Genomic DNA, 42,484 nt, shown 5'->3' with positions numbered 1-42,484 from the left:
ACCCGGGAAACCCTTGCCTTCGGCTAACTCTTCCCCTTGCCGGGCGAGTAGAGGACTTTCACCTCCAAGTGAGTGCGCCCTGCCGGGCGCACCCATGAAAAAGCCGCCTCAAGGGCGGCTTTTCACGGTCATCGCGCCAACAGACGAGGCGATGGCGATGCGTCGGCTTCTTCAGATGTGCTGATCGGTCGACGGCTTTTCCCACAGGTTGACGCCGCCTTCGGTTGCGTGACGATCGATCTCGGCGAGCTCTTCGTTCGTGAACGACAGGTTCTTCAACGCCGCGACGTTCTCGCGAACCTGCTCGGCCTTGCTCGCGCCGATCAGCGCCGACGTGATGCGGCCGCCGCGCAGCGTCCACGCGAGCGCCATCTGCGCGAGGCTCTGCCCGCGGTGCTGCGCGATCTCGTTGAGCTTGCGCACGTGGTCGAGATTCTGCTGGTTCAGATGTTCCTGCTTCAGCGAACCGCCGCCGGCCTTGTTCACGCGGGCGTCCGCCGGCACGCCGTTCAGGTACTTGCTGGTCAACAGACCCTGCGCGAGCGGCGTGAACGCGATGCTGCCGGTGCCGAGCTCGTCGAGCGTATCGAGCAGTTCGTGCTCCACCCAGCGGTTCAGCAGGTTGTACGCGGGCTGATGGATCAGCAGCGGCACCTTGTATTCGGCGAGCAGCGTCGCCATCTCGCGCGTCTTCGCGGCCGAGTACGACGAGATGCCGATATACAGCGCCTTGCCCTGCTGCACCGCCGTGGCGAGCGCACCGGCCGTTTCCTCGAGCGGCGTATCGACGTCGAAACGGTGCGAATAGAAGATGTCGACGTAATCGAGGCCCATGCGCTTCAGGCTCTGGTCGAGACTCGCGAGTATGTATTTGCGCGAGCCGCCACCCTGCCCGTACGGACCCGGCCACATGTCCCAGCCCGCCTTCGACGAGATCAGCAGCTCGTCGCGGAACGGCTTGAAGTCGTCCTTGAAGTGCCGGCCGAAGTTGGTCTCGGCGCTGCCGTACGGCGGACCGTAGTTATTCGCGAGATCGAAGTGGGTGATGCCGAGATCGAATGCGGTGCGCAGGATGTCGCGCTGTGTCGACAGCGGCGTCGTGTCGCCAAAGTTGTGCCACAGGCCGAGCGACAACGCCGGCAGTTTGAGACCCGACTTGCCGCATACGCGGTACTGCATGTCCGAATAGCGTTCTGAAGCAGCTTCGTAGGCCATGAGTTGATCCCTGAGGTGAGCGAGGAAAGAGGCGCGGGCCAGGTATTCCGGCCGCGAACTTGCCATGGTAGCCAATCGATCCGGTTCCTGCACCGACGCGGGACATCCGCCGGGCCGGCGACTGCGGGGACATCAGCGACCACGGGCGCGCCGCGATGGACGCGAACGCGCCGCTCTTCTACACTGCGGCCACTTCTATCGCGCTATGAGGCATCAGTTATGGTCAAGGCGATCTCCGTCGCACTGCTCGCCGGCGGCATCGTGCTGCTGTATTTCGGGGGACAGTCGTTCCACTCGCTCAGCAACGACCTGTCGCGCGTCTTCACCGGCGCGCCGACCGATCGGACCATCTGGCTGATCGCCGGCGGCGTCGTGGCGACGCTCGCCGGGTTGATCGGGCTGACCGCTTCGGGCGGCAAGCGCTGAAACGCGTCAGAACGCCACTTCGGGCTTCCCGGCTGAACGCGTACCGGGCAGCGGTACGTTGCTCGCGCCGTGATACGTGTAGACGAGCGAGAACTTCACGCCGTCGGTGACGTTCTTGCCCGCCGAGTGCAGCGTGTTGCAGTGGAAGAACACGACGTCGCCCTTCTGCAGTTCGGGCGAGAACGCCGTCTGGATCAGCGCCTGGTTTTCGGGCAGATCGGAACAGAAGAACTTCGCGTCGTCGAAACGTTCGGACGTGAAGCTCGCGTTGTGCGATTGCGGCACGAACCACAGCGCGCCGTTGTCGACGGTCTCCGGTCCGAGCGCGAGCCACGTCGACACCAGATCGTCGCGCTCGAACGACCAGTAGCGCGAATCGCGATGCCAGCCGGTCAGGCTGCCGTACGCGGGGTGCTTCGTCATCATGCAGTTGTGGTGCGCGCGGGACAGGCGCGGCTCCTCGCCGAAGTACAGCTCCATCCAGCCGCGGATTTCCGGCGCCGTTGCCCACGCGGCGAAACGCGGGTCGCGCGCGTACGCGTCCAGCAGGCGCCGCACCGTGTGGCCGCCCGGTGCATGTTTCGACTCGGGCGCGCCCGGATAGCGCAGGTCGGCTTCGAATTCGACCGGTTGCGCCGCTTCCTGCAGCTGCTGTAACGCGATGCGCTTCAGTTCGTCGCAGCGCTCCGGCGCGACGAGCCCCCGCGCGATGTAAAAACCATGCTCGCGCAGGCTCTGCACCTGTTCTTTCTTCGATTGGACTGACATGGGTGTTTCCGTGTTTCCAGGGTCCGGCACGGTGTGGGCGGTACGTCGGGCTGCTGCGTCGTCTGTCGCTGCGCCGCCGCGCCAAAATTCGATTGTAAAACGTGCGCGATCACGCTGCTTCAGGTCTGTGCGACAACTCGGTGCGATGCGCGCCAAAGACGCGCCCGATGCACGCCCAATGGGCTCGAAAGCGCGACGAAAGAGCAGGTTTCCGGGGTCCGATCCGCAGCCCGGCACGCGCCGCCGCGCCCTCGACGGGAGGGTAAAAACCGACTTCCTGGCGTCATGGTTCGCGTGTAGCCTGCACGCATGTTGATTTCCCGACCCGCTCTATTGGGGCGCCATGCCGGCGACGAACGGCAGGTCCCCGTCGTTCCGCCTGTCGGCTTCTCCCCTCTTGCGGTTGGCATGGTTGGTGCTCATTTTTTGGGCAGCCGCGGCGCTTCGCTGCGCGCCATGTCGAAGGACCTTTTCTGAAGCCATGCGCACTACTCTCGGCACCCGTATCACGCGTGCGGCCCTCAAGGCTGCGCGCCCCGCGCGACGTCATGTCGTCCGCGCGCTGCGGCATCACTCCACCCGTACCCGAGCGCTCGCCGCGCAATGGCGCGAAGCGCGACCCGTCGACGGCATCCGGATCTGGTTCAACGCGTTCTTCGCCGCACTGCGTCAGCGCGCGGTCCCGCAGCGCCTGGCGCTGCGCCGGCTGATGCACCGCACGAGCCCGGGTCGCCTGCTGGGCACGTCGGGCCACAGCGCGCCGCGCGGTGCTGGCCGCCGGCAGCGGCGTCTCGCTGCGAGCGACGGCTGGTTCGCGTTCGCCGCGCGTTGAGGCTGGTTGAAGCTGGCGAAATGCCCAATGAAACGCCCGAGGCTGGACGCGCTGCACCCGGCCTGCAAGCGCTGATCTGAACACTGCACATCAAAGAAAAAGCCCCGCCAGGCTCATCGCCTGACAGGGCTTGTCGATCTTCTCTTCGCCGCTACGTCAGCGGACGAACTCCACGCAACGCGCGCCAACCATGCGGCGCGCGCCGCGCGAGCGACCGTTACGCCAGTTCGACCACCGGCTCGGTGCCTGCCGCTTCGGCGAGCGCGAGCGCCTTGTCCGTCGCTTCCCACGTGAATTCCGGCTCTTCGCGACCGAAGTGGCCATACGCTGCCGTCTTTTCGTAGATCGGGCGCAGCAGGTCGAGCATCTGCACGATGCCCTTCGGACGCAGATCGAAATGCTCGCGCACGAGCTTCGTGATCGTGGCGTCGGACACGCGGCCCGTGCCGAACGTGTTGACCATCACCGACGTGGGCTGCGCAACGCCGATCGCGTACGACACCTGGATCAGCGCGCGCGATGCGAGACCGGCCGCGACGATGTTCTTCGCGACATAGCGGCCAGCGTACGCAGCCGAGCGGTCCACCTTCGACGGATCCTTGCCAGAGAACGCGCCGCCGCCGTGCGGAGCCGCGCCGCCGTACGTATCGACGATGATCTTGCGGCCCGTCAGACCGCAGTCGCCCTGCGGACCACCGATCACGAAACGGCCGGTGGGGTTCACGAGGAACTTGATGTCGCCCTTGATCAGATCGGCCGGCAGCGTCGGCTTGATGATCTCTTCGATCACCGCTTCGCGCAGCGCGCCAAGCTCCATTTCCGGCGCGTGCTGCGTGGACAGCACAACGGTATCGATGGAGTGCGGCTTGCCGTCGACGTAGCGCACCGTGACCTGCGACTTCGCATCCGGACGCAGCCAGGGCAGACGGCCGTCGCGGCGCAGGTTCGCCTGACGCTCGACGAGGCGGTGCGACAGGTAGATCGGCAGCGGCATCAGTTCGGGCGTTTCGTCGCACGCATAGCCGAACATCAGGCCCTGGTCGCCGGCACCCTGGTCGAGGTTGTTGTCATGGGCACGATCCACACCCTGCGCGATGTCCGGCGACTGCTTGTCGTAGGCGACGAGCACCGCGCAGCCGCGGTAGTCGATGCCGTAATCGGTGTTGTCGTAGCCGATGCGCTTGATCGTGTCGCGCGCAACCTGGATGTAGTCGACGTTCGCGGTGGTGGTGATTTCGCCCGCGAGCACGACGAGACCGGTGTTGCACAGCGTTTCCGCCGCAACGCGCGAGTACTTGTCCTGCTTGAAGATGGCGTCAAGAATCGCGTCGGAGATTTGATCCGCGACTTTGTCGGGATGGCCTTCGGAAACGGATTCGGAAGTAAAGAGGTAATCGTTCGACACTGAGTGCTCCAGAAAAGCAGGTTACGGTGATTTCACGTAGCCGGCCCCGGAGTCTCGAAGCGGCGACGCTTTAGCGGATTTCCTGACCGGATGGCGCACTCATTAAGAGGCTCCAGCCGGCTTCGCCCCGCAAGTTGTCTATTAACTCGGCGAAGCCCGTATTATAGCGACTTCTCACATTTGTCACAGAGTAACCACGCGTGCTGTACCGCCTATCTGCCTCGAATCGTGACCTGACCAACATTCGGCGGCCAGCCCCTGATGCCGCCCCTCACGCGCCGACGCCCGCGGGCACGGCCGGAGCCGGCTCATGCTGAGCCGCCTCGGGTCGAACCTGGCCATCGGGCTCCTCAAGTTTTTCGCGCTCCTGCCGTACGGTCTCACCGCCCGCATCGGCGATGGCCTCGGCTGGCTGCTGTACCAGATCCCGAGCCGCCGCAAGCGCATCGTCCACACCAACCTGAAGCTGTGCTTTCCCGAGTGGTCCGACGCACGCCGCGAAGACATCGCGCAGAAGCACTTCCGTCACGCGATCCGCAGCTATCTGGAGCGCAGCGTGCAGTGGTTCGGCTCCGCGAAGAAGCTCGAAAAGCTGATCGAGCTCGATAGCGCGATCGACCTCACCGATCCGAACCTGCCGCCCACGCTCTTCCTCGGCCTGCATTTCGTCGGCATCGAGGCGGGTTCGATCTTCCTCAACTATTCGTTGCGCCGGCAATGCGGGTCGCTGTACCAGCCGATGTCGAACCCGATACTCGAAGCCGCGGCGAAGGCGGCGCGCGGGCGCTTCGGCGCCGACATGGCAAGCCGTGCGGACAGCGCGCGCGTCGTGCTGCGCTGGCTGCGCGACAAGAAGCCGGTCATGCTGGGCGCCGACATGGACTACGGCATGCGCAACTCGACCTTCGTGCCGTTCTTCGGCGTGCCGACCTGCACGCTGACTGCCGTCGGCCGGCTCGCGAAGGTGGGCAATGCGCAGGTGGTGCCGTTCATCGGCGAGGTGCTGCCGAACTACACGGGCTACCGGTTGAAGGTATTCAAGCCTTGGGACCACTACCCGACGGGCGACGACGATGCCGACGCGCGGCGCATGAACGCGTTCCTCGAGGAACAGATCCCGACGATGCCCGAGCAGTACTACTGGGTGCACAAGCGGTTCAAGACGCGGCCGCCGGGTGTGCCGGGCGTGTATTGAGCGGGGCGTGCAGCAAGCCGGGCGCTGCGGCTAACGCGCGACACCGCGTGACGCAGAACGAAGACTGCCCGCATCAATCGCCGGCGCGTCACTTACAATAGCGAAATGAAGCTCAAATTCACCAAAATGCACGGCGCGGGCAACGACTTCGTCGTGCTCGACGGCTACACGCAGCGGCTCGAATTGACGCCAGCACGCGTGCGCGCGCTCGCGGACCGGCATTTTGGCGTCGGCGCGGACCAGTTGCTGCTGGTCGAGAAGCCGACGGTCGAAGGCGCCGATTTCCGCTATCGCATCTTCAACTGCGACGGCGGCGAGGTCGAGCACTGCGGCAATGGCGCGCGTTGCTTCGTCAAGTTCGTTCGCGATGCGAAGCTCACCGATAAACGCAGCGTGCGCGTCGAGGTGCAGAACGGCCTCATCACGCTGACGATGCAGGACAACGGCGAAGTCGTCGTCGACATGGGCGCACCGGTGTTCGATCCGCAACGTGTGCCGTTCGACGCCGAGGGCCTCGCCGGCCAGCCGCAATCCGCGGACACGCTGTGGCCGCTCGACGTGAACGGCGCGACGCGCTGGATCTCGGTGGTGTCGATGGGCAATCCGCACGCGGTGCAGGTCGTCGGCGACGTCGAAGCGTTTCCGGTGCTCGTCGACGGTCCGGTGATCGAGCGGCATGCGCGCTTCCCCGTGAAGGTGAACGCGGGCTTCATGCAGATCGTGAACCGCCATGAAATCAAGCTACGCGTGTACGAGCGCGGCGCGGGCGAAACGCTCGCGTGCGGCACGGGCGCGTGCGCGGCGGTCGCGGCCGGCATTCGCCGCGGGCTGCTCGACGCGCCTGTGGCCGTGCACACGCATGGCGGCATGCTCACCATCAGCTGGAACGGCGAGCCGAGTTCGCCGCTGACGATGGCAGGTCCGGCCGCAACGGTCTTCGAAGGCGAGATCGAACTGGCCGACTGACACGTCAACGCCCAACGGAACCGAAACCGAATCTACGAACGCCGCGGCACAACCTGACCGACACAGCATCACACCAAGCCGAAACCATGAACGATCGCGAAGTCGCCGACTACCTCATCGCCAACCCTGAGTTCTTCAACGAGCACGCCGAGATGCTCGCGACCATCCGCCTCGCCAATCCGCACGGCAAGTCCGCGGTGTCGCTTCAGGAGCGGCAGATGGACATGCTGCGCGACAAGAACAAGCATCTCGAGCGGCGTCTCGCCGAACTCGTGCGATACGGCCACGAGAACGACAGCATCGCGCAGAAATTCAGCCGCTGGACCGCGCGCGTGATGGCCGAGCGCGATCCGTACGCGCTGCCGCGCTCGATCGCGCACGGTCTGCGCGAGGTGTTCGACGTGCCGCAGGCGGCACTGCGCGTCTGGGATGTCGCCGAGGCCTATACGCAGGCGGATTTCGCGCGCCACGTCGGCGAGGAAGTGCGAATCTTCGCGAACAGCCTGGTCACGCCGTACTGCGGCTCGAACACCGGCTTCGAAGCCGCGCAGTGGCTCGCGGCGCCCGGCGCATCGATCGCGGCTTCGGGCTCGGCCGATGACGAAGCGCCCGTCGCCGCGGAAGAAGCGAAAATCGAATCGATCGCGCTGCTCGCACTGCGCGATCCGCTCGCCGCGCCCGACGCACCCACGTTCGGCCTGCTCGTGATGGGCTCGAACGACCCGCGCCGTTTCCACGAAGGCATGGCGACGGACTTTCTCGTGCAGATCGGCGCGCTCGCCGGCGCGGCGCTGAGCCGCCTGCTGCCGCACTGACGCACGCCGCCCGCCGTGACCGACGCCGCCGATCCGATCGCCGCCTACCTGTCGAGCCTCGAGCACGAGCGGCGGCTGTCGGAGCACACGCTGCGCGCTTATACCCATGAACTGGACGAACTGCGCAAGCTCGCGAACGGCCGGCCGCTCGAAACGCTGACCGCTACCGATATGCGCGGCGCCGTCGCGCGCGCGCATGCGGGCGGGCTGTCCGCGCGCTCGATCGGGCACCGGCTGTCAGCGTGGCGGGCGTTCTACCGCTGGCTCGCGGGCCGCGTCGAGTTGGCGGCGAATCCGGTCTCCACGATCCGCGCGCCGAAGCGCGCGAAAACGCTGCCGAAGGCGCTCTCAGTCGACGACGCGCACACGCTGATGGAAGCGCCCGCCGCCAGCACGGCCGAAGGCCTGCGCGATCACGCGATGCTGGAGCTGTTCTACTCGTCGGGGCTGCGCCTCGCGGAACTGGTCGGGCTCGACGTCGCGTACGCGAGTGCTGACGGTTACCAGTCGCAGGGCTGGCTCAAGCTCGACGAAGCGGAAGTCGAAGTGCTCGGCAAGGGCAACCGTCGCCGTATCGTGCCGGTGGGCAGCAAGGCGCTGGATGCGCTGCGCGCGTGGCTCGCGGTGCGCGACCAGCTGGTGAAGCGCGATCCGCATCCGCTCTTCGTGTCGGTGCGCGGCAACCGGATGTCGCCGAGTGTGGTGCGCGAACGCGTGAAGCGTGCGGCGCTCGCGGCCGGCATTCCCGCGAACGTCCATCCGCACGTGCTGCGCCATTCGTTCGCGACGCACGTGCTGCAGTCCAGCGGCGATCTGCGCGCGGTCCAGGAGCTGCTGGGCCACGCGAGCATCGCCGCGACGCAGGTCTACACCGCGCTCGATTTCCAGCATCTCGCGCGCATCTACGATCAGGCGCATCCGCGCGCGAAGAAACGCGACTGACGCGCCCCGTTCCCGTTTGATCGCGGTCGCCGCGGCGGGCTCGCACGAGCCCCGCGCGGTCCGCCTCCGTTAGCCGATGAAGTCATGATTACCGTTACGCTCAAACCGTCGAAAGAGAAGTCGCTGCTGCGCCGTCACCCGTGGGTCTACGCGAATGCGATCGATCGCGTCGACGGCAAGCCGGCGATGGGCGCGACCGTCGTGGTCCGCGCGCACGACGGCCGCTTTCTGGCGCGCGCCGCCTACAGCCCGCATTCGCAGATTCGCGTGCGGGTCTGGAGCTTCGACGAAAACGAGCCGGTCGATCACGCGTTCTTCAAGCGCCGCGTGCAGCGCGCGCTCGCGCACCGCCAGGCGATGGTCACGAACACCGGCGCGGTGCGGCTGATCTTCGGCGAGGCAGATGGGCTGCCGGGTCTGATCGTCGATCATTTCGTCGCGGATGACGCCGGCGCGCGCGGCCAGCTCGTCTGCCAGTTCATGGCGGCGGGTGTGGAAGCGTGGAAGGAAGCGATCGTCGCGGCGCTGATCAGCGCGACGGGCTGTCCGAACGTCTACGAGCGCTCGGACGTGTCGATCCGCGAGAAGGAAGGGCTCGAGCAGACGGTCGGCGTGCTGGCGGGCGACGAGCCGCCCGGGACGCTGATCGCGAGCGAGAACGGCGTGCGCTATCACGTCGACGTGCGCAAGGGTCACAAGACCGGCTTCTACGTCGACCAGCGCGACAACCGCGGCCTCGTGCAGACCTACGCGGCCGGCCGCGACGTGCTCAACTGCTTCTGCTACACGGGCGGCTTTTCGCTGGCGGCGCTGAAGGGCGGCGCGAACCGCGTCGTGTCGATCGACTCGTCTGGTGAAGCGCTCGAACTCGCGCAGCAGAACGTCACCGCGAACGGTTTCGACGCGGCGCGCGCCACCTGGCTCGACGCCGACGCGTTCAAGACGCTGCGGCGCCTCGCCGACGAAGGCGAGCGTTTCGACCTGATCGTGCTGGATCCGCCGAAGTTCGCGCCATCGCGCGAGCACGTGGACCGGGCGGCCCGCGCGTACAAGGACATCAATCTGCAAGGCTTCCGGCTGCTGCGCCCGGGCGGCCTGCTCTTCACCTACTCGTGCTCCGGCGCGATCGACATGGACCTGTTCCAGAAGATCGTCGCCGGCGCGGCAGCCGACGCCCGGGTGGACGCGCGCATCCTGAAGCGCCTCGGCGCGGGCGTCGATCACCCGCTCCTCACCGCGTTCCCGGAAGGGGAATACCTGAAGGGCCTATTGTTGCAAACGGCCTGAACGCCCATAGTTGAGGCGTTCAGAGCCGGTTTTGGGCGCGCTTTCGGGGCGGCGCGCCACGCACGTCGACCCGGGCTCCAGGCGGCGCGCCGGCGGATATGTTCCAATAACCCATTCGGCCGCGTTTTCGCGCCTACCCATTACCGTTTCACGCAAGTTCGACGATATACAGGCGATCACCATGGCGAACAACATGATTCCCGTCACTATCCTGACCGGCTTTCTCGGCAGCGGCAAAACCACGCTGCTCAAGCGCATCCTGAACGAAAAGCACGGCATGAAGATCGCCGTGATCGAAAACGAGTTCGGCGAAGAGAACATCGACAACGACATCCTCGTGCAGGATTCGGACGAACAGATCATCCAGATGAGCAACGGCTGCATCTGCTGCACGATCCGCGGCGACCTGTCGCGCGTGCTGGCCGATCTGGCGGACCGCAAGCGCGCGGGCGAGCTGGACTTCGAGCGCGTCGTGATCGAGACCACTGGCCTTGCGAACCCCGGCCCGGTCGCGCAGACGTTCTTCATGGATAACGATATCGCCGACCAGTTCCTGCTCGACGCGATCATCACGCTGGTGGACGCGAAACACGCGAACCAGCAGCTCGACGAACACGAAGTGGTGCAGCGCCAGGTCGGTTTCGCGGACCGCCTGTTCGTCACGAAGGCGGATACCGTCGACGAAGCGGCGCTCGGCGACCTGCGCCACCGCCTGCTGCACATGAACCCGAAGGCGGCGATCAAGGTCGTCAACTTCGGCGACGCGGAACTGAAGGACGTGTTCGACCTGCGCGGCTTCAACCTGAACGCGAAGCTCGAGATCGACCCGGACTTCCTCGCCGAAGACGAGCACGAGCACGAGCACGATCATGATCACGATCATGACCACGCGCACGATCACGACCATGATCATGACCACGCCGACTGCGACCACGATCACGGGCAGTGCAACCACGAAGGCCACGATCACGCGCACCATCACCATCACGCGCATCACGACGACAAGATCAAGTCGTTCGTCTTCCGTAGCGACCGGCCGTTCGATGCGAACCGGCTGGAAGACTTCCTGGGCGGCATCCTGCAGATCTACGGCGAGCGGCTGCTGCGCTACAAGGGCGTGCTGTACATGAAGGGCGTGGACCGCAAGGTGGTGTTCCAGGGCGTCCACCAGATGATGGGCAGCGACCTCGCCGCCAAATGGCAACCGATCGAGAAGAAGAACAGCAAGATGGTGTTCATCGGTATCGAACTGCCGCAGGACCTGATCACCGACGGGCTGAACGCCTGCCTCGCCTGACCCCTGCCGGCGGCGGCAGCGAGAAGAGACGCACGTCTTCGCCGCCGCCCGCCGCCCTCTTTGTTCGCGACGTGCGTCCCAGCGCACGCTCGCAAGCTGTCTTCCGCTGCACAATTCCCTGAAAGCATGGCAGGCGCGTGAAAACCCTGTTCCCGAAAAGCAGGCACTGCCATCGCTTTTTGACCAGCAGCGCGTTATATTTTCAGGATAACGGGGTACGGCAAGGTGGCATTTACCCTCTTGCCGTTCCGGATTGTGATTCAGTTACAATACCTGCCCACTGGAGAATGAGAACGTAAGCTCGGGCATCGTGCAGACCGCGCCGGGCAAGCAGGCGGCACCGGAAAATCTTGTCCGGAACTCATGCCGACAGCCGGAGTGGCGTCCATTCCCATCGAATGCGCCGCCGGTACAAAAAATGCCTCAGGAGCATCTGTAGATCGGTTTCCAGAGGAGTTCGGCCCCGCATCGGCGTGGCTGGCGCCGCGACAGCGTACCGTCGGGGCGGCCGGCGCCTGGCGATTTGACGCGCCCGTGCGGGCAACACGAGAGTGCGGGCAATATGTATGAGTTTTGCCTCACATTGAAGAAGCAAGCCAGATGACGACGAAACGACTCTTGACCGAAGCCGAAATCCTGAAGATGAGCGACAAGGATTACATGAACGAGGATCAGCTCGCCTTCTTCAAGAACCGGCTCGAACAGCTGCAGGCGGATATCCTCCGCAATGCCGGCCAGACGACCGAGAACCTGCGCGAAACCGTGATCGTGCCGGACCCGGCCGACCGCGCGACGATCGAAGAAGAGCATGCGCTGGAACTGCGCACGCGCGACCGCGAACGCAAGCTGCTGAAGAAGGTGCAGCAATCGATCGCGCGTATCGAATCGGGCGAATACGGCTGGTGCGAAGAAACGGGCGAACCGATCGGCATTCCGCGCCTGCTCGCGCGGCCTACGGCGACGCTGTCGCTCGAAGCCCAGGAGCGCCGCGAACTGCGCCAGAAGCTGTTCGGCGACTGATCGCGCTTCGGCGCGGCAGGTCGCGCCTTCCACGCTTCGTCAGAAAGCGCACGGTGAGCCGTGCGCTTTTTCTTTTGCGCGTGTTTTACGCGCAGGCTTCGGCCGGTACGCCCCGGCTGACGCGTTCGTCAGGCATCGTCGGCCAATCGCAGGCTTCTCTGTGGACACGCCTGCCCGCCTGAGCAGAGCGCGCGCTGTACCGCCCGGATTACAGCATCTGCCCGCGTGCCTCTTGATAAGTCCGCGCACGCCCTAAAATAATTCGGACATGCGTTGCACAGGCGCGCGCAGCGGTCCGCGCGCCGTCCGCTCACACGGATCCAGGCGATGGCGCATCGGCATCGGTTGCGCCGTCACGCTCTCCCCGCTTTGGCAAAAAGGAATGCACATGGAGCAATATCACGGCACGACGATCGTCTCCGTCCGGCGCGGCGACAAGGTCGCGCTCGGCGGCGACGGCCAGGTCACGCTCGGCAACATCGTCATGAAGGGCGGCGCGAAGAAGGTCCGGCGCATCTACAACGGCAAGGTGCTGGTCGGTTTCGCGGGCGGCACGGCCGACGCCTTTTCGCTCCTCGACCGCTTCGAGGCCAAGCTGGAGAAGCACCAGGGCAACCTCACCCGCGCGGCCGTCGAGCTCGCGAAAGACTGGCGCACCGACCGCATGCTGCGTCGACTCGAAGCGATGCTGATCACGGCCGATGCGCAGACCACGCTCGTCATCACCGGCAACGGCGACGTGCTCGACCCCGAAGGCGGCATCTGCGCAATCGGTTCGGGCGGCGCCTATGCGCAGGCCGCGGCGAAGGCGCTCGCGGACAACACCGACCTGTCGGCGCGCGAGATCGTCGAAAAGTCGCTCGAAATCGCCGGCGACATGTGCATCTACACGAACCACAACCGCGTCATCGAAACGATCGACTGACGGCCGAGCAAGGACTTACGATGAGCACCATGACCCCTGCCGAGATCGTCTCGGAACTCGACAAGCACATCATCGGCCAGGCGAAAGCGAAGAAAGCGGTCGCCGTCGCGCTGCGCAACCGCTGGCGCCGCCAGCAGGTCGCCGAGCCGCTGCGCCAGGAAATCACGCCGAAGAACATCCTGATGATCGGACCGACCGGCGTCGGCAAGACCGAAATCGCGCGCCGTCTCGCGAAGCTCGCGGACGCGCCGTTCATCAAGATCGAAGCGACCAAGTTCACCGAAGTGGGCTACGTGGGCCGCGACGTGGACAGCATCGTGCGCGACCTGATCGAGATCTCGGTGAAGCAGACGCGCGAAACCGAGATGCGCAAGGTCCGCACCAAGGCAGAAGACCTCGCCGAAGACCGCATCCTCGACATCCTGCTGCCGAGCGCGCGGCCAGTCGGCTTCGGTTCGACCGACGTCGCTGCCAGCCATACCGACGAAGCCGGCAACAACACGCGTCAGACGTTCCGCAAGCGGCTGCGCGAAGGCTTGCTGGACGACAAGGAGATCGAGCTCGACGTCGAGCAGCAGCAGATGGGCATGGACATCATGGGGCCGCCGGGCATGGAAGACATGACCGAGCAGATCCGTTCGATGTTCGCGAATCTCGGCGGCGGCAAGAAGACGCGCCGCAAGCTGAAGGTGAAGGAAGCGCTGAAGCTGCTCACCGATGAAGAAGCGGCGAAGATGCTCAACGACGAAGAGGTGAAGACGAAGGCCGTGCAGAACGTCGAGCAGAACGGCATCGTGTTCCTCGACGAGATCGACAAGATCGCGTCGCGCAGCGAAACGGGCGGCGCCGAGGTGTCGCGTCAGGGCGTGCAGCGGGACCTGCTGCCGCTCGTCGAAGGCACGACGATCAACACCAAGTACGGGATGGTGAAGACCGATCACATCCTGTTCATCGCGAGCGGCGCGTTCCATCTCGCGAAGCCGAGCGATCTGATTCCCGAACTGCAGGGCCGTTTCCCGATTCGCGTGGAGCTGGACTCGCTGTCGGTGAAGGACTTCGAATCGATCCTGGTGGCCACCGACGCGAGCCTCGTCAAGCAGTATCAGGCGCTGCTCGCCACCGAAGATGTGCAGCTCCAGTTCGCCGACGACGGCATCCGCCGGCTCGCCGAAGTCGCGTTCTCGGTCAACGAGAAGACCGAGAACATCGGTGCGCGCCGGCTTTATACGGTGATCGAAAAGCTGCTGGAGGAAGTGTCGTTCTCGGCGGGCAATCACGCCGGCACGAACGTCATGATCGACGCGGCGTATGTGGATCGCGCGCTCGGCGAAGTCGCGCAGGACGAAGACCTGTCGCGCTACGTGCTGTGATGCTTTAGGCTCAGGTTCGGGACGCGTCGGCGTCCCGACCGGTTCACAACGAGGTTCACAACGACAACGGGCGGTCCGTTCACAAAACGGACCGCCCGTTTTTCATCGCACGCGCAATACAACGCGATGCGATGCGTTGCGAGGTCTCACTGCCGCACGGGCCGCTTCGCGAGCTTGCGCTGCAACGTGCGGCGATGCATGTTCAGCGCGCGGGCGGTCGCCGAGATGTTGTTGCCGTTCTCCGCGAGCACGCGCTGGATATGCTCCCATTCGAGCCGCGCCACCGAAAGCGGCATCGGATTCTCGATCGCTTCCTCGGCCTGCACCACGCTCGCATCGCTTTGCAGCGCCGAGAGAATCGTCTCGACGTTCGCGGGCTTCGCCAGATAGTTGTCCGCACCATCCTTCACCGCCTGCACCGCGGTCGCGATGCTCGCGTAGCCCGTCAGCACCAGCATGCGCGCATCGGGCTGCAGATCGCGCAGCGGCGCGACGAGATTGAGGCCCGAGTCGTCGCCAAGGTGCAGATCGACCGTGATGTGGCCGAACTTCTGCTGGTTCGCGAGCCTGATCGCTTCGTCCGCGCTGTGCGCCTGGGCCACCGTGAAACCGCGTCGCGTCAATCCACGCGCGAGAATGCCGGAGAACACCTCGTCGTCGTCGATGACCAGAAAATTCATATCGCTCATGCCTGTTTCTCCGTACTGGATGCCGCCGGACCCGATCGGCCCGGCCCGCCGTTCGATGATTCGTTGCCGCGCGCGCCGCTGCCGTTGGCGCCATGGCTGCCATTGGCGCCGTTCGCGCCTGCTGCCGCGCTGAGCGGCAGGCGCAGCACGGCACGTGTGCCGCGCGGCCGGATGTCGCGCGCGTCGGTGAGTTCGATCGAGCCGCGCAGCCGCGCCGCCGCCGAAAACGCGAGATACAGCCCGACGCCGTGCCCGCCCTGCGTGCTGTCGACCGGCGCCGCGCCGAGCGTGCCGCGCAGCGCGGCGGGAATGCCCGGACCGTCGTCGCATACTTCGAATTCGATCATGTCGCCACGCTCCGACAGACGCGCGGCAAGCGTTACACGACTGCGGCTCGCACGCGCCGCGTTGTCGAGCAGAATCGTCAGAATCTGGCCGACCGCGACAGCGTCCGCGAGCCACGCGTCGGCAGGTGCGGTGCCTTCGCGCTCGAACTGCACCTGCGGATGACGCAGCCGCCATTGCTCGATGAACGGATCGAGCCACTCGGCCACGGGCTGGCGGTTGCCGCGCGAACTCGCGCGGCTGCGCAGCCGGTTCAGCGCCGACGTGCAGAGCGACATCTGCTGCTCGAGCAGTTCGAGATCGGCCGCATACGGCGCGAGGCCCTGGTCGTTGCGCGCCGCGTCGCGCAGTTCTTCGCTGAGCATCGCGATGGTCGACAGCGGCGTGCCGATTTCATGCGCGACGGTCGCCGCCTGCACGCCGAGCGCCACCGCGCGTTCGTCCTGCAACAGTCGCTGCTGCGCGTCGGCGAGCGCCGAATCGCGCTGGCGCAAGCCACGCGACATCCGCGCGACGAACCACGCGATCAGGCCGACGCTCACCATGAAGTTCACCCACATGCCTTCGCGGTAGTAGTCGAACAGATTCGCGGGATTGTCGAGATTGAGCGGCACCGAATCGAAGCCGAGCACCGCATAGCACGCGACCGCGAACGCCGCGAGCCAGGCCATCAGATACCAGGGCAACACCGCGGCGGCGATCGCCAGCGAAGGCAGATACAGCGACACGAACGGATTCGTCGTGCCGCCCGACAGAAACAGCAGCGCCGACAACGCGCCGAGATCCACCCAGAGCTGCCCGAACAGTTCGAGGTTCGACTCCGGCCGCTCGCGTGCGACGCGCACCCAGGTCATCGCGTTGAACAGCACCTCGAGACCGATCACGAGCAGCATGGCCGGCAACGGCAGATGCACGTCGTAAAAGATCTGCACGGACGCGATCGTGACGAGCTGTCCGATGATGGCGAGGCTGCGCAGCCAGAACAGGTGTCCGAGGTTGACGCGGCCGGTGACGGTTATACGGTGCATATTTCCGAGTTTACCCGTTGAGAGCAGTCCGATTCACGTGTCCCGCTGCGGCGACTATGATGGATTTCTCCCCCATCGTATGGCCGCCGGCCTTCTCCGACAATGCTCCCCGCCATTTCCGACCCGCAGCGCGTTCTTTTGGAATCCTTCATTACGTTCATGCGGCATGCTGTCGCAGCGCAGCGCAAACGCGACAAAAAGGCCCGTTCGCTCTGGCTCGAGGCCGCTTCGCAGCTGCAGGCGGCCGATGCTGCATCGGTCGTCGCCACGCTCAATCAGTTGATCGCGCAGCAACAGTTCGACGCGGCGATCGCGATCGGCGAAACAGCGTGCGAACTCGAACCGGACAACGCGATGCTGCTGTTCCACTTCGGGATCGCGCTGCAACTCACCGAGCGTCACGCCGACGCGATTCCAGTGTACCGCCGCGCGCTGGCGATCGACCCCGACATGTCCAACCTGCGAAACAATCTCGCGGCCGCGCTGCTACGTTGCGAGCGATCGTCGGCGGAAGCGATCGGGTTGCTCGAACGCGCGTTGGAGGTCACGCCTGATGACGCGAACAGCTGGATCAACCTGTCGACCGCACAACTGGCTGCGAAGCATCTCGACGCAGCGCTCGCGGCAGGCGAGCGCGCACTCGCCCTCGAGCCGACCGATCCGCGTGCGCTCACGAATCACGCGCATGCGCTGCGCGAAGCACAACGCTGGGACGAAGCGGAACTGCACGCGCTGGCCGCGCATCGCAACCGGCCCGATGATCCGTCGTACTGCTCGAACCTCGGCATGCTGCACCTGTTGCGCGGCAACTATGCGGACGGCTGGCGCGAACACGAAGCGCGCTGGACGGGCTCGGGCGAACTGCGCGGCAAGCGGCCCGTGCTGCCCGGCCCGACGTGGCAAGGCGAGCCGCTCGCGGGCAAGAAGCTGCTGCTGTGGGGCGAACAGGGCATGGGCGATCTGCTGCAGTTCTGCCGCTACGTGCCGCTGCTCGCCGAGCGCGTGCGTCGTGAAGGCGGCCGCCTCAGCTGGAATTCGTTTCCGCAGATGGGCGCGCTGCTGCCGCGCAGCTTCGCAGGCGTCGCCGACGAATACACGGCGGGCGGCGGCATCGACGGTTTGCCCGCGTTCGACTACGAGATCCCGCTGCTCACGCTGCCGCTGCTCTTCGATACCCGCGAGGCGACCATCCCCGGCCCGGTGCCGTATCTGTTCGCCGATCCGGCGGCCGTCGCGCGCTGGCGCGAGCGGCTCGCGGGCGAGCGGCGGCTGAAGGTGGGGTTGTCGTGGACCGGCAGCCTCGGCCACCAGCGCAATCCGTTCCGCGCGGTCGGCTGGGCGCGCTACGCGGCGCATTTCGGCGCGATGCGTGACGTCGCGTTCTATTCGCTGCAGCCGGGCGCCGACGCGGACGTCGCGGCGGCGCGCGCGGCCGGCCTCGATCTCGTCGACCACACTGCCGAGCTGAAGAGCTTCGACGACACCGCCGCGTTCATCGGCGCGCTCGATCTGGTGATCACCGTGTGCACGTCGGTCGCGCATCTGAGCGGCGCGCTCGGGCAGCGCACGTGGGTGCTGCTCGATGTGAATCCGCACTGGGTCTGGCTGCTCGCACGGCGCGACAGTCCGTGGTATCCGACGTCGACGCTGTACCGCCAGCGGGCCTTCGCGCAATGGGAACCGGTGATGGAAACCGTTGCGCATGACCTGGCCGGGCTTGCGGCCGAGCCACGTTGAGTCAAGCCGGCGCGCGGCGCCCTGTCACCGTCAGGAGGACCGTGCGGTCGGGTTGTCGGTGCGAGCAGCCTGAGCCTCGGCCAATGCCTCTGCGAGACACTCCGGGCACAGGCAGCCGAGCCCGCGCTTGAGCGCCTCGGCCGGCAGCGCTGGCATCGACACACACCAGCACGGCGGCCCGCCCGCCTGGGTGGAGCGCGCGCCGCAGTCGAACGGACGCCCGCAGCGCGGACACCGCGCGATGTCGGGATCGCGGGACAGCGGAGGGCTCGGGTCGCTCGGATTCATGAATTCGACTCGCAAGGAACGCACGATGGCGCTCTGGACATGATGCCATGTCGGCATCACGCAACATAGCGCGCGCGGCCGTCGCGGCGCGGTTCGGGCAAGGCCTCGCGCCAGAACGCCCGTCCTGCGCCGCGATACACCGCGCGATACGCGGAACCCCGCCCGCAGTGCCTTGTCCAGACGGCTAACGCCATCAGCGAAAACCCTGTTGCAGCGCCACAGTCCTGTACAATTCGGCCTTGTTTTCACCCCCGCTGCCCGAGCCCGCCGACATGTCCGAGCTTCCCGACCTTTCGCAGATCGCCCCCACCCTGAAGGCCGAAATTCTGGCCGAGGCACTGCCGTACATCCGCCAGTATCACGGCAAGACCGTGGTCATCAAATACGGCGGCAACGCAATGACCGAAGAGCGCCTGAAGCAGGGCTTCGCCCGCGACGTGATCCTGCTGAAACTGGTGGGCATCAATCCGGTCATCGTGCACGGCGGCGGCCCGCAGATCGACCTCGCGCTGAAGAAGATCGGCAAACAGGGCACGTTCATCCAGGGTATGCGCGTGACCGACGAGGAAACCATGGAAGTCGTCGAGTGGGTGCTCGGCGGCGAAGTCCAGCAGGACATCGTCACGCTGATCAACCACTTCGGCGGTCATGCGGTCGGCCTGACGGGCAAGGACGGCGGCCTGATCCACGCGCGCAAGATGATGATGCCGGACCGCGAGAACCCGGGGCAGTACATCGACATCGGCCAGGTCGGCGAGGTCGAGGCGATCAACCCGGCGGTCGTGAAGGCGCTGCAGGACGACGCGTTCATTCCGGTGATCTCGCCGATCGGCTTCGGCGAAGACGGCCTCTCGTACAACATCAACGCGGACCTGGTCGCGGGCAAGCTGGCGGTCGTGCTGAACGCCGAAAAGCTGGTGATGATGACCAACATCCCGGGCGTGATGGACAAGGCGGGCAACCTGCTGACCGACCTGTCGGCGCGCGAGATCGACGCGCTCTTCGAAGACGGCACGATCTCGGGCGGCATGCTGCCGAAGATCGCCTCCGCGCTGGATGCCGCGAAGAGCGGTGTGCGCTCGGTGCACATCGTCGACGGCCGCATCGAGCACTCGGTGCTGCTCGAAATTCTCACCGAGCAGCCGTTCGGCACCATGATCCGCTCGCATTGAGCGCGCATCGCCGCGGCCTGCGCGGCGAGCGCGACAAGGCGCTCGCCGGCACCCTCCGCTCTCCCCGCCGCCGGCCGCACGTTGCCGGCGGAACCCCCGTCTGGCTGTTCGACCTCGACAACACGCTGCATCAAGCGTCGTACGCGATCTTTCCCCAGATCAACCGCGCGATGACGCAGTACATCATCGACCGCCTGCAGGTCGGGCTCGACGAAGCGAACCGCCTCCGCACCGGCTACACGCAGCGCTACGGCGCCACCCTGCTCGGCCTCGCGCGCCATCATCCGGTCGATCCGCACGACTTCCTGAAGGTCGTCCACACATTCGACGACCTGCCGTCGATGGTGCGCGCCGAACGCGGTCTCGCGCGCCTCGTCGCCGCGCTGCCGGGCCGCAAGATCGTGCTGACCAACGCGCCCGAGGCCTACGCCCGCGCGGTGCTGCGCGAGTTGCGCATCGAGGCGCTGTTCGAACGCGTGGTGGCGATCGAGCATATGCGCGACCGCCGCGCGTGGCGCGCGAAGCCCGATGCGGCGATGCTGCGCCGCGCGATGCGCGACGCCGATGTCGCGCTGCGCGACGCGATCCTCGTCGAAGATACGCGCAGCCATCTGAAGCACTACCGGCGCCTCGGCATCCGCACGGTGTGGATCACAGGCCACCTGCCGGCGGCGTCGCGCACGGAAGGTCAGCCGACGCGGCTGCCGGGCACCGGGCGGCCGCATTATGTCGACCTGTGCATTCGTTCGCTAAAATCGCTACGATCAGGGACACGCGCGGTCGGACCGACGCGCCAACCGAAGGGGCGACCGCCATGCAGCCGACGCACAGGTTTGACGAGGCCATAACCGGAGACCAGCCGCCACTGCCGGGCGGCGGTTCCACGAACGCCGATCATTCCGCTGCCCCTCCAGATTCCCCCGCCCCATTCGTTGCCGACGCAGCGACCGACCCCGCCGCCGCGGACGCCACCGCGCCCGCCACTACCCGCGCCACCCGGCTGAAACCGGGCGAACGCCGCGTCCATATCCTGCAGACGCTCGCCGCGATGCTCGAGGCGCCGAAGAGCGAAAAGATCACCACCGCCGCGCTCGCCGCCCGGCTGGGCGTATCGGAAGCCGCGCTCTACCGGCATTTCGCGAGCAAAGCGCAAATGTTCGAAGGACTGATCGAGTTCATCGAGGAAAGCGTGTTCGGCCTCATCAACCAGATCGTCGCGAAAGAGCCGAACGGCGTGCTGCAGGCCCGCGCGATCGCGCTGATGCTGCTCGGCTTCGCATCGACGAACCCGGGCATGACGCGCGTGCTGACCTGCGAGGCGCTGATCGGCGAGCACGAACGCCTCACCGAACGCGTGAACCGGATGATGGAGCGCGTGGAAGCGTCGCTGAAACAGTGTCTGCGGCTCGCGCTTATGGACGCCAATGCCAACGCCGACGCTCACACCGACGCTCACGCGAACGAAAGCGCCACCGGCAAGAACGTGCCGCTGCCCGCCGGCTACGATCCGGCCGTCCGCGCGGGCCTGCTGGTGAGCTACATCGTCGGGCGCTGGCATCGTTATGCGCGCAGCGGCTTCGGCCACGCGCCGCACGAGCAGGCCGAGGCGCATCTGCTGCTGATCCTGCAGTAGCGGCACGCGGTCCGGCTACGGCGAAGGCCAACCCGCCTCGTCCAGTCGGCCAACGCTGACCCTGGAAGCAGCCCGCAAAGTTCGCCCGCCGGCGATTTCCGCTATACTTTGCGCTCCACTGCAGGACCGGAAATATCACCGGCGCGCCGATTTGCTGACTCGATTGCGGGCGCGCGAGCTGTGAAGCATCAGCTTCGCGGTTCACTACAAATGCGGCTAAAGAGGTCGTCAGCCGCGCACATCACGCCTTCGCGCATCAGCCGACACCGTTTAGCCGCCAGTCGTCACAAGGCGGAATGAATGGAATCGATCGGTATCGTCACGCCACAGAAAATGCACTTCGCCGAGCCGCTGCGCATGCAGAACGGCAGCTCGCTGGCGGAATTCGACCTGATGGTCGAGACCTACGGCACGCTGAACGCCGCGCGCAGCAACGCCGTGCTCGTCTGCCACGCGCTGAACGCGTCGCACCACGTTGCGGGCGTCTACGCGGATGAACCGAAGAACGTCGGCTGGTGGGACAACATGGTCGGGCCCGGCAAGCCGCTCGACACCGACCGCTTCTTCGTGATCGGCGTGAACAACCTGGGCTCGTGCTTCGGTTCGACCGGCCCGATGAGCATCGATCCGGCCACCGGCAAGCCGTACGGCGCGCGCTTTCCGGTCGTGACGGTCGAAGACTGGGTCAACGCGCAGACGCGCGTGGCCGACGCGTTCGGCATCGAGCGCTTCGCCGCGGTGATGGGCGGCAGCCTGGGCGGCATGCAGGCGCTCGCGTGGAGCATGATGTACCCGGACCGGCTCGCGCACTGCATCGTGGTCGCGTCCACGCCCAAGCTCTCCGCGCAGAACATCGCGTTCAATGAGGTGGCGCGCTCGGCCATCCTGTCCGACCCCGACTTTCACGGCGGCGACTACTACGCGCACAACGTGAAGCCGAAGCGCGGCCTGCGCGTCGCGCGGATGATCGGCCACATCACGTACCTGTCCGACGACGACATGGCCGCGAAGTTCGGCCGCGCGCTGCGCCGCGCCGAGGGCGCGGAAGACGCGTACAACTTCAGCTTCGATGTCGAGTTCGAGGTGGAGTCCTACCTGCGCTATCAGGGCGACAAGTTCGCCGACTACTTCGACGCGAACACGTACCTGCTGATCACCCGCGCGCTCGACTACTTCGATCCCGCGAAAGCATACGATGGCGACCTCACCGCCGCGCTCGCGCACACGAAGGCCAAATACCTGATCGCGAGCTTCTCCACCGACTGGCGTTTCGCCCCCGCCCGCTCGCGCGAGCTCGTGAAGGCGCTGCTCGATCACAAGCGGACGGTCACCTACGGCGAGATCGACGCGCCGCACGGCCACGACGCCTTCCTGCTCGACGACGCGCGCTATCACAACCTGATGCGTGCCTACTACGAACGCATTGCCACGGAGGTGGGCGCATGAACCAGAGCGCACTCGATTTTCTCGCGACGCGCGCCGACTTCCGCGCGATCGCCCGCTGGGTCGAACCGCGCTCGACGGTGCTCGATCTCGGCTGCGGCGACGGTTCGCTGCTGTCGCTCCTCAGCGAAGAGCTCGAGGTGTCGGGCTACGGCATCGAGATCAACGACGCCGGCGTGCTCGCCTCGACGAAGAACGGCATCAACGTGATCCAGCAGAACCTGGAAGACGGCCTGCGCCTCTTCGAAGACCAGAGCTTCGATTTCGCGATCCTGTCGCAGACGCTGCAGACGATTCACCAGACCGCCGCGATTCTGCGCGAGACGGTGCGGGTCGGACGCGAATGCATCGTGTCGTTCCCGAACTTCGGCTACTGGGCGCATCGTCTGTCCGTCGTGCAGGGGCGCATGCCGGTGTCGAAATCGCTGCCTTACCAGTGGCACAACACGCCGAACGTGCGCGTGCTGACCATCAAGGACTTCGAGGCGCTCGCGCCGGAAGTGGGCATCCAGATCCTCGATCGCGTGGTGCTGCACGAGGGCGAAACGGTGCATTGGGGCGTGAACTGGCGTGGTAGTCTTGCGGTCTATCGCGTCAAGAAAAGCTGATCCCCGGACTGCCCATGCAGAATCCGCCGCACGAGGCACCTGCACTTACCGCTCACGAAGAACACACCGGCTGGCGCGCGTTCCTGAACACGCGCATGCTGATCTGCGTCTTTCTCGGCTTCACGTCGGGATTGCCGCTCTTCACGCTCGTCCATCTCGTCCAGGCGTGGCTGCGCTCCGAAGGCGTGAACCTGAAGGAGATCGGCCTCTTCGCGCTGATCCAGTTTCCGTACACGTGGAAGTTCGTGTGGGCGCCGCTGATGGATCGCTACGTGCCGCGGTTGCCCGGCTGGCGACCCGGCCGGCGGCGCGGCTGGATGCTCGTCACGCAGATTCTGGTTGCGGGCGCGATCGCGACGCTCGGCTTCACGTCGCCGCGCGATTCGATCTGGACCGTCGCCGCGCTCACCACACTCGTCGCGTTCTTCGGCGCAAGCTCGGACATCGTGATCGACGCGTATCGCCGCGAGTTGCTGTCCGACACGCAGCAGGGCCTCGGCAACGCGGTGCACGTGAACGCGTACAAGATCGCGGCGCTCGTGCCCGGCTCGCTCGCGCTGATCCTCTCCGACCATCTGCCGTGGGCGACGGTGTTCATCGTGACCGCGGCGTTCATGCTGCCGGGCATGATCATGACGCTCGTCGTGCGCGAGCCCGAAGTGCACGGCGCGCCGCCGAAGAACCTGCGCGAAGCGATCCTGCTGCCGTTCAGCGAGTTCCTGAAGCGCGACGGCTGGCGCGGCGCGCTCTTCGTGCTCGGCTTCATCTTCCTGTACAAGCTCGGCGACACGATGGCCACCACGCTGTCCACGTCGTTCTTCCTCGACATCGGCTACACGCGCACGCAGATCGGCATCATCGCGAAGACGACGGCGTTCGGCGCGAGCCTCGCGGGCGGCATCATCGGCGGCATTGCGCTGATGCGGATCGGCATCGGCCGCGGGCTGTGGATCTTCGGGCTCCTGCAGATGGTGTCGACGCTCGGCTTCGCGTGGCTCGCGCACGTCGGCCCGAGCTCGCCGGGGCTCGCCGCCGTGTACGACATCGCGGTGGGCATCAGCCACGGTCTGACCTCGCTGCTGTCGACGATCGGCATCGGCTGGACGGTGACGCTGGACCCGATGTCGGTCGCGCTCGCGATCGTCTACGGCTTCGAAACCTTTGCCACCGGCCTCACGCTCGCGGCGTTCACCGCCTACATCGCGAGCACCACCGACCCGCGCTACACGGCCACGCAGTTCGCGCTGTTCACGAGCCTCGCGTCGGTGCCGCGCACGCTCGCGTCGGCGGCGAGCGGCTTCGTGGTCGCGCAGATCGGCTGGTTCGAGTACTTCCTGGTCTGCACGGCGCTGGCGGTGCCCGGTATGCTACTTTTGATCCGGATCGCCCCCTGGAGAGCGCAGTCGTGACCACCCTGGCCCCGATGCGCGCGGTGGGCCGCAACTGGCCGCGCGCATCTCCGTTGCACCAGCCGGCCGCCCGCGAAGCTCGCGTTTTGCGATGTCAGCCGCTGCGGAGCGCCATCGGCAGACATGCGGCCGTGCTGCTGATGCTGGCGGCAAGCGCATGGGCGGTGTGCGCAGCCGAAGCGCCGGCGTCGAATGCTTCTCAAGCGGCTCAGGCTACGCAGCAGGCGACTTCGCAAGGTGCGTCCTCGGGCAGTTCAGCGCCTGCGGCACCATCAGGCGGCAGCGCGAATGTCCCGCCCGCTCCGGCGCCGAGCGCGAAAAATCCACAACCAACTTCCGCACCCGGTGCGAACGGCACCGGCGTGGCAGCAGCCACGTCGAACGCGGCAATGGCGGCGCCCGCCGCAACACCGTTCGCGCCCAGCGCGCAGATCCGCTTCGGCGCCAACGGCGCGATGTTCCGCAACCTGATTCCGTCGCCGATGCTGGATGCGCAGGCCGCCGAGGAATTCAACCAGATCGTCGCGGGCGCGGCGCACGTGAACCGGCTCTACTCCGCCACGGACGATCGCGTGAAGCGGCTGAAGATGGCGATCGATCTGCTCGCGCCCTACGCGTCGAAGTGGAACGATCAGGTGAAGAGCTGGAAATGGGAAGTCGCGGTGGTGAAGTCGCCCGACATTCGCATGTACTGCCTGCCGGGCGGCAAGGTGGTCGTGTACAGCGGGCTGCTCGACCGCGTGAAACTCAACGACGACGAGCTCGGCGTGCTGCTCGGTCACGAGATCGCGCATGCGCTGCGCGAACACGTGCGTGAGCGGCTCGGCGAGCAGCAGGCCGCGCAGATGGGCGCCGGGTCGATCCCGCAGCTCTTCGGCCTCGCCGATCTCGGCGCGGCGCCGCTCGGCATCGGCGAACAGCTGGTGGAGATGAAGTACGGCCGCGCGGACGAAACCGAAGCCGACGTGATCGGCGCGGACATCTCGTCGCGCGCGGGTTTCGACCCGCGTGCCGCCGTCACGCTATGGGACAAGCTCGCGGCCGCGACGCGCGCGAACAAGGATCAGGGCTTCATCTACATGCACCCGTACTCGCCGGCGCGCCGCCAGGACATCGTCAAGCGCCTGCCCGACAACCTCGCGCTGTACGCAAAGGCGGTCGGCAAGACCGTCGCGACGCTGCCGGACTATCCGGCTAGCGGCCACTCACGGACCACGAAAGTGACGTCGCAGGGTTCGAGCCGGTAGCGCGTTCGAACCTTCACGAAGCTCACGAAGCTCACGAAGCTCAGGACGCTCAAGACGCGACGTCGTGCTCGTAGTCGATCGTTAGCGGCGCGTGGTCGCTGAACTTGATGTCGCGGAAAATATCCACGCGATTCGCCTTCGACGCAATCTCTGGCGTCGCGATCTGGTAGTCGATCCGCCACCCGACGTTCTTCGCATACGCCTGGCCGCGATTGCTCCACCACGTGTACTGCTCGGCGCGCTGGTCGATCGTGCGGAACACATCGACGTAACCAACTTCGTCGAAGAGCTTCGTCAGCCACGCGCGCTCTTCGGGCAGGCAGCCGGAGTTCTTCTGGTTGCTCTTCCAGTTCTTGATGTCGATTTCCTTGTGGACGATGTTCACGTCGCCGCACAGGATCACCTCGCGCTCGCGCGACAGTTCGGCGAGGTGCGGCATGAACTCGTCCATGAAGCGGTACTTCGCCTGCTGCCGGTCTTCGCCGCTCGATCCCGACGGCACGTACACCGACACCACGGAGAGCTTGCCGAAGCGCGCTTCCACGTAACGTCCTTCCGGATCGAACTCCTCGCTGCCGAAGCCGATCACCACTTCGTCGGGTTCATGGCGCGTGTAGACGCCCGCGCCGCTGTAGCCCTTCTTCACCGCGTGCTGGAAATAGCCGGTGAAACCGTGCGGCGCCATGAATTCCGGCGTCATGTCGTCCTGCGAGCACTTGATTTCCTGCACGCAGACCACGTCGGCCGACTGCTGGCCGAACCATTCGAAGAAGCCTTTTTTTGCCGCCGAGCGGATGCCGTTCAGATTGGCCGTTATCACACGCAACATTGCTGTCCTTGTCAGTTCGTTCGTCGTTGTGTTCGATGCGTTTCGTCTTCAATGCGTGGTCTTCGATGTGCGCCCACTCTGCACAGCATCACTCGACCTTCAGTCCCTTCAGCGATTCCTTCGCCGGCGGATATTCGAGTTTCAGGCTCTCCATCGTGCGCAGCATCAGTTCCGCGACCATCACGTTGCGATGCGTCTTCGAATCCGCGGGAATCACGTACCACGGCGCGTCGGGCGTCGAGGTCGCGGCGAGCAGCTCTTCGTAGGTCGACTGGTACGCGTCCCATTGCTTGCGCGCGTCGAGATCGGACTGGTCGAATTTCCAGTGTTTGGTCGGATCGTCGATGCGCGCCTGCAGACGCGCGCGCTGCTCGTCCTTCGAAATGTGCAGCATGCATTTGACGATCGTCGTGCCGCTGTCGATCAGCAGCGCCTCGAAATGGCGGATATGGCGATAGCGGTGTTTGCGCTGATCGTCGTCGAGCTTGCCGAGCACGGTCGGCACCAGCACGTCTTCGTAGTGGCTGCGATTGAAGATCGTCAGCTCGCCCGCCGCCGGCGCCTGCGCGTGCACGCGCCAGAGGAAATCGTGCGCGTCTTCGGTGGCCGTGGGCGCGCGGAACGGCACGACGCGCAGCCCGAGCGGATCGACCTCGCGAAACACGCCGCGAATCGTGCCGTCCTTGCCGCTCGTGTCCATGCCCTGCAATACGAGCAGCACGCGTTGCCGTCGTTGCGCGTGCAGGCATTCCTGCAGCGCGTCGAGCTTGCGGCCGATTTCGGCAAGCCGTTCGCGATCGGCATCTTTCGCGCCGTTGGAAAAGGGCTTCACGGCGGGATCGATCGCGCCTAGCTTGAAGGGCTTGAGCGTCTTGCCGTCTTCGAAGAACGGCACGCGGAAATCGTCGAGTTCGGGTTGCTTTGCCATCGTTTTCTCGTGCCTCGCCGGCGGGTACGTCGCGACGCAAGCCACACGCCAAAAGAAAACGGGCCGTTGCCTCGCTTGCGATACGGCAACAGCCCGACTGTTCGCGCCGCACCGATCGCTCACGCGCGCGGCGGCGGCTTCGACTTCATCCTCAGGACGACAGCTTCTTCTTCAGCAGTTCGTTGACCTGCTGCGGATTCGCCTTGCCCTTGGTCGCCTTCATCGCCTGACCGATCAGCGCGTTGAACGCCTTCTCCTTGCCGGAGCGGAATTCTTCGACCGACTTCGGGTTCGCCGCGAGCACCTCGTCGATGATCGCTTCGAGTGCGCCGGTATCGGAGATCTGCTTCAGGCCCTTCGCATCGATGATGCGATCGGCGGCGGCTTCGTCCGTCGCTTTCTCGTCCCAGATCGTCAGGAAGATTTCCTTCGCGATCTTGTTCGAGATCGTGCCGTCCGCGATACGCTGCAACAGCAAGGCGAGCTGCGCCGCCGAAACCGGGCTGTCGGCGATATCGAGGTCTTCGCGATTCAGCTGCGACGACACCTCGCCCATCAGCCAGTTCGCCGCAGCCTTCGCCTGCGCGTTGCCGGCTTTCGCAACCACCGCTTCGAAGTACGACGCCATCGCCTTGCTCGACGTCAGCACACCCGCGTCGTACGGCGTGAGGCCGTATTGCTCGACGAAGCGCTTCTGCATGCCGGCGGGAAGCTCGGGCATCTCGCCCTTCACGCGCTCCACCCACGCTGCGTCGATCACGAGCGGCATCAGGTCGGGGTCGGGGAAGTAGCGGTAATCGTGCGCGTCTTCCTTGCTGCGCATCGAGCGCGTCTCGCGCCTGTCGGGATCGTACAGACGCGTTTCCTGCACGACGGTGCCGCCGTCTTCGATCAGCTCGATCTGGCGGCGCACTTCGTACTGGATCGCTTCTTCGAGGAAGCGGAACGAGTTCAGGTTCTTGATCTCGGCGCGCGTGCCGAATGCCTGCTGCCCGACCGGGCGCACCGACACGTTCGCATCGCAGCGGAACGAGCCTTCCTGCATGTTGCCGTCGCAGATGCCGAGCCACATAACGAGCCCGTGCAGCGCCTTCGCATACGCAACCGCTTCCGCGGCGCTGCGCATCTCGGGCTCGGTGACGATCTCGAGCAGCGGCGTGCCGGCGCGGTTCAGGTCGATGCCCGTCATGCCCGCGAAGTCTTCGTGCAGCGACTTGCCCGCGTCTTCTTCCAGGTGCGCGCGCGTCAGGTTGACGGTCTTTTCGTACGCCTCTTTACCGGCCTTTTCGTTGGCCGGCACCTGGATCGTGATCTGCCCGCCCTGCACGACCGGAATCTCGTACTGGCTGATCTGGTAGCCCTTCGGCAGGTCCGGGTAGAAGTAGTTCTTGCGCGCGAAGATGCTGCGCGGCGCGACCGTCGCGCCGATCGCGAGACCGAAGCGGATCGCGCGCTCCACAGCGCCCTTGTTCATCACCGGCAGCACGCCCGGTAACGCGAGGTCGACGGGGCACGCCTGCGTGTTCGGATCGGCGCCGAACTGCGTCGCGGCGCCGGAGAAGATCTTCGAGACCGTGGACAGCTGCGCGTGGGTCTCGAGACCGATGACGACTTCCCATTGTGTAGGCATAGCGCTCAGACTCCCGTCGGCGACTTGCGATGCCAATCGGTGGCGCGCTGGAACGCGTCCGCAACCTGCAGCATGCGTGCTTCGTTGAAGTAATTGCCGATGATCTGCAGACCGACCGGCCGCTGCGCATTCGCACCCGCGCCGAAGCCGCACGGCACGCTCATGCCCGGCAGACCGGCGAGGCTCACCGACAGGGTGTAGATGTCAGCGAGATACATCTGCACCGGATCGTCGCCCTTCGCGCCGATATCCCACGCCACCGACGGCGCGACCGGCCCCATGATCACGTCGCACTGTTTGAACGCTTCCTGGAAGTCCTGCGCGATGATGCGGCGGATCTTCTGCGCCTGCAGGTAGTACGCGTCGTAGTAGCCATGCGACAGCACGTAGGTGCCGACGAGAATACGGCGCTGCACTTCCGGACCGAAGCCCTCGGCGCGCGACTTCTTGTACATGTCGAGCAGATCGCGGTAGTCCGACGCGCGATGGCCGTAGCGCACGCCGTCGAAACGCGACAGGTTCGACGACGCCTCCGCCGGCGCGATCACGTAGTACACGGGAATAGACAGCTCGGTTTTCGGCAGCGACACGTCGACGAGCGTCGCGCCGAGCGCTTCGTACTGCTTCAGCGCGGCGCCGATCGCGGCGCGCACGTCTTCGGCGAGGCCCGCGCCGAAGTATTCCTTCGGCAGACCGATGCGCAGGCCGGCGAGCGGCTTCGCGGCATCGCTACCGGCTTGCCACGTCTGACCGAGGAAGCGGCTGAAGTCTTCGTCTTCGCGCGTGAGGCTCGTGGAGTCGCGTTCGTCGAAGCCCGCCATCGCGTTGAGGAGCGTTGCGCAGTCCGCGGCGTTCTGCGCGAACGGGCCGCCCTGATCGAGCGACGATGCGAACGCAATCATCCCGTAGCGCGACACGCGTCCGTACGTGGGCTTGATGCCCGTCACGCCGGAGAACGAAGCCGGCTGGCGGATCGAGCCGCCGGTGTCGGTGCCGGTCGCGACCGGCGCGAGACGCGCGGCGACGGCCGCGGCCGAACCGCCCGACGAGCCGCCCGGCACGGCCTTCGTGTCCCACGGGTTCTTCACCGGACCGAAGTACGAGTTCTCGTTCGACGAGCCCATCGCGAACTCGTCCATGTTGGTCTTGCCGACGCAAACCATGCCGGCGCGCTCGAGGCGATCCACCACCGTCGCATCGTACGGGCTGACGTAGTTTTCGAGCATCCGCGAGCCGGCCGTGGAGCGCCAGCCACGCGTGACGAACACGTCCTTGTGCGCGACCGGCAGCCCGGTCAGCGGGCCCGCATCGCCGGACGCGAGGCGCGCGTCGGCGGCTTTCGCCTGCGCGAGCGTGAGTTCGGGATCGACCTGGACGAACGCGTTCAGCGCGGAGGCCGCTTCGATACGCTTCAGATACAGCTGCGCGAGTTCGACCGCGGAGCACGCTCTGGAAGCGAGTGCGGCGCGCAGTTCGGTGAGGCTTTTCTCATGCATTGCGTGGTTCCTGGAAATCGTGGCGGCGCACACCGCGCCGCCGCGTGGACGGCAGGCTCGCCCGCCGGCGCGCTCCGTCCTGGTCTGCCCGGCTTCTTCGTGACGCGGCGCCGCATGATGCGGCGGCCGATGCAACGGCCCGGGCGGTGGTTCGTGTCGTTCTGCTGACGCCTCGTGGGAGGGAGCGCCGCTTACTCGATCACCTTCGGCACGAGGTACAGACCCTCCTGCACCGCGGGTGCCGGCTGCTGGTAGGCGGCGCGGTGGTCCGACTCCGTAACGGCATCGTTGCGCAGCCGCAGCGCGACGTCTTCGATCTGCTCGATCGGATGGGCGAGCGGCGCGATGCCGGTGGTGTCGACCGCCTGCATCTGCTCGACGAGCCCGAAGAACTCGTTGAGCTGGGCGAGCGTGTGCTCCGCTTCGGCTTCGGGCAATTCGAGCCGCGCCAGATGCGCGATGCGTTTAACGTCGGTCAGGGTCAAGGCCATGCGGTCACCGGAAAAAACGTGGAGTGTCACAACGCGGAAAAACAACGCTGTAACAGCAGGTTACGACATTGGAAGCGAACCTCGAAACGGGGTCCGGCGACGGCAAAAAGTGCCGTCCGTTTCCTTTAAAGCAGGCAAAATTATAAGGTATCATTACGCGTTCGACCCAAACCCGGACCACTGCCAGGACATCCGCCAACAGCGCCGCTACCCCGCCGCCAGCCTCGTTGGCGTGCAATGGACGGCGAAACAGCGGGCAACGCAGCGGCCTCCGGTAGACTCCCACGCAGCTTCGAGCAAGCCGGGCGCCGCTCCCGCCCTCCAGAAGCTGTTTATTTTTCCGCTGCCGCCCAACGCAGATTCCCTGCGAGGCCCGGCCCCCAGCGAGACAGGATTTTGAATGTTCGGTTTTTTGCGCAGCTACTTCTCCAACGATCTGGCGATTGACCTCGGCACCGCCAACACGCTCATCTACATGCGCGGCAAAGGCATCGTTCTCGACGAACCGTCGGTCGTGTCCATCCGCCAGGAAGGCGGCCCGAACGGCAAGAAGACCATTCAGGCGGTCGGCAAGGAAGCGAAGCAGATGCTCGGCAAGGTGCCGGGCAACATCGAGGCGATCCGCCCGATGAAAGACGGCGTGATCGCCGATTTCACCGTCACCGAGCAGATGATCAAGCAGTTCATCAAGACCGCTCACGAATCGCGCATGTTCTCGCCGTCGCCGCGCATCATCATCTGCGTGCCGTGCGGTTCGACCCAGGTCGAGCGCCGCGCGATCAAGGAAGCCGCGCACGGCGCCGGCGCCTCGCAGGTCTACCTGATCGAGGAACCGATGGCCGCCGCGATCGGCGCGGGCCTGCCGGTCTCGGAAGCCACCGGCTCGATGGTCGTCGACATCGGCGGCGGCACCACGGAAGTCGGCGTGATCTCGCTCGGCGGCATCGTCTACAAGGGTTCGGTCCGCGTCGGCGGCGACAAGTTCGACGAAGCGATCGTCAACTACATCCGCCGCAACTACGGCATGCTGATCGGCGAACAGACGGCCGAAGCCATCAAGAAGGAAATCGGTTCGGCGTTCCCCGGCTCCGAAGTCAAGGAAATGGAGGTCAAGGGCCGCAACCTGTCGGAAGGCATTCCGCGCAGCTTCACCATTTCGAGCAACGAAATTCTGGAAGCGCTCACCGATCCGCTGAACCAGATCGTGTCGTCGGTGAAGATCGCGCTGGAACAGACGCCGCCGGAACTCGGCGCCGACATCGCCGAGCGCGGCATGATGCTGACGGGCGGCGGTGCGCTCCTGCGCGACCTCGACCGCCTGCTCGCCGAAGAAACCGGCCTGCCGGTACTCGTCGCCGAAGATCCGCTGACCTGCGTCGTGCGCGGTTCGGGCATGGCGCTCGAACGCATGGACAAGCTCGGCAGCATCTTCTCCTACGAGTAACCGGACCCGCCTGATGTCAGCGGCGCGCACCACCCGGCTGGCCAGCCCAGCCATCGGCCACGCCCGCTGACGGCGCCGTTCAAGGCGCCGCCGCCTCACCCAACCGCTCACGCCCCCGGCGCCGACCATGGAATACAGTCCGCCGCCCCTCTTCAAGCAAGGCCCGTCGGCGCTTGCGCGACTGATCTTTTTCGTCGTGCTGGCGCTGGCATTGCTGATCTCCGACGCCCGCTTCAAGACGCTCGAAATCGTCCGTGGCGTGCTCGGTGCCGGCCTGTACCCGCTGCAGCGCGCGGCCCTGGTGCCTCGCGACCTCGTGGTGGGCGCGGCCGACATGGCCGTCTCCAGCGCGACGCTGCGCGGCGAGAACGACCAGTTGCGCGCGAAGAACCTCCAGCTGTCGCTGCAGGCCGGCCAGGCCGCCGAGCTCGCGGCGGAGAACGGCCGTCTGCGTTCGCTGCTGCAGCTGTCGCAGCGGCTCACCACGCAGTCCACCCCCGCCGAGATCCAGTACGACACCGCGGATCCGTTCACGCAACGCGTCGTGATCGGCAGCGGCGCGCAGCAAGGCGTGCAGAACGGCTCGCCGGTCGTCAATCAGGACGGCGTGGTGGGTCAGGTGACGCGCGTGTTCCCGATGCAGTCGGAAGTCACGCTGCTGACCGACAAGGACCTCGCCGTGTCCGTGCAGGTGGTGCGCACGGGGCTGCGCAGCGTGATCTATGGCACGCCGAAGGGCGATGCGCTCGACCTGCGTTTCGTGCCGATCAGCGCCGATCTGCTGGTCGGCGACGAGTTGGTGACGAGCGGCCTCGACGGTGTGTATCCGCCCGGCCTGCCGGTCGCGAAGGTGGTTCGCGTCGACAAGCAGGCGGATACGGCTTTCGCGCACGTGGTCTGCGTGCCAGTCGCCAACGTGCGCGGCGCGCGGCAACTGCTCGTGCTGCATTACCAGAACAACATTCCGCCGCGTCCCGCGGAGCCGGAGCCTGCAAGCGCAGTGAAAGACACGAAGGGCAAAAAGGGCGCGAAATCCACGGACAAGGGCGCGGACAAAGGCGCCGCGGATAAAGCCGGCGCAACGGAAAAACCGGCGGACAAGTCGACCTCGAAGTCCGCTGACAAGGCTGCCGCGGACAAGCAGGCCGCCAGCAAGCCGGCCGAGAAACAGACCGCAAAGCCGGCCGAGAAGCCCGCCGACCAGGCTGCGGCCGCGAAGAAGGCAGCCGAGGAAAAAGCCACCGCCAGACGGGTCGAGGAACGCGCGAGAGAGCGGGAAGCCGCCCAGCGCGCCGCCGCCGCGGCGTCGGCCGCGAAGCAGGAGGGCGCGCAATGAACCGCCCTCAGTACATCCTGCAGCCGGTCAACCCGTACTTCATCGTCTTCAGCCTCGCGGCCGCGTTCCTGCTGAACCTGCTGCCGTACGGCCGGATGATCGCCATTCCCGATTTCGTCGCGCTGGTGGTGCTGTTCTGGAACGTTCACCAGCCGCGCAAGGTCGGCATGGGCGTCGCGTTCTTCCTCGGCCTGCTGATGGACGTGCACAATGCAAGTCTGCTCGGTGAGCACGCGCTCGCGTACACGCTGCTATCGTATGGCGCGATCACCATTCACCGCCGCGTGCTGTGGATGTCGCTCGGCCTGCAGGCGTTTGCGGTCACCCCGCTGCTGGTCGGCGCGCACCTCGTGCCGTTCGTGATCCGCCTGCTGGCGGGCGGCGCGTTCCCCGGCTGGGGTTACCTGATCAACGGCTTCATCGAGGGCGCACTCTGGCCGATCGCCAGCATCCTGCTCCTGTTGCCGCAGCGCCGTCCGGTCGACCCGGACGACACCCGTCCCATCTGAGCGCCCTGCGCCGACGGATCGACCTTTGAACACGTTGTTGCCTCGCCGGTCACTGCAGCATCAGCCGGCGCGGGCACCCAGCGGACACCCGTTACGTTCCGTTGCGCAGCTTCGGCCTGAACCGGCCCACACTTGCCGCACGGCTTTTTGCATGAACGCATGACCGAATTCAAGGACACCCAGCAGCAGCTCTCGAAGTTCCGCCTGCGCGTCGCGGCGGCGGGGCTGTTCGTGTTCGTCTGCTTCGGGCTGATCGCGTTCCGTTTCCTGTATCTGCAGGTGTGGAACCACAGCAAGTACTCGCTGCAGGCGGACGAAAACCGCATCTCCGTCGCGCCGATCGTGCCGAACCGCGGCATCATCATGGACCGCAACGGCGTCGTGCTCGCGAAGAACTACTCGGCGTACACGCTCGAAATCACGCCGTCGAAACTCAACGATTCGCTCGACAACGTGATCGACCAGCTGTCGACGGTGATCCCGATCGACCAGCGCGACCGCCGCAACTTCAAGAAGCTGCTCGAAGACTCGAAGAACTTCGAGAGCCTGCCGATCCGCACCCGCCTCACCGATGAGGAAGTGGCGCGCTTCACCGCGCAGCGTTACCGCTTCCCCGGCGTCGAGGTGCGCGCGCGTCTCTTCCGCCAGTACCCGCTGGGGATGACGGCGGCGCACGTGATCGGCTATATCGGCCGGATCTCGCAGCGCGACCAGGAACGCATCGACGACCAGAGCGACCAGAACGACAGCGATCCCGACCACTACGATCCGCGGCTCGACGCGAACAACTACAAGGGCACGGACTACATCGGCAAGATCGGCGTCGAGCAGAGCTACGAAACCGAGCTGCACGGTCTCACCGGCTTCGAGGAAGTCGAGGTCACGGCGGGCGGGCGGCCGGTCCGCACGCTGTCGCGCACCCAGGCGACGCCGGGCAACAACCTCATGCTGTCGATCGACATCGGGCTGCAGGAGGTCGCCGAGCAGGCGTTCGCCGGCAAGCGCGGCGCGCTCGTCGCGATCGAGCCGTCCACCGGCGACGTGCTCGCGTTCGTGTCGGCGCCAAGCTTCGATCCGAACTCGTTCGTCGACGGTATCGATCAGACCACCTGGGACGAACTCAACAACTCGCCCGATCACCCGCTGCTGAACCGTCCGCTGCACGGCACGTACCCGCCGGGCTCCACCTACAAGCCGTTCATGGCGCTCGCCGCGCTGACGCTGCACAAGCGCACGCCGCAATGGGGCTTCCAGGATCCGGGCTCGTACACGTTCGGCGGCCACACGTTCCGCAACGACGTGCCGCAGGGTCAGGGCTGGATCGACATGAACCGCGCGATCATGGTGTCGAACGACACGTACTTCTACATGCTCGCGCACGATCTCGGCGTGAACGCGATCGCGAACTTCATGAAGCCGTGGGGCTTCGGCCAGATCACGGGCATCGACATCGCCGGCGAGGCGCGCGGCATCCTGCCGTCCACCGACTGGAAGAAGCACGCGTACCGCAAGCCCGAGCAGCAGAAGTGGTACGAAGGCGAGACGATCAGCCTCGGCATCGGCCAGGGCTACAACTCGTTCACCATCCTGCAGCTCGCGCACGCCACCGCGACGCTGGCCAACGACGGCGTGCTGATGAAGCCGCACCTCGTGAAGGAAATCGAGAACCCGATCACGCACGCATCGCGCCTCACGGTGCCGTCGGACGAAGGCCGCATCGACGTGAAGCAGTCGGATATCGACGTCGTGAAGCGCGGCATGGAAAACGTCGCGAAGAACCCGTCGGGTACCGCCTACAAGGTGTTCGCGAACTCCCAGTACGACGTGGGTGCGAAGACCGGTACCGCGCAGGTGTTCTCGCTGCAGGGCGCGAAGTATCACGGCCATGCGCTCGCCGAGCGGCTGCGCGACCACGCGCTCTTCATCGCGTTCGCGCCGTTCGACCATCCGAAGATCGCGGTTGCGCTGATCGTGGAAAACGGCGGCTGGGGCGCCGAGGCTGCGGGCCCGATCGCGCGGCGCGTGATCGACTACTACCTGCTCGACCGTCACAAGCCGGGCGTCGAAGCCGCCGAAGTGGCCGCGGCGGCATCGGCTGCGCAGGACGCGTCGGTCCCCGCGATCGGCGATGACGCGGCGTCCGCCACGCCTGGCGCGGCGGCGAGCGGCGCAGCAGCGGCTGCTTCGGGTGCTTCAAGCGCTTCCGGGGCCGCGGGCGCTTCGGGCGCCTCACCGGCGTCCGCTGCATTCCCGACGCCGATCGCCGCCGGCTATACCGCGCTGCCGCTGCCGGTCGAACCGGTGAAGCCCAACGCCGCATCGGATGCCGCGGGCGCATCCGATGCGTTCGGTGCCTCCGCTGCGAGCGCGATCGGCGCACCCACTGCCGCCGCCACCGCCAGCGGCAGCGCCGCGGCATCGGCGGCGCTGGCCGCGAGCCACGCGCAACCGCCACATAAGCCGCGCCGTCCGCACCCCGCGAGCGAACCCGCGCCCACCGCAGCCGCGCCATCGCGTGGCGTCAGCCTGCCGCGCCCCACGGCGCCGCAGCAAACCGGTGGCGCCGGCGACGGCGCGAACCATGCCGCCGCGACCGGCGGCATCGACGAATAAGGAGACTGGCATGCAACTGCAGATCGACAGGCGCGCCGTTTTCGACCGCATCAAGCTGATGTTCGCCGGCTTCGACCGGCCGCTCGCGCTCACCGTGTTCCTGCTGCTGTGCGTCGGCATCGTGACGCTGTACAGCGCGACGCTCGACATGCCCGGCAAGGTCGAAGACCAGCTGCGCAACATCATGCTGACCTTCGTGCTGATGTGGGCGCTCGCGAATGTGCCCACCACCACGCTGATGCGCTTCGCGGTGCCGGTCTACACGGTCGGCATCGCGCTGCTGGTGGCCGTCGCGATGTTCGGGCTCACGCGCAAGGGCGCGAAGCGCTGGATCAACGTCGGCGTGGTGATCCAGCCGTCGGAGATTCTGAAGATCGCGACGCCGCTGATGCTCGCGTGGTACTACCAGCGGCGCGAAGGCGTGATGCGCTGGTACGACTACGTGGTCGGCTTCGTGATACTGCTGGTGCCGGTGGGGCTGATCGCGAAGCAGCCGGACCTCGGCACCGCGGTGCTGGTGTTCGCGTCGGGACTCTTCGTCATCTACTTCGCTGGCCTGAGCTTCCGGCTGATCGTGCCGGTGCTGGTTGCCTGCGTGATCGCGGTGGGCGCGATCGCCGTGTTCCAGAACCGGATCTGCCAGCCCGAAGTGCAGTGGCCGCTGATGCACGACTACCAGAAGCACCGCATCTGCACGCTGCTCGACCCAACCTCCGACCCGCTCGGCAAAGGCTTCCACACCATCCAGGCGGTGATCGCGATCGGCTCCGGCGGCCCGCTCGGCAAGGGCTGGCTGAAGGGCACGCAGGCGCACCTCGAGTTCATTCCCGAGAAGCACACCGACTTCATCTTCGCGGTGTTCTCCGAAGAATTCGGTCTCGCGGGCGGTCTTGTGCTGCTGACGCTCTACATGTGCCTGATCGCGCGCGGACTCTACATCGCGGCGAATGGCGCGACGCTTTTCGGGCGATTACTGGCCGGCTCGCTGACGATGGCGTTCTTCACCTATGCGTTCGTCAACATCGGCATGGTGAGCGGCATCCTGCCGGTGGTGGGCGTGCCGCTGCCGTTCATGAGCTATGGTGGCACAGCGCTCACCACGCTCGGCGTCGCGATCGGGCTAATCATGAACGTCGGGCGGCAGAAGCGGTTGATGCAGAGCTGACGGCGCGTGGCGCGTCGCTAAGGCTCTTCAGATAATTGCGACCGCGACATAGCAACAAAGCAAATGGCCCGATCGATTCACACCGATCGGGCCATTTCATTTTCATCGTGCAAGCACCACAGCCTACTGCGGCTTCACCTCATGCTGATCGCGCAACTGCGCGGTGAGCTGCTGGTACTTCAGGCGCGCGGCCGGATCGCCCTGCGCCGCGGCCGCCGCATAGTACGCGCGCGCGACGTTGAGGTTCTGCTTCACGCCGTCGCCGCCGCGCTCGTAGAACGAGCCGGTCACGTACTGCGCCGTCATGTCGCCGCCTTCGGCTGCCTTCTTGTACCAGTAGAACGCCTGCCTGTTGTCGCGCGGCGTACCGCGGCCATCGAGGAACTGGTTCGCGAGCGCGAGCTCAGCCTGCGTGTGCCCCTGCTGCGCCGCTTTCAGGAACCACTGATGCGCCTCGACCGGATCGCGGCCGACGAACTCGCCGTCGTCGTACATCTTGCCTTCGACGTACTGCGCATGCGACATCTTCGCGTCGGCCGCCTTGCGCAGCCACTTCTTGCCTTCCTCGACGTTGGGCGCCGTGCCCTCGCCGTTCAGCAGCATCATCGCGTAGTTGAATTCGGCGAGCCGGTTGCCGTTCTGCGCGGCTTTCCTGAACTCGGATAGCGCGGACAGATAGTTGCCCGCGTTGTAATCCGCCACCGCCGTCTGCGTCTCCGCATCGGCGCCCTGCGAACGCACGGTCTGCGCCTGTGCCGACAGCCCCGTTGCCAGCGCCGCGACGGCAGCAGCCGTGCCGGCAACGGCCCTCACCCAGCCTTTCATGACCTTGCCTCCTGCAGCGCCTGACGCGTCGCGCGCAACATCCACACGAGGTCCGCGGCCAGCGCGATAAAACGGAACCCTTCGGCGCGATATTGCCGCGCGGTCGCCACGTCGCTCGCGAACATGCCGGCCGCGATGCCGGCGCGCTCCGCCGCCGCGGCGACATGAGCGACTGCCGCCTGCACGTCCGGGTGACGCAGGTCGCCAAGATGCCCGAGGCTCGCGGCAAGATCCGCCGGGCCGATGAACAGGCAGTCGATGCCCGGCACCGCTGCAATGCGGTCGGCTTCCTCCACCGCGCGCGCAGACTCGATCTGCACGATCGTCGCGATCTGCGCATTGGCATTCTGCAGATAGTCGCGACGCATGCCGTAAGCAGCAGCACGAACCGCACCCGCCACGCCGCGCAGGCCGTCCGCGCTGGCGCCGCCCGGGTATTGCGTGAGGCGCACGGCGTGAGCGGCTTCTTCCGCGGATTCGATGTTCGGGAACATCAGCGTGCGCGCGCCCGCATCGAGCACGCGCTTCACGAGCCACGGCTCTTTGGCCGGCACCCGCACCACCGGTTCGCTCGGCAGATGCGCGGCCGCGATCGCGCGCAACTGGCCCGTCACGTCCTGGCTGTCGTTCGGCGCGTGCTCCATGTCGATCAGCAGCCAGTCGAAGCCCGCGTGCGCGAGCGCTTCCGCGGCCGTGTCGCTACCCAGCGAGAGCCACAGCCCAAACAGCGCGTCGGGCTCGTGAAGGCGTTGTTTCAGAGGATTGGTGAAGGTGCTCATCGCGGCGCTCCGTTGCGGCGCGATGAGCAGGCCGGCCGATCGGGGCGGCGGACAGGGCGACCGAAGCGCCCGTTTTGCAGTGCAGTGACCGGCATGTCTCGCTCCGGGTGGTTATCGAAGCGATCATACCGTGACAATAAGGGCTTAGTCGCGCGACACGTCAGCCCAGCAGTTCGGCGTTTCGAACAGGCGCACGCGCGCGAGGCGCAGGTTCACACCGTAGTGCGCGTCATAGACCTTCGCGAGGATCTCGAACGCGGCGGCGGCGAGGTTTTCGACGGTGGGAATGCGATCCAGCACCACCGTCTTGTGGCCCGGCATCGAGTCGAGGAACGCGCGCACCTGCGTATCGCCTTCGTAGACGATGAACGCGTGATCCCACAGGTTCACGAGGTGCTCCATCGCGAGCGCCTTCACGTCCGCGAAGTCCATCACCATGCCGCGGTCCGGCGCGCCTTCCGTTTCGACGACCTCGCCTTGCAGCGTGATCTCCAGCACGTAGCGGTGGCCATGCAGATTGCGGCACTGGCTACGGTGATCGGGAATGCGGTGGCCCGCGTCGAATTCGAGTTTTCGGGTAATGGTCAGCACGGCGAATCAGAATCAGGGGATGTTCAGGTACTTGTGGGTCTGCATCGACAGGCGCCATTGCGGGTGGCGTTTGCACCAGTCGATCGCGAGCTTCGTGTTGATGTCGCGCGACGGGCCGTCCATCGGTTGCACGAGGAAATAGTCGAAGTCGAGCTTCGCGTAATCGGCGAGGCGCTGGTTTTCCTGCGGAATCACGACCTTCAGTTCGTTGCCCTTCGTGACGACGAGTTCCGCATCCGCCTTCGGGCTCACGCAGATCCAGTCGATCGTGTCGAGCACCGGCAGCGAGCCGTTGGTTTCGATCGCGATCGTGAAGCCGGCCGCGTGCAGCGCATCGACGAACGGCGGATCGATCTGCAGCATCGGTTCGCCGCCAGTGCACACGACGAAGCGGTTGCCTTCGCTCTCCGGCCAGAACGACGCGATCTTCGCGACGAGTTCATCCGCGCTGCGGTACTTGCCGCCGTTCTCGCCGTCGGTGCCGACGAAATCCGTATCGCAGAACCTGCACACTGCGTCCGCGCGGTCTTCTTCACGTCCGGACCACAGGTTGCAGCCAGCGAAGCGGCAGAACACGGCCGGACGGCCCGCGTTCGCGCCTTCACCCTGCAACGTGTAGAAGATTTCCTTGACCGCGTACGTCATGTTGAACTTGCCTGGGCCTGCGGCCCGTGAAAAAAGTATGTGTCAGACCGGTTCGCTCGTCACCTGCTCGCCGACGAGGTAGGCCTCGTAGCCGCGCTTGCGCAGCTTGCATGCGGGGCACTCGCCGCAGCCGAAACCCCAGTCGTGCAGTTCCGCCCGTTCGCCGACATAGCACGTGTGCGTCTCGACGCGAATCAGCTCGACGAGCGCATCGCCGCCCAGTTGGTGCGCGAGGCGCCACGTGTCCGCCTTGTCGAGCCACATCAGCGGCGTGTCGACCACGAAGCGGCTGTCCATGCCGAGATTCAGCGCCACCTGCAGCGACTTGATCGTGTCGTCGCGGCAATCGGGGTAGCCGGAGAAATCCGTCTCGCACATCCCGCCGACCAGCACACGCAATCCGCGCCGATACGCGATGGCCGCGGCGATCGTCAGGAACATCAGGTTGCGGCCGGGCACGAACGTATTCGGCAGTCCGTTCGCGGCGGAATGGATCTCGATCTCGCGCGTCATGGCCGTATCGCTGATCGAACCGAGCACCGACAGGTCGATCATGTGATCGTCGCCGAGCCGCTCGCGCCACTGCGGAAACGCGTTCGCGACCGCGGCCCGGAAACCCTCGCGGCATTCGAGTTCGACGCGATGGCGCTGACCGTAATCGAAGCCGAGCGTTTCGACCGTGTCGTAGCGATCGAGCGCCCATGCGAGACAGGTGGCCGAATCCTGGCCACCGGAAAACAGTACGAGCGCGCTGTCCTTCGCGTCTGTCCGGGTCACCGTGAAACTCCGTGAATGAGGGTGTTGCCGCATCGCCCTGCGTTGCGGACCGGCTCCGCCGCCGGCTCAAGCAGTATAGGCGGCACCCTTCGTGCTCAGGACCGCGAACGGCTTATACCGCCGATCGTTTTCGCGACACTTCAAACGCCGCTGCAGTTCGCCAGCGAGCGCGATACACGAGACCTAACCCCACGAACCCGACACGCGAACAAACCGCCGGAAACAACAAAGGACTTGTCGACGAAAGGCGCGAGCCCGGGCGCAAGTCCTTGAATGGCCGCGATTTTATCATGCGGTACCGCGAGCTGCAGGGGCCGCGCCATGCGCTTCGGCGACACCTGCACACGCGAGCGCTCCACAAAGG

The 42,484-nt window shown here is 65.9% G+C and carries 40 protein-coding genes; 24 read left to right on the top strand and 16 right to left on the bottom strand.

Features of this window, described 5'->3' with window-relative positions; genetic code table 11:
* Nucleotides 1-171 precede the first annotated feature (171 nt).
* A complete protein-coding gene (gene mgrA / locus DVS29_RS25590; RefSeq protein ID WP_118183313.1) occupies nucleotides 172-1,215 on the bottom strand; it encodes an L-glyceraldehyde 3-phosphate reductase in 1,044 nt (347 codons plus the stop codon).
* A gap of 219 nt (nucleotides 1,216-1,434) precedes the next feature.
* Here mgrA and DVS29_RS25585 point away from each other — a divergent pair, with 219 nt between their 5' ends.
* Complete coding sequence (locus DVS29_RS25585) at nucleotides 1,435-1,641, top strand: DUF3185 family protein (RefSeq protein WP_118183312.1); 207 nt, start codon at nucleotides 1,435-1,437, stop codon at nucleotides 1,639-1,641.
* A 6-nt stretch (nucleotides 1,642-1,647) separates the two neighbouring features.
* On the opposite strand, the gene DVS29_RS25580 is transcribed toward DVS29_RS25585, so the two are convergent.
* Nucleotides 1,648-2,409, bottom strand: a complete 762-nt coding sequence (locus tag DVS29_RS25580; RefSeq protein WP_118183311.1) for a phytanoyl-CoA dioxygenase family protein — start codon at nucleotides 2,407-2,409, stop codon at nucleotides 1,648-1,650.
* Between the two features lie 481 nt (nucleotides 2,410-2,890).
* Here DVS29_RS25580 and DVS29_RS25575 point away from each other — a divergent pair, with 481 nt between their 5' ends.
* Nucleotides 2,891-3,241: a hypothetical protein gene (locus DVS29_RS25575; protein ID WP_118183310.1), complete on the top strand. Its 351-nt coding sequence runs from the start codon at nucleotides 2,891-2,893 to the stop codon at nucleotides 3,239-3,241.
* 217 nt (nucleotides 3,242-3,458) lie between these two features.
* Here DVS29_RS25575 and metK read toward each other — a convergent pair whose 3' ends face one another.
* Nucleotides 3,459-4,646, bottom strand: coding sequence for a methionine adenosyltransferase (metK, locus tag DVS29_RS25570; RefSeq protein ID WP_118183309.1), 1,188 nt, complete (start codon nucleotides 4,644-4,646; stop codon nucleotides 3,459-3,461).
* Between the two features lie 310 nt (nucleotides 4,647-4,956).
* Between metK and DVS29_RS25565 the strand changes: the two genes are divergently transcribed.
* From DVS29_RS25565 to hslU, 9 genes are all read left to right on the top strand, one after another.
* A complete protein-coding gene (locus tag DVS29_RS25565; protein ID WP_118183308.1) occupies nucleotides 4,957-5,841 on the top strand; it encodes a lipid A biosynthesis lauroyl acyltransferase in 885 nt (294 codons plus the stop codon).
* Nucleotides 5,842-5,946: 105 nt separating this feature from the next.
* Nucleotides 5,947-6,807 carry a diaminopimelate epimerase gene (gene dapF / locus DVS29_RS25560; protein ID WP_118183307.1) on the top strand — a complete coding sequence of 287 codons (861 nt, stop codon included), beginning with the start codon at nucleotides 5,947-5,949 and terminating at the stop codon, nucleotides 6,805-6,807.
* An 86-nt stretch (nucleotides 6,808-6,893) separates the two neighbouring features.
* Nucleotides 6,894-7,622 (top strand): DUF484 family protein, encoded by a 729-nt coding sequence (locus DVS29_RS25555; RefSeq protein WP_118183306.1) that lies wholly within the window; start codon nucleotides 6,894-6,896, stop codon nucleotides 7,620-7,622.
* 15 nt (nucleotides 7,623-7,637) lie between these two features.
* Nucleotides 7,638-8,564, top strand: coding sequence for a tyrosine recombinase XerC (gene xerC, locus DVS29_RS25550; protein ID WP_118183305.1), 927 nt, complete (start codon nucleotides 7,638-7,640; stop codon nucleotides 8,562-8,564).
* 84 nt (nucleotides 8,565-8,648) lie between these two features.
* A complete protein-coding gene (locus DVS29_RS25545) occupies nucleotides 8,649-9,851 on the top strand; it encodes a class I SAM-dependent rRNA methyltransferase (protein ID WP_118183304.1) in 1,203 nt (400 codons plus the stop codon).
* A gap of 193 nt (nucleotides 9,852-10,044) precedes the next feature.
* Complete coding sequence (locus tag DVS29_RS25540; protein ID WP_205962516.1) at nucleotides 10,045-11,148, top strand: CobW family GTP-binding protein; 1,104 nt, start codon at nucleotides 10,045-10,047, stop codon at nucleotides 11,146-11,148.
* A gap of 600 nt (nucleotides 11,149-11,748) precedes the next feature.
* Entirely contained in the window at nucleotides 11,749-12,168 is a 420-nt protein-coding gene (gene dksA, locus DVS29_RS25535; protein WP_012399496.1) for an RNA polymerase-binding protein DksA, read from the top strand.
* Between the two features lie 388 nt (nucleotides 12,169-12,556).
* A complete protein-coding gene (hslV, locus tag DVS29_RS25530) occupies nucleotides 12,557-13,093 on the top strand; it encodes an ATP-dependent protease subunit HslV (RefSeq protein WP_118183302.1) in 537 nt (178 codons plus the stop codon).
* A gap of 20 nt (nucleotides 13,094-13,113) precedes the next feature.
* Entirely contained in the window at nucleotides 13,114-14,463 is a 1,350-nt protein-coding gene (gene hslU / locus DVS29_RS25525; RefSeq protein ID WP_118183301.1) for an ATP-dependent protease ATPase subunit HslU, read from the top strand.
* 146 nt (nucleotides 14,464-14,609) lie between these two features.
* Here hslU and DVS29_RS25520 read toward each other — a convergent pair whose 3' ends face one another.
* Complete coding sequence (locus DVS29_RS25520) at nucleotides 14,610-15,152, bottom strand: response regulator transcription factor (protein ID WP_118183300.1); 543 nt, start codon at nucleotides 15,150-15,152, stop codon at nucleotides 14,610-14,612.
* On the bottom strand, nucleotides 15,149-16,525 hold the full coding sequence (locus tag DVS29_RS25515) for an ATP-binding protein (RefSeq protein WP_118183299.1): 1,377 nt from the start codon (nucleotides 16,523-16,525) through the stop codon (nucleotides 15,149-15,151). The genes DVS29_RS25520 and DVS29_RS25515 overlap by 4 nt, the downstream gene beginning before the upstream one ends.
* 102 nt (nucleotides 16,526-16,627) lie before the next feature.
* Between DVS29_RS25515 and DVS29_RS25510 the strand changes: the two genes are divergently transcribed.
* Complete coding sequence (locus DVS29_RS25510; protein ID WP_118183298.1) at nucleotides 16,628-18,262, top strand: tetratricopeptide repeat protein; 1,635 nt, start codon at nucleotides 16,628-16,630, stop codon at nucleotides 18,260-18,262.
* Between the two features lie 30 nt (nucleotides 18,263-18,292).
* Here the strand turns inward: DVS29_RS25510 and DVS29_RS25505 are convergent, their stop codons facing one another.
* Nucleotides 18,293-18,550: a cysteine-rich CWC family protein gene (locus DVS29_RS25505; RefSeq protein ID WP_118183320.1), complete on the bottom strand. Its 258-nt coding sequence runs from the start codon at nucleotides 18,548-18,550 to the stop codon at nucleotides 18,293-18,295.
* 272 nt (nucleotides 18,551-18,822) lie between these two features.
* On the opposite strand from DVS29_RS25505, the gene argB reads away from it, so the two are divergent.
* From argB to DVS29_RS25470, 7 genes are all read left to right on the top strand, one after another.
* Nucleotides 18,823-19,722 (top strand): acetylglutamate kinase, encoded by a 900-nt coding sequence (argB, locus tag DVS29_RS25500; protein ID WP_118183297.1) that lies wholly within the window; start codon nucleotides 18,823-18,825, stop codon nucleotides 19,720-19,722.
* Nucleotides 19,719-20,570 (top strand): pyrimidine 5'-nucleotidase, encoded by an 852-nt coding sequence (locus tag DVS29_RS25495; RefSeq protein WP_420816162.1) that lies wholly within the window; start codon nucleotides 19,719-19,721, stop codon nucleotides 20,568-20,570. The genes argB and DVS29_RS25495 overlap by 4 nt, the downstream gene beginning before the upstream one ends.
* Nucleotides 20,537-21,355 (top strand): nucleoid occlusion factor SlmA, encoded by an 819-nt coding sequence (slmA, locus tag DVS29_RS25490; RefSeq protein ID WP_118183296.1) that lies wholly within the window; start codon nucleotides 20,537-20,539, stop codon nucleotides 21,353-21,355. Before DVS29_RS25495 ends, slmA begins: the two co-directional genes overlap by 34 nt.
* Nucleotides 21,356-21,655: 300 nt before the next feature.
* Nucleotides 21,656-22,801 (top strand): homoserine O-succinyltransferase MetX, encoded by a 1,146-nt coding sequence (gene metX, locus DVS29_RS25485; RefSeq protein WP_118183295.1) that lies wholly within the window; start codon nucleotides 21,656-21,658, stop codon nucleotides 22,799-22,801.
* Entirely contained in the window at nucleotides 22,798-23,406 is a 609-nt protein-coding gene (gene metW, locus DVS29_RS25480) for a methionine biosynthesis protein MetW (protein ID WP_118183294.1), read from the top strand. Before metX ends, metW begins: the two co-directional genes overlap by 4 nt.
* 14 nt (nucleotides 23,407-23,420) lie before the next feature.
* The gene (locus tag DVS29_RS25475) at nucleotides 23,421-24,815 is read left to right on the top strand and encodes an AmpG family muropeptide MFS transporter (RefSeq protein ID WP_118183293.1); all 1,395 of its coding nucleotides are present in this window, start codon (nucleotides 23,421-23,423) and stop codon (nucleotides 24,813-24,815) included.
* Between the two features lie 362 nt (nucleotides 24,816-25,177).
* Nucleotides 25,178-26,062 carry a M48 family metallopeptidase gene (locus DVS29_RS25470; RefSeq protein ID WP_420816161.1) on the top strand — a complete coding sequence of 295 codons (885 nt, stop codon included), beginning with the start codon at nucleotides 25,178-25,180 and terminating at the stop codon, nucleotides 26,060-26,062.
* Between the two features lie 49 nt (nucleotides 26,063-26,111).
* Here the strand turns inward: DVS29_RS25470 and DVS29_RS25465 are convergent, their stop codons facing one another.
* The 5 genes from DVS29_RS25465 to gatC form a co-directional block, all read right to left on the bottom strand.
* On the bottom strand, nucleotides 26,112-26,891 hold the full coding sequence (locus tag DVS29_RS25465; protein WP_118183291.1) for an exodeoxyribonuclease III: 780 nt from the start codon (nucleotides 26,889-26,891) through the stop codon (nucleotides 26,112-26,114).
* An 88-nt stretch (nucleotides 26,892-26,979) separates the two neighbouring features.
* Nucleotides 26,980-27,819 (bottom strand): PPK2 family polyphosphate kinase, encoded by an 840-nt coding sequence (locus DVS29_RS25460; protein WP_118183290.1) that lies wholly within the window; start codon nucleotides 27,817-27,819, stop codon nucleotides 26,980-26,982.
* 151 nt (nucleotides 27,820-27,970) lie between these two features.
* The gene (gene gatB, locus DVS29_RS25455) at nucleotides 27,971-29,449 is read right to left on the bottom strand and encodes an Asp-tRNA(Asn)/Glu-tRNA(Gln) amidotransferase subunit GatB (protein WP_118183289.1); all 1,479 of its coding nucleotides are present in this window, start codon (nucleotides 29,447-29,449) and stop codon (nucleotides 27,971-27,973) included.
* A gap of 5 nt (nucleotides 29,450-29,454) precedes the next feature.
* Complete coding sequence (gene gatA / locus DVS29_RS25450) at nucleotides 29,455-30,945, bottom strand: Asp-tRNA(Asn)/Glu-tRNA(Gln) amidotransferase subunit GatA (protein WP_118183288.1); 1,491 nt, start codon at nucleotides 30,943-30,945, stop codon at nucleotides 29,455-29,457.
* Nucleotides 30,946-31,136: 191 nt separating this feature from the next.
* Complete coding sequence (gatC, locus tag DVS29_RS25445) at nucleotides 31,137-31,436, bottom strand: Asp-tRNA(Asn)/Glu-tRNA(Gln) amidotransferase subunit GatC (protein ID WP_118183287.1); 300 nt, start codon at nucleotides 31,434-31,436, stop codon at nucleotides 31,137-31,139.
* 400 nt (nucleotides 31,437-31,836) lie between these two features.
* Here gatC and DVS29_RS25440 point away from each other — a divergent pair, with 400 nt between their 5' ends.
* From DVS29_RS25440 to rodA, 5 genes are all read left to right on the top strand, one after another.
* Nucleotides 31,837-32,880 carry a rod shape-determining protein gene (locus DVS29_RS25440; protein WP_004189550.1) on the top strand — a complete coding sequence of 348 codons (1,044 nt, stop codon included), beginning with the start codon at nucleotides 31,837-31,839 and terminating at the stop codon, nucleotides 32,878-32,880.
* 127 nt (nucleotides 32,881-33,007) lie between these two features.
* Entirely contained in the window at nucleotides 33,008-34,216 is a 1,209-nt protein-coding gene (mreC, locus tag DVS29_RS25435) for a rod shape-determining protein MreC (RefSeq protein WP_118183286.1), read from the top strand.
* The gene (gene mreD, locus DVS29_RS25430) at nucleotides 34,213-34,725 is read left to right on the top strand and encodes a rod shape-determining protein MreD (protein ID WP_118183285.1); all 513 of its coding nucleotides are present in this window, start codon (nucleotides 34,213-34,215) and stop codon (nucleotides 34,723-34,725) included. Before mreC ends, mreD begins: the two co-directional genes overlap by 4 nt.
* A gap of 159 nt (nucleotides 34,726-34,884) precedes the next feature.
* Nucleotides 34,885-37,338, top strand: a complete 2,454-nt coding sequence (mrdA, locus tag DVS29_RS25425) for a penicillin-binding protein 2 (RefSeq protein ID WP_118183284.1) — start codon at nucleotides 34,885-34,887, stop codon at nucleotides 37,336-37,338.
* Between the two features lie 16 nt (nucleotides 37,339-37,354).
* Nucleotides 37,355-38,503: a rod shape-determining protein RodA gene (rodA, locus tag DVS29_RS25420; protein ID WP_118183318.1), complete on the top strand. Its 1,149-nt coding sequence runs from the start codon at nucleotides 37,355-37,357 to the stop codon at nucleotides 38,501-38,503.
* Between the two features lie 123 nt (nucleotides 38,504-38,626).
* On the opposite strand, the gene DVS29_RS25415 is transcribed toward rodA, so the two are convergent.
* From DVS29_RS25415 to queC, 5 genes are all read right to left on the bottom strand, one after another.
* Nucleotides 38,627-39,328 carry a tetratricopeptide repeat protein gene (locus tag DVS29_RS25415; protein WP_118183283.1) on the bottom strand — a complete coding sequence of 234 codons (702 nt, stop codon included), beginning with the start codon at nucleotides 39,326-39,328 and terminating at the stop codon, nucleotides 38,627-38,629.
* Complete coding sequence (locus DVS29_RS25410; protein ID WP_118183282.1) at nucleotides 39,325-40,107, bottom strand: HpcH/HpaI aldolase family protein; 783 nt, start codon at nucleotides 40,105-40,107, stop codon at nucleotides 39,325-39,327. The genes DVS29_RS25415 and DVS29_RS25410 overlap by 4 nt, the downstream gene beginning before the upstream one ends.
* 144 nt (nucleotides 40,108-40,251) lie before the next feature.
* Nucleotides 40,252-40,695 carry a 6-carboxytetrahydropterin synthase QueD gene (queD, locus tag DVS29_RS25405; protein WP_118183317.1) on the bottom strand — a complete coding sequence of 148 codons (444 nt, stop codon included), beginning with the start codon at nucleotides 40,693-40,695 and terminating at the stop codon, nucleotides 40,252-40,254.
* Nucleotides 40,696-40,710: 15 nt separating this feature from the next.
* Entirely contained in the window at nucleotides 40,711-41,343 is a 633-nt protein-coding gene (gene queE, locus DVS29_RS25400; protein ID WP_118183281.1) for a 7-carboxy-7-deazaguanine synthase, read from the bottom strand.
* Nucleotides 41,344-41,385: 42 nt separating this feature from the next.
* Nucleotides 41,386-42,120 (bottom strand): 7-cyano-7-deazaguanine synthase QueC, encoded by a 735-nt coding sequence (gene queC, locus DVS29_RS25395; protein ID WP_118183280.1) that lies wholly within the window; start codon nucleotides 42,118-42,120, stop codon nucleotides 41,386-41,388.
* Nucleotides 42,121-42,484 lie beyond the last annotated feature (364 nt).

Origin of the sequence: Paraburkholderia phosphatilytica, from assembly GCF_003443895.1 — a bacterium.
In the GTDB taxonomy this organism is placed as follows: Bacteria; Pseudomonadota; Gammaproteobacteria; order Burkholderiales; family Burkholderiaceae; genus Paraburkholderia; species Paraburkholderia phosphatilytica.
This window is presented reverse-complemented; position numbering and strand designations above follow the sequence as displayed.

What these genes read in the sequence shown, in the direction of transcription:
- gatB (WP_118183289.1), bottom strand. Translation starts at nt 29,449, where the DNA reads ATGCCTACACAATGGGAAGTCGTCATCGGTCTCGAGACCCACGCGCAG.
- DVS29_RS25505 (WP_118183320.1), bottom strand. Translation starts at nt 18,550, where the DNA reads ATGAATCCGAGCGACCCGAGCCCTCCGCTGTCCCGCGATCCCGACATC.
- DVS29_RS25545 (WP_118183304.1), top strand. Translation starts at nt 8,649, where the DNA reads ATGATTACCGTTACGCTCAAACCGTCGAAAGAGAAGTCGCTGCTGCGC.
- DVS29_RS25460 (WP_118183290.1), bottom strand. Translation starts at nt 27,819, where the DNA reads ATGGCAAAGCAACCCGAACTCGACGATTTCCGCGTGCCGTTCTTCGAA.
- DVS29_RS25475 (WP_118183293.1), top strand. Translation starts at nt 23,421, where the DNA reads ATGCAGAATCCGCCGCACGAGGCACCTGCACTTACCGCTCACGAAGAA.
- slmA (WP_118183296.1), top strand. Translation starts at nt 20,537, where the DNA reads ATGCAGCCGACGCACAGGTTTGACGAGGCCATAACCGGAGACCAGCCG.
- argB (WP_118183297.1), top strand. Translation starts at nt 18,823, where the DNA reads ATGTCCGAGCTTCCCGACCTTTCGCAGATCGCCCCCACCCTGAAGGCC.
- mreC (WP_118183286.1), top strand. Translation starts at nt 33,008, where the DNA reads ATGGAATACAGTCCGCCGCCCCTCTTCAAGCAAGGCCCGTCGGCGCTT.
- DVS29_RS25580 (WP_118183311.1), bottom strand. Translation starts at nt 2,409, where the DNA reads ATGTCAGTCCAATCGAAGAAAGAACAGGTGCAGAGCCTGCGCGAGCAT.
- metW (WP_118183294.1), top strand. Translation starts at nt 22,798, where the DNA reads ATGAACCAGAGCGCACTCGATTTTCTCGCGACGCGCGCCGACTTCCGC.
- DVS29_RS25555 (WP_118183306.1), top strand. Translation starts at nt 6,894, where the DNA reads ATGAACGATCGCGAAGTCGCCGACTACCTCATCGCCAACCCTGAGTTC.
- DVS29_RS25585 (WP_118183312.1), top strand. Translation starts at nt 1,435, where the DNA reads ATGGTCAAGGCGATCTCCGTCGCACTGCTCGCCGGCGGCATCGTGCTG.
- DVS29_RS25540 (WP_205962516.1), top strand. Translation starts at nt 10,045, where the DNA reads ATGATTCCCGTCACTATCCTGACCGGCTTTCTCGGCAGCGGCAAAACC.
- mreD (WP_118183285.1), top strand. Translation starts at nt 34,213, where the DNA reads ATGAACCGCCCTCAGTACATCCTGCAGCCGGTCAACCCGTACTTCATC.
- mrdA (WP_118183284.1), top strand. Translation starts at nt 34,885, where the DNA reads ATGACCGAATTCAAGGACACCCAGCAGCAGCTCTCGAAGTTCCGCCTG.
- gatA (WP_118183288.1), bottom strand. Translation starts at nt 30,945, where the DNA reads ATGCATGAGAAAAGCCTCACCGAACTGCGCGCCGCACTCGCTTCCAGA.
- DVS29_RS25410 (WP_118183282.1), bottom strand. Translation starts at nt 40,107, where the DNA reads ATGAGCACCTTCACCAATCCTCTGAAACAACGCCTTCACGAGCCCGAC.
- dksA (WP_012399496.1), top strand. Translation starts at nt 11,749, where the DNA reads ATGACGACGAAACGACTCTTGACCGAAGCCGAAATCCTGAAGATGAGC.
- DVS29_RS25440 (WP_004189550.1), top strand. Translation starts at nt 31,837, where the DNA reads ATGTTCGGTTTTTTGCGCAGCTACTTCTCCAACGATCTGGCGATTGAC.
- hslU (WP_118183301.1), top strand. Translation starts at nt 13,114, where the DNA reads ATGAGCACCATGACCCCTGCCGAGATCGTCTCGGAACTCGACAAGCAC.
- dapF (WP_118183307.1), top strand. Translation starts at nt 5,947, where the DNA reads ATGAAGCTCAAATTCACCAAAATGCACGGCGCGGGCAACGACTTCGTC.
- metX (WP_118183295.1), top strand. Translation starts at nt 21,656, where the DNA reads ATGGAATCGATCGGTATCGTCACGCCACAGAAAATGCACTTCGCCGAG.
- mgrA (WP_118183313.1), bottom strand. Translation starts at nt 1,215, where the DNA reads ATGGCCTACGAAGCTGCTTCAGAACGCTATTCGGACATGCAGTACCGC.
- hslV (WP_118183302.1), top strand. Translation starts at nt 12,557, where the DNA reads ATGGAGCAATATCACGGCACGACGATCGTCTCCGTCCGGCGCGGCGAC.
- queE (WP_118183281.1), bottom strand. Translation starts at nt 41,343, where the DNA reads ATGACGTACGCGGTCAAGGAAATCTTCTACACGTTGCAGGGTGAAGGC.
- DVS29_RS25520 (WP_118183300.1), bottom strand. Translation starts at nt 15,152, where the DNA reads ATGAGCGATATGAATTTTCTGGTCATCGACGACGACGAGGTGTTCTCC.
- DVS29_RS25415 (WP_118183283.1), bottom strand. Translation starts at nt 39,328, where the DNA reads ATGAAAGGCTGGGTGAGGGCCGTTGCCGGCACGGCTGCTGCCGTCGCG.
- DVS29_RS25565 (WP_118183308.1), top strand. Translation starts at nt 4,957, where the DNA reads ATGCTGAGCCGCCTCGGGTCGAACCTGGCCATCGGGCTCCTCAAGTTT.
- DVS29_RS25575 (WP_118183310.1), top strand. Translation starts at nt 2,891, where the DNA reads ATGCGCACTACTCTCGGCACCCGTATCACGCGTGCGGCCCTCAAGGCT.
- DVS29_RS25515 (WP_118183299.1), bottom strand. Translation starts at nt 16,525, where the DNA reads ATGCACCGTATAACCGTCACCGGCCGCGTCAACCTCGGACACCTGTTC.
- gatC (WP_118183287.1), bottom strand. Translation starts at nt 31,436, where the DNA reads ATGGCCTTGACCCTGACCGACGTTAAACGCATCGCGCATCTGGCGCGG.
- DVS29_RS25465 (WP_118183291.1), bottom strand. Translation starts at nt 26,891, where the DNA reads ATGTTGCGTGTGATAACGGCCAATCTGAACGGCATCCGCTCGGCGGCA.
- DVS29_RS25510 (WP_118183298.1), top strand. Translation starts at nt 16,628, where the DNA reads ATGCTCCCCGCCATTTCCGACCCGCAGCGCGTTCTTTTGGAATCCTTC.